51 protein-coding genes and 2 pseudogenes (1 of these 53 only partly in view) are annotated in these 56,109 nt (G+C 71.1%); 23 read left to right on the top strand and 30 right to left on the bottom strand.

Going from position 1 to position 56,109, the window contains the following annotated elements:
• From AB0K15_RS28255 to AB0K15_RS28240, 4 genes are all read left to right on the top strand, one after another.
• Window positions 1-62, top strand: partial view of a PaaX family transcriptional regulator C-terminal domain-containing protein gene (locus tag AB0K15_RS28255; protein WP_364056743.1) — the 3' end only. It extends 784 nt beyond the left edge of the window; 62 of the gene's 846 nt are visible here — the last part of the coding sequence; its start codon lies beyond the left edge, outside the window; its stop codon occupies window positions 60-62.
• The gene (locus AB0K15_RS28250) at window positions 59-850 is read left to right on the top strand and encodes a tryptophan 2,3-dioxygenase family protein (RefSeq protein WP_364056740.1); all 792 of its coding nucleotides are present in this window, start codon (window positions 59-61) and stop codon (window positions 848-850) included. Before AB0K15_RS28255 ends, AB0K15_RS28250 begins: the two co-directional genes overlap by 4 nt.
• A complete protein-coding gene (locus AB0K15_RS28245) occupies window positions 847-2,040 on the top strand; it encodes a kynureninase (protein ID WP_364056737.1) in 1,194 nt (397 codons plus the stop codon). Before AB0K15_RS28250 ends, AB0K15_RS28245 begins: the two co-directional genes overlap by 4 nt.
• A 137-nt stretch (window positions 2,041-2,177) precedes the next feature.
• Window positions 2,178-3,251 carry a Glu/Leu/Phe/Val dehydrogenase dimerization domain-containing protein gene (locus tag AB0K15_RS28240; protein WP_364056734.1) on the top strand — a complete coding sequence of 358 codons (1,074 nt, stop codon included), beginning with the start codon at window positions 2,178-2,180 and terminating at the stop codon, window positions 3,249-3,251.
• A gap of 66 nt (window positions 3,252-3,317) precedes the next feature.
• On the opposite strand, the gene AB0K15_RS28235 is transcribed toward AB0K15_RS28240, so the two are convergent.
• On the bottom strand, window positions 3,318-3,839 hold the full coding sequence (locus AB0K15_RS28235) for a DUF6790 family protein (RefSeq protein WP_364056731.1): 522 nt from the start codon (window positions 3,837-3,839) through the stop codon (window positions 3,318-3,320).
• 58 nt (window positions 3,840-3,897) lie between these two features.
• Between AB0K15_RS28235 and AB0K15_RS28230 the strand changes: the two genes are divergently transcribed.
• Window positions 3,898-4,323, top strand: coding sequence for a MarR family transcriptional regulator (locus AB0K15_RS28230; protein WP_364056728.1), 426 nt, complete (start codon window positions 3,898-3,900; stop codon window positions 4,321-4,323).
• A gap of 69 nt (window positions 4,324-4,392) precedes the next feature.
• Here AB0K15_RS28230 and AB0K15_RS28225 read toward each other — a convergent pair whose 3' ends face one another.
• From AB0K15_RS28225 to AB0K15_RS28215, 3 genes are all read right to left on the bottom strand, one after another.
• Window positions 4,393-4,578, bottom strand: coding sequence for a DUF5302 domain-containing protein (locus AB0K15_RS28225; protein ID WP_285973648.1), 186 nt, complete (start codon window positions 4,576-4,578; stop codon window positions 4,393-4,395).
• Window positions 4,579-4,780: 202 nt separating this feature from the next.
• A complete protein-coding gene (locus AB0K15_RS28220; RefSeq protein ID WP_364056725.1) occupies window positions 4,781-5,206 on the bottom strand; it encodes a hypothetical protein in 426 nt (141 codons plus the stop codon).
• A gap of 84 nt (window positions 5,207-5,290) precedes the next feature.
• Window positions 5,291-6,157 (bottom strand): alpha/beta hydrolase, encoded by an 867-nt coding sequence (locus tag AB0K15_RS28215; protein WP_364056722.1) that lies wholly within the window; start codon window positions 6,155-6,157, stop codon window positions 5,291-5,293.
• A 67-nt stretch (window positions 6,158-6,224) separates the two neighbouring features.
• Between AB0K15_RS28215 and AB0K15_RS28210 the strand changes: the two genes are divergently transcribed.
• A complete protein-coding gene (locus AB0K15_RS28210; RefSeq protein ID WP_364056719.1) occupies window positions 6,225-6,953 on the top strand; it encodes a TetR family transcriptional regulator in 729 nt (242 codons plus the stop codon).
• A gap of 178 nt (window positions 6,954-7,131) precedes the next feature.
• Here AB0K15_RS28210 and AB0K15_RS28205 read toward each other — a convergent pair whose 3' ends face one another.
• The 7 genes from AB0K15_RS28205 to AB0K15_RS28175 form a co-directional block, all read right to left on the bottom strand.
• Window positions 7,132-7,764, bottom strand: a complete 633-nt coding sequence (locus AB0K15_RS28205) for a TetR/AcrR family transcriptional regulator (RefSeq protein ID WP_364056716.1) — start codon at window positions 7,762-7,764, stop codon at window positions 7,132-7,134.
• A gap of 113 nt (window positions 7,765-7,877) precedes the next feature.
• On the bottom strand, window positions 7,878-9,572 hold the full coding sequence (locus AB0K15_RS28200; RefSeq protein ID WP_364056713.1) for an NAD(P)/FAD-dependent oxidoreductase: 1,695 nt from the start codon (window positions 9,570-9,572) through the stop codon (window positions 7,878-7,880).
• Window positions 9,569-10,342, bottom strand: coding sequence for a carbon-nitrogen hydrolase family protein (locus AB0K15_RS28195; protein WP_364056710.1), 774 nt, complete (start codon window positions 10,340-10,342; stop codon window positions 9,569-9,571). Before AB0K15_RS28195 ends, AB0K15_RS28200 begins: the two co-directional genes overlap by 4 nt.
• Complete coding sequence (locus AB0K15_RS28190) at window positions 10,339-11,760, bottom strand: amino acid permease (protein ID WP_364056707.1); 1,422 nt, start codon at window positions 11,758-11,760, stop codon at window positions 10,339-10,341. Before AB0K15_RS28190 ends, AB0K15_RS28195 begins: the two co-directional genes overlap by 4 nt.
• A 150-nt stretch (window positions 11,761-11,910) precedes the next feature.
• Window positions 11,911-13,257 (bottom strand): HAMP domain-containing sensor histidine kinase, encoded by a 1,347-nt coding sequence (locus AB0K15_RS28185; RefSeq protein WP_364056704.1) that lies wholly within the window; start codon window positions 13,255-13,257, stop codon window positions 11,911-11,913.
• Window positions 13,258-13,259: 2 nt separating this feature from the next.
• Window positions 13,260-13,943, bottom strand: coding sequence for a response regulator transcription factor (locus tag AB0K15_RS28180; RefSeq protein ID WP_364056701.1), 684 nt, complete (start codon window positions 13,941-13,943; stop codon window positions 13,260-13,262).
• An 80-nt stretch (window positions 13,944-14,023) separates the two neighbouring features.
• A complete protein-coding gene (locus AB0K15_RS28175) occupies window positions 14,024-15,061 on the bottom strand; it encodes a LacI family DNA-binding transcriptional regulator (protein ID WP_364056698.1) in 1,038 nt (345 codons plus the stop codon).
• A 37-nt stretch (window positions 15,062-15,098) separates the two neighbouring features.
• Here AB0K15_RS28175 and pip point away from each other — a divergent pair, with 37 nt between their 5' ends.
• From pip to AB0K15_RS28155, 4 genes are all read left to right on the top strand, one after another.
• Window positions 15,099-16,505, top strand: coding sequence for a prolyl aminopeptidase (gene pip, locus AB0K15_RS28170; protein WP_364056695.1), 1,407 nt, complete (start codon window positions 15,099-15,101; stop codon window positions 16,503-16,505).
• A gap of 63 nt (window positions 16,506-16,568) precedes the next feature.
• Complete coding sequence (locus AB0K15_RS28165) at window positions 16,569-17,354, top strand: lysophospholipid acyltransferase family protein (protein WP_364056692.1); 786 nt, start codon at window positions 16,569-16,571, stop codon at window positions 17,352-17,354.
• 52 nt (window positions 17,355-17,406) lie between these two features.
• Window positions 17,407-18,792, top strand: coding sequence for a dihydrolipoyl dehydrogenase (gene lpdA / locus AB0K15_RS28160; RefSeq protein WP_364056689.1), 1,386 nt, complete (start codon window positions 17,407-17,409; stop codon window positions 18,790-18,792).
• Between the two features lie 239 nt (window positions 18,793-19,031).
• Window positions 19,032-20,942 carry a S8 family serine peptidase gene (locus tag AB0K15_RS28155; RefSeq protein ID WP_364056686.1) on the top strand — a complete coding sequence of 637 codons (1,911 nt, stop codon included), beginning with the start codon at window positions 19,032-19,034 and terminating at the stop codon, window positions 20,940-20,942.
• 39 nt (window positions 20,943-20,981) lie between these two features.
• On the opposite strand, the gene AB0K15_RS28150 is transcribed toward AB0K15_RS28155, so the two are convergent.
• Window positions 20,982-21,614: a class I SAM-dependent methyltransferase gene (locus AB0K15_RS28150; protein ID WP_364056683.1), complete on the bottom strand. Its 633-nt coding sequence runs from the start codon at window positions 21,612-21,614 to the stop codon at window positions 20,982-20,984.
• 106 nt (window positions 21,615-21,720) lie between these two features.
• Between AB0K15_RS28150 and AB0K15_RS28145 the strand changes: the two genes are divergently transcribed.
• The gene (locus tag AB0K15_RS28145; protein ID WP_364056680.1) at window positions 21,721-22,458 is read left to right on the top strand and encodes an SDR family oxidoreductase; all 738 of its coding nucleotides are present in this window, start codon (window positions 21,721-21,723) and stop codon (window positions 22,456-22,458) included.
• 120 nt (window positions 22,459-22,578) lie between these two features.
• Window positions 22,579-23,358 carry an NPP1 family protein gene (locus tag AB0K15_RS28140; RefSeq protein WP_364056677.1) on the top strand — a complete coding sequence of 260 codons (780 nt, stop codon included), beginning with the start codon at window positions 22,579-22,581 and terminating at the stop codon, window positions 23,356-23,358.
• Window positions 23,359-23,361: 3 nt separating this feature from the next.
• Here the strand turns inward: AB0K15_RS28140 and AB0K15_RS28135 are convergent.
• Window positions 23,362-23,815 (bottom strand): annotated as a pseudogene (locus AB0K15_RS28135) (NAD-dependent dehydratase); the annotation flags it as partial.
• Window positions 23,816-23,839: 24 nt separating this feature from the next.
• On the opposite strand from AB0K15_RS28135, the pseudogene AB0K15_RS28130 reads away from it, so the two are divergent.
• Window positions 23,840-24,052 (top strand): annotated as a pseudogene (locus AB0K15_RS28130) (LysR family transcriptional regulator substrate-binding protein); the annotation flags it as partial.
• Window positions 24,053-24,108: 56 nt separating this feature from the next.
• On the opposite strand, the gene AB0K15_RS28125 reads toward AB0K15_RS28130, so the two are convergent.
• Window positions 24,109-25,566: an ABC transporter substrate-binding protein gene (locus AB0K15_RS28125; protein ID WP_364056674.1), complete on the bottom strand. Its 1,458-nt coding sequence runs from the start codon at window positions 25,564-25,566 to the stop codon at window positions 24,109-24,111.
• A 133-nt stretch (window positions 25,567-25,699) separates the two neighbouring features.
• Between AB0K15_RS28125 and AB0K15_RS28120 the strand changes: the two genes are divergently transcribed.
• Entirely contained in the window at window positions 25,700-27,001 is a 1,302-nt protein-coding gene (locus tag AB0K15_RS28120) for a hypothetical protein (RefSeq protein WP_364056671.1), read from the top strand.
• 61 nt (window positions 27,002-27,062) lie between these two features.
• On the opposite strand, the gene AB0K15_RS28115 is transcribed toward AB0K15_RS28120, so the two are convergent.
• The 3 genes from AB0K15_RS28115 to AB0K15_RS28105 form a co-directional block, all read right to left on the bottom strand.
• Window positions 27,063-27,365: a hypothetical protein gene (locus tag AB0K15_RS28115; protein WP_364056668.1), complete on the bottom strand. Its 303-nt coding sequence runs from the start codon at window positions 27,363-27,365 to the stop codon at window positions 27,063-27,065.
• A gap of 36 nt (window positions 27,366-27,401) precedes the next feature.
• The gene (locus AB0K15_RS28110; RefSeq protein WP_364056665.1) at window positions 27,402-27,971 is read right to left on the bottom strand and encodes a dihydrofolate reductase family protein; all 570 of its coding nucleotides are present in this window, start codon (window positions 27,969-27,971) and stop codon (window positions 27,402-27,404) included.
• 608 nt (window positions 27,972-28,579) lie between these two features.
• Entirely contained in the window at window positions 28,580-29,371 is a 792-nt protein-coding gene (locus tag AB0K15_RS28105) for a helix-turn-helix transcriptional regulator (RefSeq protein ID WP_364056662.1), read from the bottom strand.
• A 202-nt stretch (window positions 29,372-29,573) separates the two neighbouring features.
• Here AB0K15_RS28105 and AB0K15_RS28100 point away from each other — a divergent pair, with 202 nt between their 5' ends.
• Entirely contained in the window at window positions 29,574-29,915 is a 342-nt protein-coding gene (locus tag AB0K15_RS28100) for a VOC family protein (RefSeq protein ID WP_364056659.1), read from the top strand.
• A 44-nt stretch (window positions 29,916-29,959) separates the two neighbouring features.
• Here the strand turns inward: AB0K15_RS28100 and AB0K15_RS28095 are convergent, their stop codons facing one another.
• From AB0K15_RS28095 to AB0K15_RS28070, 6 genes are all read right to left on the bottom strand, one after another.
• Window positions 29,960-31,549: a glycoside hydrolase family 13 protein gene (locus AB0K15_RS28095; protein WP_364056656.1), complete on the bottom strand. Its 1,590-nt coding sequence runs from the start codon at window positions 31,547-31,549 to the stop codon at window positions 29,960-29,962.
• Between the two features lie 42 nt (window positions 31,550-31,591).
• Window positions 31,592-32,509 carry a carbohydrate ABC transporter permease gene (locus AB0K15_RS28090; RefSeq protein WP_364056653.1) on the bottom strand — a complete coding sequence of 306 codons (918 nt, stop codon included), beginning with the start codon at window positions 32,507-32,509 and terminating at the stop codon, window positions 31,592-31,594.
• A 9-nt stretch (window positions 32,510-32,518) separates the two neighbouring features.
• The gene (locus AB0K15_RS28085; protein WP_364056650.1) at window positions 32,519-33,487 is read right to left on the bottom strand and encodes a sugar ABC transporter permease; all 969 of its coding nucleotides are present in this window, start codon (window positions 33,485-33,487) and stop codon (window positions 32,519-32,521) included.
• Window positions 33,465-34,856, bottom strand: coding sequence for an extracellular solute-binding protein (locus AB0K15_RS28080; RefSeq protein ID WP_364056647.1), 1,392 nt, complete (start codon window positions 34,854-34,856; stop codon window positions 33,465-33,467). The genes AB0K15_RS28085 and AB0K15_RS28080 overlap by 23 nt, the downstream gene beginning before the upstream one ends.
• A gap of 116 nt (window positions 34,857-34,972) precedes the next feature.
• Window positions 34,973-35,980, bottom strand: coding sequence for a LacI family DNA-binding transcriptional regulator (locus AB0K15_RS28075; RefSeq protein WP_364056644.1), 1,008 nt, complete (start codon window positions 35,978-35,980; stop codon window positions 34,973-34,975).
• Between the two features lie 75 nt (window positions 35,981-36,055).
• Window positions 36,056-36,790, bottom strand: coding sequence for an IclR family transcriptional regulator C-terminal domain-containing protein (locus AB0K15_RS28070; protein WP_364057125.1), 735 nt, complete (start codon window positions 36,788-36,790; stop codon window positions 36,056-36,058).
• Window positions 36,791-36,950: 160 nt separating this feature from the next.
• Between AB0K15_RS28070 and AB0K15_RS28065 the strand changes: the two genes are divergently transcribed.
• Genes AB0K15_RS28065 through AB0K15_RS28040 form a run of 6 tightly spaced genes read left to right on the top strand, consistent with a single transcriptional unit; the run spans window position 36,951 to window position 42,783 of the window.
• The gene (locus AB0K15_RS28065) at window positions 36,951-38,276 is read left to right on the top strand and encodes an aromatic ring-hydroxylating dioxygenase subunit alpha (RefSeq protein ID WP_364056641.1); all 1,326 of its coding nucleotides are present in this window, start codon (window positions 36,951-36,953) and stop codon (window positions 38,274-38,276) included.
• A complete protein-coding gene (locus tag AB0K15_RS28060) occupies window positions 38,276-38,740 on the top strand; it encodes an aromatic-ring-hydroxylating dioxygenase subunit beta (RefSeq protein WP_364056638.1) in 465 nt (154 codons plus the stop codon). Before AB0K15_RS28065 ends, AB0K15_RS28060 begins: the two co-directional genes overlap by 1 nt.
• Window positions 38,737-39,699, top strand: coding sequence for a 4-hydroxythreonine-4-phosphate dehydrogenase PdxA (locus tag AB0K15_RS28055; RefSeq protein WP_364056635.1), 963 nt, complete (start codon window positions 38,737-38,739; stop codon window positions 39,697-39,699). Before AB0K15_RS28060 ends, AB0K15_RS28055 begins: the two co-directional genes overlap by 4 nt.
• Complete coding sequence (locus AB0K15_RS28050; protein WP_364056632.1) at window positions 39,696-40,694, top strand: 2Fe-2S iron-sulfur cluster-binding protein; 999 nt, start codon at window positions 39,696-39,698, stop codon at window positions 40,692-40,694. Before AB0K15_RS28055 ends, AB0K15_RS28050 begins: the two co-directional genes overlap by 4 nt.
• Window positions 40,695-40,750: 56 nt before the next feature.
• A complete protein-coding gene (locus tag AB0K15_RS28045) occupies window positions 40,751-41,431 on the top strand; it encodes an alpha/beta hydrolase (RefSeq protein ID WP_364056629.1) in 681 nt (226 codons plus the stop codon).
• Window positions 41,428-42,783: an MFS transporter gene (locus AB0K15_RS28040; RefSeq protein WP_364056626.1), complete on the top strand. Its 1,356-nt coding sequence runs from the start codon at window positions 41,428-41,430 to the stop codon at window positions 42,781-42,783. The genes AB0K15_RS28045 and AB0K15_RS28040 overlap by 4 nt, the downstream gene beginning before the upstream one ends.
• A gap of 45 nt (window positions 42,784-42,828) precedes the next feature.
• Here the strand turns inward: AB0K15_RS28040 and AB0K15_RS28035 are convergent, their stop codons facing one another.
• Together AB0K15_RS28035 and AB0K15_RS28030 are read right to left on the bottom strand one after the other, a co-directional pair.
• Window positions 42,829-45,030, bottom strand: a complete 2,202-nt coding sequence (locus AB0K15_RS28035) for a discoidin domain-containing protein (protein ID WP_364056623.1) — start codon at window positions 45,028-45,030, stop codon at window positions 42,829-42,831.
• A 32-nt stretch (window positions 45,031-45,062) separates the two neighbouring features.
• On the bottom strand, window positions 45,063-47,300 hold the full coding sequence (locus AB0K15_RS28030; protein ID WP_364057122.1) for a discoidin domain-containing protein: 2,238 nt from the start codon (window positions 47,298-47,300) through the stop codon (window positions 45,063-45,065).
• 354 nt (window positions 47,301-47,654) lie between these two features.
• On the opposite strand from AB0K15_RS28030, the gene AB0K15_RS28025 reads away from it, so the two are divergent.
• On the top strand, window positions 47,655-48,623 hold the full coding sequence (locus AB0K15_RS28025; protein ID WP_364056620.1) for an alpha/beta hydrolase: 969 nt from the start codon (window positions 47,655-47,657) through the stop codon (window positions 48,621-48,623).
• 3 nt (window positions 48,624-48,626) lie between these two features.
• On the opposite strand, the gene AB0K15_RS28020 is transcribed toward AB0K15_RS28025, so the two are convergent.
• The 3 genes from AB0K15_RS28020 to AB0K15_RS28010 all read right to left on the bottom strand — a co-directional run bounded on the left by AB0K15_RS28020 (window position 48,627) and on the right by AB0K15_RS28010 (window position 52,329).
• Window positions 48,627-49,151 carry a DUF4232 domain-containing protein gene (locus AB0K15_RS28020; RefSeq protein ID WP_364056617.1) on the bottom strand — a complete coding sequence of 175 codons (525 nt, stop codon included), beginning with the start codon at window positions 49,149-49,151 and terminating at the stop codon, window positions 48,627-48,629.
• A gap of 139 nt (window positions 49,152-49,290) precedes the next feature.
• Window positions 49,291-49,590: an Imm74 family immunity protein gene (locus AB0K15_RS28015; RefSeq protein ID WP_364056615.1), complete on the bottom strand. Its 300-nt coding sequence runs from the start codon at window positions 49,588-49,590 to the stop codon at window positions 49,291-49,293.
• A 141-nt stretch (window positions 49,591-49,731) separates the two neighbouring features.
• Window positions 49,732-52,329: a bifunctional FO biosynthesis protein CofGH gene (locus AB0K15_RS28010; RefSeq protein ID WP_364056612.1), complete on the bottom strand. Its 2,598-nt coding sequence runs from the start codon at window positions 52,327-52,329 to the stop codon at window positions 49,732-49,734.
• Window positions 52,330-52,482: 153 nt separating this feature from the next.
• Between AB0K15_RS28010 and AB0K15_RS28005 the strand changes: the two genes are divergently transcribed.
• Window positions 52,483-54,087, top strand: coding sequence for a transposase (locus AB0K15_RS28005; RefSeq protein ID WP_364056609.1), 1,605 nt, complete (start codon window positions 52,483-52,485; stop codon window positions 54,085-54,087).
• Here AB0K15_RS28005 and AB0K15_RS28000 read toward each other — a convergent pair.
• Window positions 54,084-54,833, bottom strand: coding sequence for an SDR family NAD(P)-dependent oxidoreductase (locus AB0K15_RS28000; RefSeq protein WP_364056606.1), 750 nt, complete (start codon window positions 54,831-54,833; stop codon window positions 54,084-54,086). The genes AB0K15_RS28005 and AB0K15_RS28000 overlap by 4 nt on opposite strands.
• A gap of 8 nt (window positions 54,834-54,841) precedes the next feature.
• Window positions 54,842-55,672, bottom strand: coding sequence for an alpha/beta fold hydrolase (locus tag AB0K15_RS27995; RefSeq protein WP_364056603.1), 831 nt, complete (start codon window positions 55,670-55,672; stop codon window positions 54,842-54,844).
• Window positions 55,673-56,109 lie beyond the last annotated feature (437 nt).

The following is a 56,109-nucleotide window of genomic DNA, read 5'->3' as shown; positions in this document are numbered from 1 at the left end:
CACAACGGCACTTCGACCGTGCCGTGCGGACCAGTGATTTCGACGAGGTGAGGAACCCATGACCCAGACCGACGACACGCAGGCCGCGCTGAGCTACACGTCGTACCTCGCGCTCGACGAGGTGCTCCAGGCCCAGCGCCCGCGTTCCGACGAGCACGACGAGCTGCTGTTCATCGTGATCCACCAGGTGTACGAGCTGTGGTTCAAGCAGATCCTGCACGAGGCGGAGTTCCTGCAGGCCAACCTCGAAGCCGGCAACACCGCGCACGCGATCCGCACGCTGCGGCGCATCCTCACCGTGCTGAAGGTGATCGTCGCGCAGCTCGACGTGCTGGAGACCATGACGCCCAGCCAGTTCACGAGCTTCCGCGCGCGCCTCGACGCCTCCAGCGGCTTCCAGTCGGCGCAGTTCCGCGAGTTGGAGGCGGTGCTCGGCCGCCGCGACGAGCGCGTGTTCGCGCACTACCCGGAAGGCGGCGAGCAGCGCGCCCGGATCGCCGCCGCGATGGCGCGGCCGTCGGTCTTCGACTCGTTCCTCAAGTACCTCGCGAACAGCGGTTATCCGGTGGACCGTGATCGGGACGTCACCCGGCCGGTGGCACCGTCGGCGGAACTGCAGGCAGTACTGCTGAAGGTCTATCAGGACGACGGCGGCCCCTCGGTGGTCGCGGAGTGTCTCGTCGACCTCGACGAAGGGATGCAGGAGTGGCGCTACCGGCACGTGAAGATGGTCGAGCGGACCATCGGCGACAAAACCGGGACGGGCGGGTCGTCGGGTGCGACGTACCTGCGGACCACCCTGTTCCAGCCGATGTTCCCGGACCTGTGGGCCGTGCGGAGCAAGCTGTGACGACGCTGGATTCCCTGCGCGCGGACGACAACGCGCTCGCGCCGCACTACTCGCGCTTCCGCGTGGCCGACCGGCTGCTGCTGTCGGCGCACTCGCACCAGGCCTGGCCCGACGTCGCCGAGGAAGGTCTGCTGGAGGCGTTCGCCGACGCGGCTCGCGACGTCGACGAGAAGTGGACCGCCGCGTTCGCCAAGGCCGACGAGCTGCGCGCCGGCTTCCGCTCGCTGCTGTCCGACCCGCACGGCGAGTACGCGCTGGGTGCCAATACCCACGAGCTCGTGATCCGGTTCCTCTCGGCGATCGAGCTGCGTTCGCGGCCGCGCCTGGTCACCACCGGCGGCGAGTTCCACACCCTGCGCAGGCAGCTCGCGCGGCTGGAGGAAGAGGGCGTCGAGGTCGTGCGGGTGCCCGTGGACCCCGTGCCGACGCTGGCCGAACGCGTGGCCGCGGAGGTCGACGGCACCACCGCGGCTGTGCTCGTGTCCGCCGTGCTGTTCGAGACCTCGCGGCTCGTGCCCGGGCTCGCGCACCTGGCCGACGTCTGCCGTGCCGGCAACGTCGAGCTGGTCGTGGATGCCTACCACGCGCTGGGCGTGGTGCCGTTCTCCCTGCACGACCTGGGGCTCACGAACGCGTGGGTGGTCGGCGGCGGCTACAAGTACCTCCAGCTCGGCGAGGGCAACTGTTTCCTGCGCCTGCCCGCCCACGCGCAGGAGCTGCGGCCGGTCGTCACCGGCTGGTACGCGGAGTTCGGCGCGCTCGCCGATCGGCAGCGCCCGGACCGCGTCGCCTACGCCACCGGCGGAGACCGCTTCGCCGGCGCGACCTACGACCCGTCGAGCCACTATCGCGGTGTGCGCGTGCAGCGGTTCTTCGCCGAGCACGGCCTGACGCCGGAGTTCCTGCGCGCGGTGTCGCAGCACCAGGTCGGCCTGCTGGCGCAGTGCTTCGACGATCTCGGCCTGTCCGCCGACGTGGTGTCGAGGGACCGCGAGACGCCGCTCGACCGGGTCGGCGGGTTTTTGTCGCTGCGCAGCCCGTCGGCCGGCGAGCTGCGCAGCGCGTTGGCCGAGCGCGGCGTCCACACCGACAGCCGGGGCACCTACCTGCGGTTCGGTCCCGCTCCCTACCTGTCGGACGCGCAGCTGGAAGCGGCGATGGCGACGCTCGGGAAGGTCGTCGCCGGCTGATCGACGACCTGCGGTGGTCGGTTCGCGCCGATGGCTCTAGGTTGGCGGTGTGCGGGGTGGACGACCTCCACCAGGCACACCACCTTCCGGAGCACGCGGCCACGAGCCGCGAGCGGTCAGACAAGGGAGTCACCACCGTGACCGAAGGAGTGTTCGGCCGGCACAGCGGCCATGAACAAGTCGTGTACTGCCACGACGAGGCCAGCGGCCTCAAAGCCATCATCGGCATCTACTCCACCGCTCTGGGCCCCGCGCTCGGCGGCACCCGCTTCTACCCCTACGCCACCGAAGACGACGCGCTCGACGACGTGCTCGCGCTCTCCAAGGGGATGGCGTACAAGAACGCGCTGGCCGGGCTCGACCTCGGCGGCGGCAAGGCCGTGATCCTCGGCGACCCGGCCACGATCAAGTCCGAAGCGCTGCTGCGGGCCTACGGCCGCTTCGTGCAGTCCCTCGGCGGCCGCTACATCACGGCCTGCGACGTGGGCACGTACGTGCAGGACATGGACGTGGTGGCCCGCGAGACGAAGTTCGTCACCGGCCGCTCGCCCGAAGACGGCGGTGCGGGTGACTCCTCGGTGCTCACCGCGTACGGCGTCTACCAGGGCATGCGCGCTTCGGCCGACCACGTGTGGGGCGTGCCCGAGCTGGCCGGCCGCCGCGTCGGCGTCGCCGGCGTCGGCAAGGTCGGCCACATCCTCGTGGGCCACCTCGTGGAAGCAGGAGCGCAGGTCGTGATCACCGACGTGTCGGCCCTCGCCGTCGAGCGCACGCGCGCCGCGTACCCGGGTGTCGAGGTGGTGTCCGATGTGGACACCCTGATCGGCACGGACCTCGACGTGTTCGCCCCGTGCGCGCTGGGCGGCGTGCTCACCGACGAGACCGTGGCCGCGCTGCAGGCCCGCATCGTCTGCGGTGCCGCGAACAACCAGCTCGCCCACCCCGGCGTCGACAAGCTCCTCGACGACCGCGGCATCCTCTTCGCCCCGGACTACCTGGTCAACGCCGGGGGCGTCATCCAGGTCGACGACGAACGCCACGGCTTCGACTTCGCCCGCGCCCAGCGCAAGACCACGGCCATCTTCGAAACCACGAAGGCCGTGTACGCCCTGGCCAAGGCCGACGGTGTCCCGCCCGCCGCGGCGGCCGACCGCCTCGCCGAACGCCGCATGGCCGACGTCGGCCGGCTGCGGTCGATCCTCACGGTCTGACTTCTTGCACGACGGCGGGCGCACGGGGGTTACCGTGCGCCCGCTTTTCTTCGTTCAGGAAGGGTTTCAGACGAAGGCCGGCGTGGCCGGCTCCGATGTGGACACTCGCTGCGCGCGATCCGCCAGGATGATCATCACGGCCGGGATGAGCAGGTCGGTGATCACCACGCCACCCGTGTTGCCCGGTGCGTGGTCGCCGTTGGCGAACCACTGGTAGAGGTGACCGACGGCCGCGCCCCAGAGGAACATCCCGGCGCCGATGCCGATCGTGATGCGTTCCCGGGCCGAGGCCGACGCGGCGCGGAAGCCCATGACCGCCAGCCCGAGGTTGGCGAAGGCGATTTCGAACTCGAACGGGGTCCGGGTGAAGCCGATCGCCGTGGACATCACGTCCGGTGCGCCGAGGAACGCCAGCGTCATCCAGAGGCTGCTGCAGCCGAGGGCGCCGATGGCCCACCACCGTTGCCAGGTCTCCAGTGCGGCTCGGCGTGAGGAGCTGTGCCGCGTGCGGACGAAGGCGCCGATGGTCGGCACCACGACGAAGAGCAGGGGAACGGCGGACTGGGCGAAGTACGCGATGTCGGTCATGCCGTGAGTGTTGCATGGTTAATATTAACTTCGCAAGACTCGAGGTAGACTGGTGGGCGTGGACGACGATCTCGCTGACTTGCTGCATCGCGTGGTGTTCCTGATGGGGGAGGCCGCGCGCCGGCGTGCCGACGGTGCCGGTGGCCTGAGCTACAGCCAGATGCGGCTGCTGGGCACCCTGGAGGACATCCAGCCGGTGACCCAGCACCAGCTGGCGCAGGCGCTGTCGGTGTCCGATCCGGCGATCAGCCGCGCGTTGCGCCCGCTGGAGACCGCCGGGCTCGTGCAGGTCCGCCAGGATCCCGAACACGCCCGGCGCCGGCTCGTGACGATCACCGCGGCCGGCGCGAAAGCCTTCCACGACAACGGAAAGCCGCTCTACGACGAGCTGCGCGCCGCCCTGCTCGAAGCCGGCTTCCCCTACGAGCAGTACCTGCGCGACACGGCGAGGCTCGCCCGGCTCCTGGAACCCCGAGACCCGTGACGCGAGCTGTGAAAGGCAGGAAAAAGGCCCCCTCACCGCGGTGAGAGGGCCTTCGTCGGCGAGCGGCGCTCAGCCGCTCTTGCGGCGGAATGTGCGCTTGTTCGCGGCGGGCCCGTGGGCGTGCTGGTTCTTGCCGCCGCCGGTTTCGTGGGCGGAGCCGGAGCGGGCGTGGGCCTGCTTGCGCTCCAGCGCCTCGCGGAACTTGCGCTTGACGTCGTCCTCCTCGCCGCTGGGCGACGGTTGCGGATCACTCATGCTTACCTCCGAAGGTGACGACGTGTGACCGTCCCAGCCTGGCACCGCCGGGAGCCCGACGCGAGTCGATTTCGACACACCGGGACACGCCCACACCCGCACAGCCAACCACGCTCGACCAGCCGTGGACGCGCCGGTACCCCGTCCGGAACGGCCAACGACGACGGGTTGGCCGCTCCGGACGGGGTACCGGCCGGACCGATCAAGCGGAGGCTGCGTGATCGGCCCGCCGCTGTCCGGCGGTTCGCGGCGAGGGGACGGACGCCACGAACCGGTGCGGCCGCGGGTGACGGCGGCGGGCGCGGACCGCCGCCGTCACCACGAGCCGAGACAGCAAGCCTGCGACGAGCACCACGCCGAGCACCAGGGCGGCGCGGCCGCTCGCGGCGTCGAAGACGAGATGGCCTTCGCGGCCGAGGATGAAGCCGGAGTCGACGGCCCAGGCCACGACGGCGATCCCCGCCGCCGCGACCGGGGCCGTGGTCGCAGCGGCGGCGACCACGACGAGCGCCAGCGGCACCAGCGCGTAGAGCGGGTGCGCGGTCGCCCCCGCGACGTCCGCTCCGATCGCGGCGGTCACCACGGCCGCGCAGCCGAGCGGGAAACCGAAACCACCGGTGATGCCCATGGGTCCAGCTCAGCGCGCCCGCCCGCACCGCACGAGAGGCGCGGACGTTTTCCCTACAGCCCGCGCGGTGTTCTTGACGTCTCCTTAACCGCGGCTCGTGGCCCGCACGATCGCGCCCACGATCTCCGGCCACAGCGGTTCGGGCAGGTCGTGGCCCATGCCGGGGATGACCACGAGCTCCGCGTCGGGGATCGCGGCCGCGGTGGCCTTGCCGCCGCTCACGTCGATCATCGGGTCGGAGTCACCGTGCACGACCACCGTCGGCAGCCGCAGCGAGCGCAGGGCCTCCGTGCGGTCGCCCGAAGCGACGACCGCCGCGGCTTGGCGCAGGGTGCCCATCGGGTGCTGCGCGCGGTCGTAGCCCCGGGCCGCCTTGAACCGCAGGTACTCGTCGGTCGCGGGGTAACCCGGCGAGCCGGTGGTGCGGTAGGCGGCGATGCTCTGCTCGATGGCCTCCTCGCGCGTCGCCGCGGGCGGGCGCGTCAGCGTGGCCAGCGCGGCGGGGGAGGTCTGGCCGACGGTCGGGTCGCCGGTCGTGGACATGATCGACGTGAGGCTCAGCAGCCGGTCCGGGTGGTCGATGGCGAGCTGCTGCACGACCATCCCGCCCATCGACGCGCCCACCACGTGGGCCTTCGCGAAGCCGAGCGCGTCGAACAGGCCGACGGTGTCGTCGGCGAGGTCCGAGAGCAGGTACGGCGCCGAGGCCTGCCCTGAGGCGATCCCCGCGAGGTCGGGCGCGCCGAGGTCGTCGAGGTAGGCCGACAGGCCGATGTCGCGGTTGTCGAAGCGGACGACGAAGAATCCGTTGCTCGCGATCAGCTCGCAGAACCCGGTCTCCCAGGTCACCATCTGGGCGCCGAGGCCCATCACGAGCACCAGTGGCGGGTTCGCGGCGTCGCCGAAGGTGTCGTATTCGAGTTCGAGGCCGTTGGCCAGGGCACGGGGCATGCCCCGATCCTGCCCTAGATCCCCGAATCCTGGCACGGGCCGTCGTTATCCGGATACGGTACATCGCATGCCGTCTTCGTCCTCGCGGGCCGGGAACCGCCCTCGCTCGCGCGCGGCGGCGGGACTGCCGGCCGTCACCGCCGAGAAGGTGGTCGACGCGGCGGTCGCGCTGACCGCCGAACGCGGCCTCGACAACTGGACGTTGCGCCAGCTCGCGGCTGCCGTGGACGCCTACCCCGCGGTGATCTACCACCACGTCGGCGACCGGGACGCGGTCGTGGCCGCGGTGCTCGACCGCGTCGTCGGCCTGCTGAGCCTGCCCGACGACGACCTGCCGTGGCAGGACTGGTTCGCCGAGCTGCTGGCCGAGCTCCGCGCGGTGCTGCGGGCCCACCCGGGTACCGCGCGGCGGCTGGTGCTGTTCGGGCCGTCGGTGTCGGCGGCCATCCGCACCATCGACCGCGGGATCAGCGTGCTGCTCGACGCCGGCTTCCGCGAGGAGAGCGTGCTGGCCTACAACGTGCTCGTCGCCACCGCCTGCCAGTTCGTCGCGATGGAGGACGACCGCGACAGCACGCTCGCGTTGCGCCTGGACAACACCGAGGAGTACGCGGCCTATCGCGATCGCACCGACCTGCCCGGCATGGCCGCGCAGGGGCGCGCGATGCAGGAGCTGATGGCCGATCCCGAGCTGGCAGCCGGCTGGTACGGGCGCCTCTACGACTACGCGGTGCGCCGCTGCGTGGACGGGCTGGCGCACCGCCTGGCCGAACTCGAGGCCGAGCCGCGGGCCTGATCGGGTGGCAGGAGCCTTCCGGCGTGGGCCGAACGTGTGACCACCCCGGCGCAATCCGGGGGAAACTGACACCGAACCCACGTCGACCAGGGGTAACGTGGAAAGGAGCCGGGGGTCGTGAGGCCTCCGGCCGGGGCCCCCGGCACTTTCCTCCCCCCTCGTGGTGCCGGGGGTTCCGTCATTCCCCGGGAACTTCGCCCTGGATCAGCGGGAACACCTCACCGATGAGCGTGACGAGCGATTTGCTCAGCAGCGTGTGCACCTGATCCCGGCTCAGCGATCCCCGCACGAGCCACTCGCGTCCCGCCGCCTTCACCATGCCGGCGAACGCGCGCACGGCCGCGTTCAGCTCTTCGCCGTGCTCACTGTCGCGCGAAAGCCCGACGGCCTCCAGCACGCGGTCGGCCGACTCGCGGTCGGCCTCTTCGAGGATGCGGTCGACCTCCGCGTCGCGCCCAATGCCTTCCGGCGCGATCGCGGCGAGCCACGTCTTCTCCTGCGCGCGCACCATGTCGAGGAACCAGTCGATGGCCACGTCGGCACGCAGCTCCAGCGGGCCCTCGGGCAGGATCTCGATCGCGAGCCGCGGCACGGTCAGCGCGCGCCGCACGATTTCCAGGTACAGCTCGCGTTTCGTGCCGAAGTAGTGGTTGATCAACCCCCGCGCGACCCCGGCGGCCGCGGCGATGTCCGAAGTGGACACCGCGGAGTAGGGCCGGTCGCCGAACAGGCGCGCCGCGCAGGCGTAGATCTGCTCCCGGCGCTCGTCCGGTTCCAGTCTCCGCCACTTCGGCGCCGGCTCTGTATTCATGCGTAATATTTTCGCATGATCGGTTCAGTGCAGCCGACCGATCTCCGGCGGTGTCGCGCCCGGGGGACACCATCGGTTGGCTACCGCCGGGTACGGGTTGACGGGCCGCGGGGTCAGTCGGGCAGCTCGATCGGCGCCAGGTCGTCGAACAGGTCACCGGGTCCGGGGTTCGCCGGCGCCGACTCGCCGCCGAAGTGCCGCTGCACGCCCCACACCGCGTTGAGCGCCGTCTGCACGGCGCCTTCGGCCCAGCCCGCGGTCCAGGAAACGTCGTCGCCGGCGAGGAACAGCCCGCGGTAGCGCTCGGGCAGGTTGTCCTGCTTGAAATGCGTGAACAGGCGGTGCTGGTAGCGGTAGTGGCCCGGCAGGTTCGCCTTGAACGCGCCCATGAAGTGCGGTTCCGCCTCCCAGGACACGGTCACCGGATCGCCCACGAGGTGCTTGCGCACGTCGACTCCGGGGTAGATCTCGCGCAGGGACTGCAGCATCACCTCCACGCGCTCGGAGACGCTCAGCGGCAGCCACTTCAGTGAATCGTCGGCCCACGTGTAGGAAAGGCAGATCACGGCGGGTTTGCCCGGATCGTCGCCGAGCAGGTAGGTGCCGCGCGGCATCCGGTCGGTCAGCGTCATGCTCATCGTGTCGCGCCCGGTCACGGGGTCGCGGTCGAGCCAGAACGGCCGGTCCACCGGCACGAAGACCTTCGACGACTCCATGTAGTGCGTGCGCTCGATCGCCGTCCAGTGGTCGATCGGGAACAGCGCCTCGTCGCATTCGATCTTGGACAGCAGCATCCAGCTCTGCGCGGTGAACACCGCGGCGCGGAAGGTGCGGATGTGCCCGGACGCGTCGGTGACGGTCACGTTGTTCGGCGCCGTGCGGTGCAGCCGCGTGACGCCGGGGCGCGGCCGGCCGCCTTCGTGCAGCGCCGCGAGGCTGGTGCCGGCGGGCCAGTGCGCGAGCGTTTCCGGTGCGTGGTCCCACAGCCGCACCGGCAGCTGCCTGCTGCCGCCGGTGATGCTGCGGTGCTCGTCGTCGGCGCCGGTGTAGACGACGCGCAGGATCTCCAGGATCGAGTTGGGGAAATCGGTGTCCCAGCCACCCGTGCCGAAGCCGACCTGGCCGAAGATCTCGCGGTGGCGGAACGACGCGAACGCGGGCGAATCGCACAGGAACCCGTAGAAGGTCTGGTTGTCCAGGCGCGGTACGAGCTCGTTCCAGATCCGCTTCACGGTTTTCGCGTCGCGGTCGCGGATCGCGGTCTGCATCTCGGCGAACGACGCGTGCCCGTCGAGCGTGCGCTGCCACGCCTCGGCGACTTCGGTGAACACCGGCGGCAGATCGTCCTGCGTGCGCGCGTAGTGGCTCTGCCCCTTGAGGTCCACGACGGTGCTCGGCGTCGCGGGCGCGAGCGGGTTGGGGAACGGCGAGGTTTCCAGCCCCACCTTGTCGATGTAGCGGAACAACGCGGTGGACGCCGGCGGGAAGCGCATGGCGCCCATTTCGGCGACCACGTCGTCGGGCAGGCCGGGGAAGCGGTGCGTGCGCAGGCGTCCGCCCAGCTCGGCGATCTCGTACACGACCGGCCGCAGCCCGAGCTTCATGAGCTCGTAGGCCGTGACGACGCCCGACAGCCCGCCGCCGATCACGGCGACCTCGGCGCCGTGGTGCTCCGCCGGCACGGTGCCGAGGCCGGCGAGGTGGGCGAGGTAGTCGTCGTAGGCGAACGGGAAGTCGGGGCCGAACATGGTGATCGGACGCCCGGCCGGCTCGTCCGTGGGGATCGCGGTCGGGACGGCGGAGGTCATGCCCGGGGTCCTTCTTCGGTCAGGGATCGGTACAGCGCGGGTCGTCGGTCGGCCAGGTAGGTGTTCTCCGGACGCGTGAGCACGGCCGGGTCGACGTCGGCGAAGATCAGCTCGGGTCCTTCGCCGGCTTTCGCCACGGTTTCGTCGGGGGAGGCGACGGTGGAGTGGCCGCAGTAGGTCAGCTCGCCCTCGGTGTCACAGCGGTTCGCGTACACGACATACAGCTGGCTTTCGTGCGCCCGGATGGGGACGAGCGCGTCCGCGACTCGCTCGTACGGCCGCATCAAGGCGGTCGGCACGAGCAGCAACTGGGTGCCCGCGAGGGCGTGCGCACGCACCGGCTCGGGAAACTCCACGTCGTAGCAGATGAGCAGTCCGACGCGCAGCCCGCCGAGGTCCGCCTGCACCACCAGATCCGCGCCGGGGGAGAACTGACGGTGGTCGATCTCGCCGTAGAGGTGCGTCTTGCGGTAGTTCGCGAGCCGTTCCCCTTGTGCGGACAGCAGCTGCGCCGAGTTGTACACGGCGTCGCCGTCGCGTTCGGGGTAGCCGTAGGCCAGTGCCACGCCGTGCTGCCGTGCGAGCGCGCCCAGCTCCCGCGCGAGGGGTCCGTCGGCCGGCTCGGCGCGTTCGGCGACCGCGGCGGCGCCGATGGCGTACCCCGTGGTGATCATCTCCGCGGTGACGACGAGCGCGGCCCCGCCTTCGGCCGCGGCAGCGAGCGCGGCGGGCAGGTCCTCGTAGGGCCCCTGGTGGACAGCGACGATCATTTCGCCTCCGCCAGCCGCGACCGCCGGATGCCGTAACCGAAGTACAGCAGCAGCCCGAGCAGCATCCAGCCGCCGAACACGACCCACGTGGCCCCGTCGAGGCTGAACATCATGTACGCGCAGCAGAGCACGCCGAGGATCGGTGTGACGGGGGAGAACGGCACGCGGAACGTGCGCGCGTCGTCCGGGCGACGCCGGCGCAGCACGAGCACGGCGATGTTGACCAGGCCGAACGCGAACAGCGTGCCGATGCTGGTCGCGTCGGCGAGCTTGCCCAGCGGCACGAACGCGGCGAGCACGGCGACGAACGCCGACACCACCAGGGTGTTCGTGCGCGGTATCCCGGTCCTCGGGTGCACTGTGGACAGTGCATTGGGGACGAGCCCGTCGCGCGACATGGCGAACAGGATCCGCGTCTGTCCGTAGAGGACGGTCAGCACCACGCTGGAGATCGCCACGATGGCACCGACGGCGAGCACCCCGGCCCAGAACGGGCTGTCCAGCACCGAGGTCAGCACGTGCGACAGGGCCGCCTGCTGGTCGTCGAACTGCTGCCACGGCAGGGCGCCGACGGCCGCGACGGCCACCAGGCAGTAGAGCACCGTGACGATGCCGAGCGAGAGCAGGATCGCGCGCGGGAGGTCGCGTTGCGGGTTGCGGGCCTCCTCGCCGGCGGTCGACGCGGCGTCGAACCCGATGTAGGAGAAGAACAACTTCGCACCGCCGGCGCTCATCCCCGCGAGGCCCAGTGGCAGGAACGGCGTGAAGTTCCCGGCCTGTACGGCGGTGAACGCGATGGCGCAGAACAGGACCAGCGTCGCGATCTTCACCCCGACCATGATCGCGTTCGCCCGCGCGCTCTCCTTGGCTCCCGAAAGCAGCAGCACCATCGCCAGCAGCACCACGACGATCGCGGGCACGTTCACCAGCCCGCCGTCGCCGGGTGGGCCGCTGATCGACTCGGGCAGCGCGAACCCGAACGCCAGCCGCAGCAGCTCGTTCACGTACTGGCCCCAGCCGACGGCCACCGACGCCACGGACACGCCGTACTCGAGGATGAGGCACCAGCCGCAGGCCCACGCCACGAGCTCGCCGAGCGTGGCATAGGCGTAGGAGTACGACGAGCCCGACAGCGGGATCATGCCCGCGAGCTCGGCGTAGGACAGCGCGGAGAACAACGCCGTGACCCCGGCGAGCCCGAACGAGACCACCACGGCGGGCCCGGCCACCGGCACGGCCTCGCCGAGTACCACGAAGATGCCGCTGCCCAGCGTCGCGCCGATGGACAGCATCGTGAGCTGGCCCAGGCCGAGCGAGCGTTTCAACGGGCCGTGGCCGGCCTCGGCCACCAGGTCCGCGACCGGTTTGCGGCGCCACAGCGCGGTGCCGAGCCGCACGCGGGTCGGGGTGGACGTCACCTGGCTACTCCTCGTCGTCGAGGCTGCGATGAAGATCGGGCGCGAGCCACGGTATCGAGCGAAGTGTGCCCCGAAAACTGGAAAACGTTGCGCGTTCGGATGAGATCTGGGTGTTTCATTGCACTTTCACGGTCGGAAACGGTGATCTGTTCACTCCGCGACGGCGGGCGACGGATCGGCCGGCCGGAGCGCTTCGGCCGGCCGCACGGGCGCGGCGGGCTCAGCCGGGTCGTCGCTCGCGGGCAGCAGCAGGGTGAACGTCGGCGGGTGCGGGCTCGACAGGCGCAGCCGCCCGCCTTCCGCCTCGGCCAGGCTGCGGGCCAGCCGCAACCCGATGCCGTGCCCCGGCGGCGCGGTGCGGGCCAGGGCGAACGGGTCGGTGTCGCCGAGGTCCGGGCCGTCGTCGGCGACGTCGATCGCGAGCGCGCCACCCGCGTCGCGCGCGACGACGGTGACCGGGCCGCGGCCGTGCGTCGTCGCGTTCTCGAGCAGCACCGCGAGCACCTGGCGTACGGCCGCCGCCGAAGCCCGGACGGTGGGCGGGTCCTGGACTTCGACGCGAAGCCCGCAGCCGTCGAGCAGCGGAGCGCCGGCCTCGCGCAGCTCGGCCAGCACCGCGTCGAGGTCGAGCTCCGCGCGCGGCGTCCGGCGTTCGCGGGACAACGCGAGCAGGTCGTCGATGGTGCGCTCGAGCCGGTCGGCGGAGTCGATGCCGGCGCGGATCGCCGCGTACGGGTCGAGCCCGGGCGTCTCCAGCGCGGCCTCCAGCTGAAGCCGCAAGCCGGCGAGCGGGGTGCGCAGCTGGTGCGACGCCTCGGCCGAGAACGCGCGCTCGCGATCGAGCGTCTCGCCGATCCGCTCTGCCGTCACGTCCAGCGCCGCCCCGACCCGGTCGATCTCGGCGATGCCCGCGCGAGGGCTGCGAGCCGTGAAGTCACCGTCGCCGAGCCTGGTCGCGGCGGACGACAGCTCCTCCAGCGGGCTCGACAGCCGGGCCGCGATCCGCCGCGCGATGAGCCAGCTCGCGGCGACGGCGGCGACGCCGAACCCGGTCATCCCGAGCCAGGTCAGCCCGACGCGGCGCAGGAGCACGGTGTGCGGCATCGCCGCGCGGACCACGCCCGCGAGCCGCGCGCCGTCCATCACCGGCACCGCCAGCACGTCCTCGCCGTCGACCGGTCCGGACGCCACGTCGACGTCCGCACCGGACACCTGGCTCACCACCGCGTCGGCGGTGTCCGGGCCCGTGCCGGAGACCAGGCTTCCCTGCGGGTCGTAGATCCCGACGGTCGCGCTGCCCTGAACCGGCTGGCGGGGCACGCGCCCGGCGGCGAGCGCGTCGGACACCTCCAGTGCCGTGCCGTCGGCGGCGCGTTCGAGCTCGGAGCCGGTGTTCTCCCGGAAGTACCACAGCGCCGCGACGGCCAGCGGCAGCCCGAACAGCACGGTCGCCACCACGGCGGCGAGCACCGTGAGCGTGACGATCCTGCGGCGCACGCTCAGGCCTCTTCCAGGCGGTAGCCGTGCCCGCGCAGGGTGGCGATCCGGGGCACGTCGGCCGGCTCGGGCGCGGCGTCGGCGAGCTTGCGCCGCAAGGCCGCGATGTGGACGTCGAGCGTCTTGGTGGAGCCGAGCGCGTTCGCGTCCCAGACGTCGGCCATGAGCCGCTCCCGGCTCACCGCCACGCCCGGCTGCTCGGCGAGGCGGGCGAGCAGGTCGAACTCCCGCGCCCGCAGGTCCACCTCGCGCCCGCCGACGACCGCGCGCCGGCTCGCCGCGTCGACCACGAGCGAGCCGACGGTGACCACCGGCACCGTGGAGCTCGCGGGCGCGCCGCGACGCAGGTGGGCGCGCACGCGGGCGAGCAGCTCGCCGAGCCGGATCGGTTTGGTGAGGTAGTCGTCGGCGCCCGCGTCGAGGCCCACGACCACGTCCATCTCGTCGGCCCGCGCGGTGAGGATCACGACGACGGCACCCGGCATGCTCGTGCGCAGGCGGCGGCACACGTCCACGCCGTCGAGGTCGGGCAGGCCCAGGTCGAGCAGCACGAGCTCGGCCCCGGCCTCGTTCAGGGCGCTGCGGCCGTCGCGGCACCAGCGCACCTCGTGACCGTGGCGCGCGAGCGACGACTCCAGGACGCCGCCGATCGTCACGTCGTCCTCCACCACCAGCACCTTGGCCACGGGGGGCAGCCTAACCAACACCCCGGCCGGACTGTGCCGGGAAATCCGCGGAGGCCCGTGGCGTCTACAGAGGACGGTGCTCAGCGCCTCGGGCGCGCGGTGCTTTCGCGCAGCACGACCTCGGCGTTGAGCCGGACCGTGCGCGCCCGCGCGCCGGAACCCTTGAGCGCGAGGTCCATCGCGCGTTCGCCCAGCTGTTCCAGGGGAAGCGCGACCGTGGTGAGCGCCGGTGTGAGGTCGCGCACCACCGGGATGTCGTCGAAGCCCGCCACGGAGATCTCGCCCGGGACGGCGACGCCGGCCTCGCGCAACGCGGCCAGCGCGCCGATCGCCATCAGGTCTGTGACGGCGAACACGCACGTCGGGCGTTTCCGTTTCGGTCGCTCCAGAAGCCGTTTCGCCGCCTCGTAGCCACCGTCGCGGGTGAAGGCGGTCTCGAGGACGTCTTCGTCGGACAGCGGCATTCCGTGGGCGGCGAGTTCCTCGGCGAAGCCGCCGAGCCGGTCGCACACCGTGGTGAGCCGCTTCGGTCCGGCCAGCACGGCGAACCGCTTGTGGCCCAGCCCGACGAGCGCCTTCGCCAGAGCGGCCGCGCCGCCGCGGTTGTCCGGCTGCACGGTGTCCACCTTGAGCCCGCGGTGCCGGCTGACGGCGGCGACCTGCCCGCCGCCGCGGCGGTACGGATCGAGCTCCGCGGCCATCGCGCGTTCCCACGAGCGGTCGTCGAACGCCGACCCGATCAGCAAGATCGCCGACGCCCGCTGGGCTCGCAGCGCCGAGACGTACGCCACTTCGCGGTCGGGGTCGCGGAAGGTGTCGGCGAGCATCACGAGCAGGCCGGTGCCGTTGGCCACCTTCATGACGCCGCCGGCGACCGCGGAGAAGTACGGATCGGACACATCGTGACAGATCACCCCGACTGTCCGATGTGTCCCTCCGGCGAGTGCCTGCGCGTGTGCGTTCGGTGCGTACGCGAGCTCAGCCGCGGCCGACATCACGCGGTCGCGCAGATCCGTGCGGACGGACGCGGTGCCGTTGAGCACCCGCGAAGCCGTGGCGAGTGACACGTCGGCGCTTTGTGCCACGTCCGCCAGGGTCACGTGCGGCCCGGACTTCATCGCTCCTCCATGGTGGTTCCTCGGGCATAGTGGCCCCATGCTCGGTCTGTACCCGGAAATCGAACCCTACGACCACGGGATGCTGCCGGTGGGCGATGGCAACGTAATCTACTGGGAGGAGTGCGGGAACCCCGCGGGCAAGCCGGTGGCGTTCCTGCACGGTGGTCCCGGCGGCGGCGCGTCGGCGCGGCACCGGCGGCTGTTCGACCCCGAGCGATACCGCATCCTGCTGTTCGACCAGCGCGGTTGCGGTCGCAGCACCCCCCACGGCAGCACGGCCGAGGCGGACCTGTCGGTGAACACCACCTGGCACCTCGTGGCCGACATGGAGCTCCTGCGCGAAGACCGCGGCATCGACCGGTGGCAGCTGTTCGGGGGCTCTTGGGGCAGCGTGCTTGCCCTCGCGTACGCCGAGCAGTACCCGCACCGCGTCAGCGAGCTGGTGTTGCGCGGAGTCGCGACACTGCGGGTGAAAGAGATCCAGTGGCTCTTCGGCGGCGGCGCCGCGTGCTTGTTCCCCGAGGCGTGGTCGCGGTTCCTCGCGCCCGTGCCGTACGCGCGCCGCAGCGACAACCTGCTCGAGGTCTACCACGAGCTGCTGCACCACCCGGACCCCGAAGTCCACGGACCGGCGGCGATCGCGTGGAGCCGGTGGGAGGGCGAGACGGTGAAGTTCACGCCGCAGGAGGAAGTGGTGTCGGCGTTCACCGAGCCGGAGTTCGCGCTCGCCATCGCGCGCATCGAGAACCACTACTTCCGCCATGGCGGCTGGCTGGCCGAGGACCAGCTGATCCGCGAGGCCGGGAAGCTCGCGGGCATCCCGTGCGTTCTCGTGCAGGGAAGGTACGACGTGGTCACTCCCGCGACCACCGCGTGGGAGCTGGCGCAGGTGCTGCCCGGCGCGGAGCTGAAGATGATCTCCGACGCCGGTCACGCCTTCGACGAGCCGCGGACCCTGCACGAGCTGATCAGCACGACCGACCGGTTCGCGGCAGGCTGGGAAGAACACGAAATCGACGAGCCGAGAGGAAACACACGGATGCTTTATGGTGACGAGCACGTCCGCCGCTACGAGGAGACCGACGGCGAGGTCGGCCACGAGTGGCAGCCCGGCGTGCCGACACTGGTCCTGACGACCAAGGGCCGCAAGTCCGGTGAGGACCGCAAGTTCGCGCTCATCTACCAGGAGGTGGACGGCAACCCCGTCATCGTCGCCTCCAAGCGCGGCGCGCCGAACCACCCCGGCTGGTACCTCAACCTGGAGGCCAACCCGGAGGCTCGCGTCCAGGTGCTGGCCGACAAGTTCACCGCCCGGGCCCGCACGGTCTCCGGCGAGGAGCGCGCCCGGCTGTGGGAGAAGCTCGCCGCCGTGTGGCCGGACTACAACGAGTACGCGAAGAAGACCGACCGCGAGATCCCCGTGGTGGTCCTCGAGCGGGTGTGATCCGCGCCGCGTCCGGGACCCGGGGTCACCGAGCCGGGTGGTCTTCGGCTACGAATGACGCTCATGGCCCTGCGAAACCGGTCGCGCGACCGCTGGATCCCGCTCGAGCACGAGGGGGAGCTGCTCAACTTCCGTCAGATGGAGGCCTACGGCCGGCGCTTCGCCCGCGCCGGCCGTGGGGCCTGGTACAGCTTCGCGATCGAGGTGGTCTGGCAGTTCCTCGTGCTGTTCAGCCGCTTCCGCGTGCGGGGCGCGCGCCACATTCCGGCCTCGGGCGGGGTGCTGGTGGCGTCGAACCACCTGTCGTTCGCCGACCCGACCACGCTCACCGCGTTCTGCCTCGCCGCCGGCCGCGTGCCGCGGTACCTGGCCAAGTCGAGCCTGTGGGACATGCCGGTGGTCGGCTCGGTGATGCGGTCCGGGCAGCACATCCCGGTGTACCGCGGGGCGCCGACGGCCGCGGGCGCGTACCGCGACGCGGTGAAGGCGGTGGAAGCCGGCGAGTGCGTGACGATCTTCCCGGAGGCCACGTTCTCGGCCGACCCGGACGGCTGGCCGATGAAGGGCAAGACGGGCGTCGCGCGGATCGCGCTGGAGACCGGCGTGCCGGTGGTGCCCGTCGCGAACTGGGGCACGCACCACCTGCTGCCCGCCGGGGCCTGGTTCCCGCACGGGATCCCGCGCAAGACCGTCGAACTCGTGGCGGGCGCGCCGGTGGACCTTTCGGACCTGCGCAACGGCGAACCGACCCGTGAAGTGCTCGAAGAGGCGACCGCCCGGATCATGCGCGCGGTGACGGATCTGCTGGCCGGGATCCGCGGCGAAGAGCCGCCCGGCGACCGTGCGTGAGGCGAGCACCGTCACCCCGCCCCGCCAGCCGGTTCGGGGTAATTTGGACGGTATGAGTGCACACTATGACGTCGTGGTCCTGGGGGCCGGGGTCGGCGGCTACGTGGCCGCCATTCGCGCCACGCAGCTCGGGCTGAGCGCGGCGGTCGTCGAGGAGAAGTACTGGGGCGGGGTGTGCCTCAACGTCGGCTGCATCCCGTCGAAGGCGCTGCTGCGCAACGCCGAGCTGGCGCACACGGTGAAGGAAGAAGCCGCCACCTACGGCATCTCCTCCGACGGTGAGATCCGCTTCGACTACTCGGCCGCCTACGAGCGCAGCCGCAAGGTCGCGGACGGCCGCGTCAAGGGCGTGCACTTCCTGATGAAGAAGAACAAGATCACGGAGTACGACGGCCGCGGCACGTTCATCGACGACCACACCCTCGAGGTCAACGGCGAGCGGATCACCTTCGACCACTGCATCATCGCGACCGGCGCCACGGCGCGGCTGCTGCCCGGTACTTCCCGCAGTGACCGCGTGGTCACCTACGAACAGCAGATCCTCGAGAGCGAGGTGCCCGGGAGCATCGTCATCGCGGGTGCCGGCGCGATCGGCGTGGAGTTCGCGTACGTGCTGCGCAACTACGGCGTGGACGTGACCATCGTCGAGTTCCTCGATCGGATGGTGCCGCTGGAGGACGCCGAGGTGTCGGCGGAGCTGGCCAAGCGCTACCGCAAGCTCGGCATCAAGGTGCTGACCGGCACCAAGGTCGAGGCCATCGACGACTCGGGCGCGAAAGTCCGGGTCACGGTGTCGAAGGACGGCAAGCAGGACGTGCTGGAGGCCGACAAGGTCCTGCAGGCCATCGGCTTCGCGCCCAACGTGAAGGGCTACGGCCTGGAGAACACGGGCGTCGAGCTCACCGAGCGTGGCGCCATCGCGGTGGACGGCCGGGGCCGCACCAACGTGCCGCACCTGTTCGCCATCGGCGACGTGACGGCGAAGCTGATGCTGGCGCACGCGTCGGAGTCCATGGGCGTCGTCGCGGCCGAGACGATCGCCGGCGCGGAGACCATGGAGCTCGACTTCGTGATGATCCCGCGCGCGACCTACTGCCAGCCGCAGATCGCCAGCTTCGGCTGGACCGAGGCCCAGGCCCGCGACAAGGGGTACGACGTGCAGGTCGCCAAGTTCCCCTTCACGGCCAACGGCAAGGCCCACGGCCTCGGCGACCCCGGCGGCTTCGTCAAGATCCTCAGCGACGCCAAGTACGGCGAGCTGCTCGGCGCGCACCTCATCGGCCCGGACGTGACCGAGCTGCTGCCCGAGCTCACACTGGCCCAGCAGTGGGACCTGACCGTGCACGAGGTCGCCCGCAACGTCCACGCCCACCCGACCCTGGGCGAGGCGGTGAAGGAAGCGATCCACGGCCTGGCCGGGCACATGATCAACTTCTGAGTTTCCCCACCACGGCGCCGGATCGTCCACTGCGGACGGTCCGGCGCCGTTGTTCGCGGTCCATCACCCGTCTGCCCGGAGCGGGGCCACGGGCGGGGGACGGGTGGTTACGCTGACCGCCGGGTCCACGGAGTGGACACACGGGACGATTCAAACTTTTGTCGGTGTACCGCGCGGTGGTGACTCTCTAGATTCTTCTGACTACCGCCGGTGGAGCGGGCGAGGCAGGGAGAGAGTCGATGCGGGGATTCAGCCGGGCCGCCACTCGGTCGGTGCCGTTGGCGGTGGGGGTCGTGTTGCTGGGCGCCGGCGTGGCGAGCGCGCAGCCGTCCGCGGCCGACGTCGTCGCGCAGCGGACCGAGGCCGGCATCAGCGCGTTGCAGGGCATCAAGAAGTCGCTGACGCCCGTGGAGCGCAAGCAGGACAGCCGGCTGGTGATCGAGAAGCGCCTGCGTGCCGATCACGCGCTCGCGGCGCTGCTGCCCGACTACCGCACCGGGCTGCCGGTCGCGAAGACCGGCGCGGTCTCGGTCGACATCACGAGCATCACGGGCGTCGCCGGCGCAGCCGGGACCGCCGTGACCCAGGCCGTGCGGGCCGCCGGTGGCACCGTCCGCTACGCCTCGCCGGACGGCGCGGTGCGCGCGGACCTGCCGCTCGCCGCCGTGGACGAGATCGCGGCGCGCGGTGACGTCTCCGCCGTCGCGCCGGCCGCGCAGGCGATGACGTGGCGTGAGCAGGACCCGCGCCGTGAGCTGGTGGCCCAGGCCGTGACGCAGGTGTCCGAAGGCGACAAGGCGCACGGCGCCGACACCGCCCGCGCGCAGTACGGCGTGACCGGCTCCGGCATCAAGGTCTGTGTGCTGTCCGACGGCGTGAACTCCCTGTCGAAGTCGCAGGCCGCGGGTGAGCTGCCGGCCGTCGATGTGCTGGCCGGCCAGGCCGGCAGCGGCGACGAGGGCACGGCGATGCTCGAGATCGTCCACGACCTCGCGCCCGGCGCCACGCTCGGTTTCGCCACGGCGTTCACCAGCGAAGCGAGTTTCGCCGCGAACATCCGGGCCCTGCGCACCACCGGCCACTGCACGGTGATCGTGGACGACGTCGCGTACTTCGACGAGTCGCCGTTCCAGGACACGCAGGTCGCGCAGGCCGTCAACGACGTGACCGCCGCGGGCGCGCTGTACTTCTCCTCCGCCGGCAACTCCGGGAACCTCACCGACGGCACCAGCGGCTACTACGAGGGCGACTTCCGCGCCTCGGCCACCACGCTGCCGGGCATCAGCGGCACGCCGCACGACTTCGACCCCGGCTCCGCGGTGCAGACCTCCGACCCGCTGTCGGCGGGTTCGCTCGGCAAGCCCGTCACGCTGTTCTGGTCGGACCCGTGGGGCAAGTCGGGCAACGACTACGACCTGTTCATCCTCAACGCGTCCGGCAGCGTCGTGTCCTCCAGCGACAACCCGCAGACCGGCTCGCAGAACCCGTACGAGATCGCCTCGGTGCCGACCACGGGCTCGGGCTACCGCGTGGCCGTGGTCAAGTACAGCGGCGCCGACCGGTTCCTCGCCCTCAACGTGATCCGCGGCCGGTTCGTGGACTCCGGCTCGCTCAAGGCGTTCAGCACGGCGGGCGTCACCTCGGGCCACTCGGCCGCGGCCGCCGCGTTCAGCGTGGCGGCGGCTCCGGCGGCGACGGCGTTCGGCCGTCCGCTCGAGACGGGCGACCCGGCGAACCCGGCCGGCCCGTACCCGGGCCAGTTCACCGCGGCGAGCAAGTGGGAACGCTTCACCTCCGACGGTGAGCGGCACCTGTTCTTCAACCCCGACGGCACCGAGCTCACCCCGGGCAACGTCTCGTCGACGGGGGGTGCCACGCGCGCCAAGCCGGACATCACCGCGGCCGACGGCGTCGCCACGTCCGTGGCCGGCTTCCAGCCGTTCTACGGCACCTCCGCGGCCGCTCCGCACGCGGCGGCGATCGCGGCGCTGCTGCTGTCGGGTAAGCCCACCGCGACGCCCGCGGAGATCCGCTCGGCCCTGGTGTCGAGCGCGATCGACCTGGGTGCGCCCGGGTACGACCCCGTGACGGGCGCCGGCGTGATCATGGCGGGCCCGGCGCTGGCGGCGCTGGGCGTGCCGCAGAGCTAGGCGGGGTTCCGGCGGCCCCGGCTGACCGGGGCCGCCGGCTCACCTGCTCGTGACCAGCAGGTGGAAGGCGCGGGTGCCCTCGCCGACGCGTTCGTGGCGGTCCAGGCTCAGGCCGGCCTCGCCCAGCGCCGTCTCGACGTCGGCGACCGGGCGCAGCCGGAAGCCGTGCTCGGTGAACGGCATGGCTTTCATGGCTTCCGGGTCGCCGATGCCGAGCACGAACCGGCCACCCGGCGTGAGCACGCGAGCGACCTCCGCGAACGCCAGGTCGAGATCGTCGATGAAGTACACCGTGTTCAACGTGATCGCGCCGGCCATCGACGCGTCTTCCAGCGGCAGCGCGGTCATCGTGCCGCGGTGCAGGCGCAGCCGGCCGGCGGCGATGTTGGCGGGGAACGCGGCACGGGCCTTGGCGATCATCGTGTCGGAGATGTCGACGCCGTGCACCGTGCCGCCCGCCGCGGCGCGCAGCAGCAGGTCGAGGCCCAGGCCACCGCCGAAGCCGATGTCGAGCGCCGTCTCTCCGGGTTTCAGGTCGAGTGCTTCGACGGCTGCCTTCACGTTGCCGCGGTTGGCGCGGTTCAGCAGCCGCCCGACGGCGCGGCCGGGCAGCCCGCTGGGGTGGCCGAGCTGCCTCGCCAGCCCGGCGAGCAGAGTGTCTCGTGGTCCCATTTCCGCAAGTCTGCCCTCGTGGCGGCCGCGCGTCCACGGCGTGGATTGTGGTGGCCCGGATGGTGTGGGAGCGTGCGGTACGGCCGCGACGAGGAGGGCGTACGGGATGAGCAGCAAGACCGCGGTGGTCACCGGAGCGGGTTCGGGCATCGGCCGGCGGGTCGCGCGCGCGTTGCTGGGCGCCGGCTACCAGGTCGCGCTGGCCGGGCGCCGGGCCGAAGCGCTTTCGGAGACGGCAGACGGTGCCGAGGGTGCGCTGGTGGTGCCCACGGACGTCGCCTCGCCCGAGGCCGTGGCGGCGTTGTTCGCGGCGGTGCGGGAGCGGTGGGGCCGGCTCGACCTGCTGGTGAACAACGCCGGGATGTCGGTGGGCGGGACCGTCGCGGACCTGTCGGTGGAGCGCTGGCGCCACGTCGTCGACACGAACCTGACGGGGATGTTCCTGTGCGCGCAGCAGGCCGTGCTCCTGATGAAGGACCAGGATCCGATGGGCGGGCGGATCATCAACAACGGCTCGATCTCCGCGCACGCGCCGCGGCCCGCGAGCGTCGCCTACACCGCCACGAAGCACGCCGTCACGGGCCTGACCAAGTCGATCTCCCTCGACGGCCGCGCCTGGAACGTCGCGTGTGGACAGATCGACATCGGCAACGCCGCCACGGAGATGACCGAGCGCATGTCCGCCGGCATCGGGCAGGCCGACGGCCGCGTGCTCGCCGAGCCCACCTTCGACGCGGGCCACGTGGCCGACGCGGTGCTGTACATGGCGGGGCTGCCGCTCGACGCGAACGTCCAGTTCCTGACCATCACGGCCACGACCATGCCCTTCATCGGGAGGGGCTGACCCTTCCGTACCGCCGGATCTACCCGTTCGGGCAATGATCTTCGAGTGGTCTGATCCACACTGCGGTGCTCCCGTCCCGAGGCCACGCTGGGCGTGCGATCACGAGAAGGGACCCGCTCGATGAAGCACCGCACGTTGCCCAGGCCGGCCGTCGTATCGCTGGCGATGGCCACCGTCGTTTTCGGCTCAGTGGCTTTCGGCTCGACGGCTTGGGCCGACCCGCCCTCGGCCCTGCCGGCCGGCGCGCCCGCCGCCGACGCCAAGTGGCAGCCCGCGCTCGACTTCGACAAGGACGGCTGCTACAACACCCCGGCCATCGGCCCCGACGGCACGCTCAACCCGGGCCTCGACCTCGGCGGTGCGGTGAACGGCAACTGCCACGACAAGTCCGATCTGGCCAACACCAACGTCTACTCCCGGTCCAAGTGCAACAACGGCTGGTGCGCCTACCTGTACGGGTACTACTTCGAGAAGGACCAGGTCTCCGACGGTCCCGTGTCGGCCGGTCACAAACACGACTGGGAGCACATCGTCGTGTGGGTGCAGGACGACCAGGCGAAGTACATTTCCGTTTCCCAGCACCAGGGTTACGAGACCAAGCCCGCTTCGGAGGTCCCGTTCCAGGACAGTCACCCGAAGGCCGTGTACCACAAGGACGGCGTCTCGACCCACGACTTCCGCTTCCCCAAGGCGGACAACGGCGACGAGCCGCCCGAGAACGACGAGGGCGTGTGGCAGGTCAAGGGCCTCGTCGGCTGGGACAACTACCCCTCGGGTATCCGCGACAAGCTCACCGCGGCCGACTTCGGGGACGCGACGTTCAAGCTGACGGACGACCGCTTCAACGGCACGCTGGCGACGGCGAAGCCGGGCGAGGTCGGACTGGACCCGAACGCCTGAGCGTCAGGGGATGACCTTGTCGCGGCGGAACTCGTCGAACAGCCGGCAGAACCTCCGCTCGGTGTCCACATAGGAGTGGAAGCCCGCGCGGCGGGATTTCGACGTGTCCGCGAACATGTCGTAGTCCCAGGAGAACACGAAGTCGCCGAAGGCCCGGGCGGACACGTCGCGGCAGGCCGGCTCGAGTCCGTGGTCGGCGGACATCCGCCGACCACGGCGGTTCCTTGTCCGCCATCACGGTCGCGAGCGACATCGGCAACGGCGGCGCCGTGTCCAGGCCGAAGCACACGGCGAGCTTCGGCCACAGTTCGCTCCAGCGGAAGAGGTCGCCGTTCGCGATGTTGAGGGCCTCGTTGCGGGCGGAGGTCGCGGCCCAGACCTCGGCCTCCGCCAAGAGGCCGGCGTCGGTCATTTCCAGGAGGCTGTCGTAGGCGCCGGGTTTGCCGGGAAAGCGCAGTCGCTGGGGGGCGAGGTGTGCGGCGTCGTCCTCCCCGCCGACGGCGCCACCGAGGGCGACCGCGGCACCGTCGACCTGGCCACGCTCGCCGACTGCGCCTGGGTGCACCACGCCCCCGGCCACGGCCTCGCCGAAATCCTCGACACCGCCTGCGCCGACGCCGGTTTCCGCCCGCGCCCCGCCGTCCGCACCGAGCAGACGGCCACCGCCCCCATCCTCGCGGCCGCCGGCCTGGGCCGGATCCGTTGACCAGTGGTTTCGTCGAGGTTCTCGCGCAGTGCGCGACGGTGTGATCAGACCGAAAGCCCAGCCAAGTCGATGCCCGAGAACGCCGTCGCCCGCACGTCGTGGAGGCGGGGCGACCACACGGCGTGCCCGTGGCCCGTCCACAGGGGGGCGACCGGGAGGTCGCGCAGCAGCTGGTTCTCGGCGACCCGGTACAGCTGCCCGGCTTCCGCGGCGGTGGGCGCGGACTCCGCTGCCGAGAGGTCCTGCGAGAAGCCGGCGTCCGAGTAGCCCGAGGCGGACGCCAGGGCCGACAGGAGGTCCGCCGGGCTCGCGGAGGCGAGGTTCAAGTCCACAGTAGACAGAACGGCCGCCTGCTCGGTCGGCCGTTGGGCGGCGGTCACCGGAACCCCCAGCGCCGTGGTCAAGCCGGCGGCGAGCGGGCGCGTCCACTGGCCCGCGCCGGGGTCGAAGTACACCGTGGTGGGGCCGGTGAACCCCGACTGGCCGAGCAGTGACTTGGCGGCGGCCGCGTCGAAGGAGCAGGGGCGGCAGGTGCCGGTGCGTTCGCCGGGGGCGTCGGCGGGCGGCAGGAGGGCGTGGGCCGGGTCGACCTGGTGGGCGAGGGGGCCGGCTTCCAGCGCCGCGCGGTCGACGGCGAGGGCGAAGGCGTGGCGCACGGCCGCGTCGGCGAAGCGGGGGTCGTCGGTGGGGAAGACGAGGTAGCCGGCCTCGGGCAGGGGCCAGGTGGTGTGGCGGTCGGCGAAGTCGGTGTGCATGGCTTCGTGGCGTTCGCCGGGGACGGAGGTGACGAGGTCGAGCGAACCGTCGCGCACGGCGTCGTACTGCTCTGCCGGGTCGCCCACGCGCAGGTCGACCTCGGTGGCCCGCCCGCCGGCGGGGGCGACGCGCAGGAGGGTGCCGCCGGTGCCGGGGGCCCAGCCGTCGGCGAGGCGGAAGGGGCCGTCGCCGACGGGGTCGCGGGCGAAGCCGTTCCAGTCGCGCGAAGCGAGGACCGACGCGGGCATCGGCACGAGCCCCGGCGCCGAGAGCCAGGCCGGCACCTGGCTGCTCGGACGGCCGAGCACAAGCCGGATCGTCGTCGCGTCGGGGGCCGTGATCTGCTTGGCCCGCAACGACTTCGTCAAGACCGGCGTGACCTCCCAGTTCTCGCCGGCGATGGCCCGCCATGTGTCCACATAGGACTGTGCGGTGACGGGGGTGCCGTCGTGGAACCGCAGGCCCGGGCGCAGTTTCACGGTCCACGTCACGCGGTCGGTGCTCGTGATCGACGCGGCGGCGCGCGGGGTGAGCTTGCCCGTGGCCGGGTCGTAGTCGGCGAGCGGCGTCCAGAGCGCGCCCGTGACGAACCGCCCTGCCTGGTCGTCGACGTCGGCGGGCAGCAGCGTGCCCGGCTCCTGCAGGCCGACCGTGACGACACCCGGGCGTGCGGGCTCGGCGGACGAACAGCCGGCGAGCGCGGACAACGCCATCACCGCGGCGGCGAGCAGGGCAGGCAGGCGCATGGTGTCTTAATACCAGTTGGAAAGAGACGAAAGGCGGTTGTGTCCGGTTGGTCACCGTCTTAGAGTGCAACGGTCACGCTGGGCGTTCTGGGAGGTTCGTGTGCGCCGCTGGTGGGTTCGATCTTGCTTGGCCTTGACCACCGTCGCCGCGACACTCATCGCGACCGAGCTGCCCGCGGCCGCGTGCGGCGAGGACGACAAGCCGGCGGTGCAGGCCAAACACACCGCCGGTGACCCGGGCGCGGTCAAGGGCGTGCGCGCCGTCGGCAACGTGCCCGACGCGGCGGGCGCGATCTCCGCCAACTTCCTGCAGTACGGCCACCGCGACGTGATGGTGGTGTCCGGCGAGTTCGGCCTCAAGGTCTACGACCTCACCCGCAACCCCGCCGCGCCGAAGGCGATCGGGCAGCTCAGCCTGCCCGGCCTGTGGGAGACCGAGGACACCGAGGTCGACGCACAGCGCAAGCTGGTGTTCCTCTCGCGCGACCCGCGCGCGTTCGAGGGCAACACGCACACCGGTGAGTCCGGCATCTACGTCGTGGACGTCTCGCGTCCGGAGAAGCCCGCGATCCTCAGCTACGTGCGCGTGCCGGCCGGCCACACCACCAGCTGCGTCGACGGCTGCCGCTACCTGTGGACCGGCGGCCCCGCGAAGGCCGACGACCAGCCGGCCGACTGGGGCGGGCGCCCGATCTGGGTCACCGACGTGCGCGACCCGCGCCACCCCGTCGTGCACCCCGACCCCATCGAGCTCGCCCGCAACGACGGCCAGACCGACTACGTCCACGACGTCCAGGTCGACTCCGCGGGCGTCGCGTGGGTGTCGGGCCGCGGCGGCGTCCGCGGTTACTGGACCAGCGGCCTGCACCGAGACCCCGTCCGCGGCGGCGTGCACCGCGCCACTGCGCTGCAGCCCGTCCCGTACGCCGGCGGCGGCGTCGACGAGACCGCCGCGCCGTCGAAGTTCCTGCACAACAGCTTCCACCCGGTCGGCCCCCGCGCCGCCGGCTCCTGGCGCGGCCACGACCTCGTCTACGCCACCGAGGAGAACTTCCTCGACGGCTGCGCGGGCGACGGCGTGCTCACCATCTCCTCGCTCGCCGGCTCGTACAACGGAGAAGGCTGGCGCTCGACGCCGGAGGACCCCTTCCGCCTGCAGAGCATCGGCACCTGGAGCGTCGCGGGCCAGGAAGGCAGCGACCCCGCCTCCGACGACTGCTCCGCCCACTACTTCGACCTGCGCGACCACGTGCTCGTCCAGTCCTTCTACTCCCAGGGCACGCGCTTCCTCGACGTCAGCGACCCCACCAACCCGCGCCAGATCGCCTACTTCCGCCCGGCGGACGCGAGCTCGTGGGCGCCGTACTGGCATGACGGGTACGTGTATGTGGCGGACAACGTGCGTGGGGTGGATGTTCTGAAGCTGACGGCCTGAGATCCGGTCGCCGGGCCGCCCGAACGTCTTCGAGCGGCCCCGCACCCGCGCGGTCCGAGGTTCAGAGCACCTGGTCCGCCGGCACCGTGAACTGCACCCGGCCGTCGTCGTCCCCGACTCCGTAGCTCAGTTCGACGACCGCTGTGGCGTGGCCCTGGGGGTCCCGTTCGCGCCGCAGCACTTCGCAGTCGAGGTCGAACGGCATCGGCAGCGGAGTACTCGCGTCCCAGTTCTCCGCGGTCAGGACGGGCACCTTCTCCGTGATCAGCACGACGGTGCCGTCCGCGTCGGCGAACCGCAGTTCCACGAAGCCGGGGAACTCTTCGTCCACCCAGCGGGTCACCGTCGCCTCGAGCTTTGCCATGAGACGGAGTCTGCCAGCCGCGCGGAAGCCACCGGATCAATGCCGCGTGGGCCGGTAGATCAGTTCCTGCGTGTGCCCGTCCAGCGTGCGGCTTTCGAGGAGCTCCAGGTCGAAGTCCTCGGCGCCTTCGAAGATGCGGGCGGCGCCCGTCCGGCCGGTGAGGACGGGGAAGACGGTCAGCTGCACGCGGTCGACCAGGCCGGCGGCCATCAGGGCGCGGTTCATGGCCAGGCTGCCGTGCGAGCGCAGCGGCGCGCCGGACTCCTTTTTCAGCCGTGCGACGACGTCGCGGGCGTCGCCGCTGATGACGGTCGCGTCCGGCCAGTCGAGGGGGCCGCGCAGGGTGGTGGACACGACGGTGGCCGGCAGGTTCCGCATCCGGGCGACCCAGGGGTCGAGGTTCTCCACACCGAACGCGGCGAACATCTCCACGTTGTCCCGGAACGTGGTCCCCCCGAACACCATCCGCTGCCCCTCGCCGTACAGCTCGAGCCGGCGCGCCAGCAGTTCGGGGCCCTGCTTGCCCCAGTAGCCGCCCCAGTCGCCGGTGTGGGAGCCGTAGCCGTCGAGGCTGGAGAAGACGTCGAAGGTGTAGGTGGCGGTCATGGTGCGCTCCTTGGGTCAGGTTCGGGCCGGGCAGCCCCTCACCCTGCCTACGAACCCGCTCGACGCCAATCGACACCGGCCCGGAAAAATCTCGGGCAGGCCGAAACCACGACGACAAACGGCCCGGAGTTCTCCTGCTGTCAGCGGCCGTGACGCCTCCGCCCCGCCTCCGTCCTGGCCGCGTTCGGGGTTGTCGACCAGCCGCGTGCCAGCGCGCTTATCGGGCTGGATCCGGCCGGCCATCGCCGACCTGCCCGGCCGGCTTTCCTGGATCGGCGCGACGATCCGTGGTCCACGGGCGACCGCGCCGCCCGGGAGGAGCTGCCCGTGCGGAGCGACTCCGCGGGTCTGCTGCGTCCGCTCGTGGCCGCTCGCCGTCGGGTTGACCTCGGCTCGCAGGTCGTGCACGGAGATCTGCTCGGCAACGTCCTGTTCGCCGACGGCCAGGCCCCGGCGGTGATCGACTGGGCGGTGGACTGGCGGCCGCCCTCGTGGGCGTCGGCGGTCGCGGTCGTCGACACCCTGTGCCGGCACGGCGCCCGGCCGGACCTCGCGAAGCGGTGGTCGCACCTGCCGGCCTGGGGTCAGTTGCTCGTGCGCGCCTTGATCTACCGCATCGTGACCGACGAGGTGCTCCTCGGGCCGAACGACTGGCCGCGGGCGCGGGTCAACGCGTACCGGCCGGTGGTCGAGCTCGCGATCAGGTGGAGCGTCTGCCAGTTGAGCCGCAGGTCGCCGACGGTTTCGTGGTAGAAGCGCTTCACGCCGTGCTGGTGTTCGGCCACGCGGTGGTCCGCCCACATCGTCGCGAACTCCGCCGACCGCAGGCTCAGGTCGCCCACGAGGCGGGACAGCGGCTCGCCGGCGGGGGAGGCGCGCAGGACGGCCACGACGTCGGCGGCGATGTCGGCCCAGTCGCGGTACACGACGCGGGCGCGGGGGTTCAGGAACCTCCACCGCGCGGTGTTGCGGTCGGCCACGGGCATCGCGTCGAAGTCGTCGAGCAGGGTCTTGCCCGCGTGGTTGATGCCGAGCATCTCCAGGTGAGGGCCGTGGATCACCGCGGGTACCGAGAGAGCGCGGATCATCGACTGCCGCGCCGGCCGCGCCCGCGCCGCCCGCGAGGAACCCGGCTGCAGCAGCGAACGCAGGTAGCGGCTCTCCACCTCGTCGAGCCGCAGCGCCCGCACGACGGCGTCCACGACCTGGCCCGAGACGTTGCCCGCGCGGCCCTGTTCGAGCTTCACGTAGTAGTGGACGCTCACGCCGGCCAGGATCGCGACCTCCTCGCGGCGCAGCCCCTTCACCCGCCGCGCGGTGGTCGGGCCGGGCAGGCCGACGTCCGAGGGGGACAGGGCTGCCCGACGCGAGGTGAGGAAGTCACGCAGCTCGTTGCCCATACCGGCGATCATGGCCGCCGAGACCACCGGCGGACCCGGTCCGGGTGGTACTGCCGGAGCCACCACGAGCGGTACCAGGCATCCCCTTCGCCCGAGCGCCGAACCCCGCTCTGATGGAAAGCGTCAACGACACCTCACCCCGGAGCTCCGCCATGCCTTTGCCTTCCGCCCCGCCGCAGAACCCGCGTCGCCGTTCGCGTCCATGCGCGGGCACCACACGGGGATCCGCTACCCCGACTTCGAGCAGGCCCTCGCGTTCTGGGTCGACACCATGGGCTGGCGCGTCCTGCAGGTCTGGCCCTACGGCGACCTCACCCTCTCCTACGTCCTGCCGCCCGCCCAGGACGACTTCCGCCTCGAGATCCTCGGCGGTCCCGGCGCCGCCGCCCAGCCGCGGTTCGGTGACGTCGACGCCACACTCGCCGAGATCGTCAACCCGCCGTTCGAGATCGACGACATCAGCGCCCGCCTCGCGTTCTTCCGCGACCCGTGGGGCACCATGTTCGAGCTCTCCGAGCGCCTCGGCGACGACCACGCCCCCTGACCGACGCCGGTGGAGGGCGCCCCCGGGCCGCCCTCCACCGCCGGTCAGGACCGCAGCCACACAGCGGTGTCCGTCGGGATCTCCGTCGTGACGGGACCGCTCGCCAGCAGGATCTCCCCGGCCGGCAACGGAACCGGGGCGGCGGAGAAGTTCAGCACGAACGTGAACCCCGGCTCCCGCGTGAACGCCAGCACCCCGTCGCCGAGCGCCAGCCACTCCAGCCCGCCCGCGCCGAGCGCCGGGTGCTCCGTCCGGATCCGCAGGCCGTCGCGGTACAGCGACAGCATCGACGCCGGGTCCGCCGCCTCCGCCGAAGCCGTGTAGCCGCCCCACGAAGCCGGTTGAGGCAGCCACGGTATCCCTGTCCCGAACCCGAACGGTGCGGCAGGACCCGACCACGGCAGCGGCACCCGGCACCCGTCCCGGCCCGGGTCCGCGCCGTCGGTCCGCGCCCAGACAGGGTCCTGCCGCAGCTCCGAAGGAAGGTCCTCGACCTCCCACAACCCCAGCTCTTCGCCCTGGTACACGTACACCCCGCCCGGCAGCGCCAGCGTCAGCAACGCCGCCGCCCGCGCCCGGCGGGTGCCCAACGCGAGGTCCACGGGCGAGCCGTGCAGCCGGTCCGCGAAGGAGAATCCCGTGTCCCCGGAGCGGCCGTACCGCGTGACGTGCCGCGTCACGTCGTGGTTGGACAGCACCCACGCCGCGGGCGCGCCGACCTCGTCGTGGGCCCGCAGCGTGCGCGAGATGACGTCGCGGAAGCGCGAGACGTCCCACGGGCACACCAGGAAGTCGAAGTTGAACGCCGAGTGCAGCTCGTCGCGGCGCAGGTACCGCGCGGCCCGCGACATGTCGGGCAGCCACATCTCGCCGACGAGCACGCGTTCACCCGCGTACGAGTCGGCGATCTTGCGCCACGACCGGTAGATCTCGTGCAGCCCCTCCTGGTCGGAGAACGGCGTCTCGTCCCCGCCCTCGACGTCGGGCAGCGCGGGATCCTTCACGAGCCCGTCGGCGACGTCGATGCGGAAGCCGTCGACGCCGCGGTCGAACCAGAACCGCAGCACGTCCTCGAACTCCGCGCGGATGTCGGCGTTGTCCCAGTTGAAGTCGGGCTGGCGCGAGCTGTACAGGTGCAGGTACCACTCCCCGTCCTCGACGCGGGTCCACGCGGGCCCGCCGAAGCGCGACTTCCAGTTGTTCGGCGGCTCCGAACCGTCGGCGCCGCGGCCGGGGCGGAACCAGAACCGTTGCCGCTCGGGGGATCCCGGCTCGGCCGCGAGCGCGGCGCGGAACCACCGGTGCTCGTCGGAGCAGTGGTTGGGCACGATGTCGATGATCACGCGGATGCCGCGCTCGTGGGCCTCGGCGATGAGCTCCTCGGCCTCGTCGAGCGTGCCGAAAAGCGGTTCGATGTCGCGGAAGTCGGCGACGTCGTAGCCGCCGTCGTCCATCGGCGACGGGTACCACGGCGTGAACCAGATGGCGTCGACCCCCAGCTCCGCCAGGTGGTCCAGTTTGGACCGCACCCCGGCGAGGTCGCCGATGCCGTCGTCGTTTCCGTCGGCGAAGCTGCGGATGTACACCTGGTAGATCGCCGCACTGCGCCACCAGGCCGAAGACAGTTCGGTCACTGCGTAGTCCTCCCAGAGTCGTTTGTGTACCCAGTCGGTGTGTCAGCCCTTGATCGAACCGGCGGTGAGCCCGGCGAGGATCTGGCGCTGGAACACGAGGAACAGCACGATCATCGGCACGCTCGCCAGCACCATGCCCGCCACGAGCAGGTTGAGCGGCATGTCGATCGCCACCCGCTGCAGCATCACGCTCAGCGTCTGCTTGCCGGTGTCCGGGAACACCAGCAGCGGCCAGATGAAGTCCTTCCACGCGGCCACGATCGTGAGGATCGAGACCACGGCGAGGATCGGGCGTGAGATCGGCAGGATGATCTTCCACAACGTGCGCACCGGTCCGGCGCCGTCGATGCGCGCGGCTTCGACGAGCTCGTCGGGGATTTGGTCGAAGAACCGTTTGAGCAGGTAGATGTTGAACGCGTTGGCCGCGGCCGGCAGCCAGATCGCGGCGGGGGAGTTGATCAGGTTCAGGTGCAGCAGCGGCAGGTCGGTCACCGTCACGTACGTCGGCACCAGCAGCGCCGCGGCCGGCAGCATGAGCGTCACGAGCATGAGCCCGAGCACCACGTTGCCGAACTTCGGCCGCAGTTTCGACAGCGCGAACGCCGCCGGCACGTCCACCGCGAGCTGCACCAGCCACGCGCCGCCGGCCACGACGACCGTGTTGAGGAAGTACTTCCCGAGGTCCATCTGGTCCCACGCCTCGGTGAACGACTCCGGATGCCACTCGCGCGGCACGATCGTCGCCGGGGTCGCCGCCAGCTCCGCCGGCGACTTCATCGCGCCCGTCACGGCCCAGTACAGCGGGAACAGGAACGCCAGCGTGAACAGCACGAACGTGCACACGAACACGATCACGTACACGGTCTTCCCGCCGCCGGTGCGCAGCTGCGACGGTGAGATCAGTGTTCGTCCTGAAGGGACAGCCGCACGTTTCCCCTTGCGCGGCAGGGCGGTTGTCATGGGCACCTCCTAGTCGTCCGCGCGCCGGGTCAGCCGCACGTACATCGCCGAGAACACACCCAGTGCCACGAACAGCAGCAGGCTCATCGCGCTGGCCGAGCCGAAGTCGTTGTAGACGAAGGCGTAGCGGTACAGGAGAAGCAGCACGGTCACCGTCGAGTCGTCCGGTCCGCCGCCGGTCATCACGTACGGTTCGGTGAACACCTGCATCGTCGCCACGATCTGCAGCAGCAGGAGCGCCAGCAGCACGAACCGGGTCTGCGGGAACGTCACGTGCCGCAGCCGCCGCCACATCCCGGCGCCGTCGAGCTCCGCGGCCTCGTACAGCTCGCCCGGGATGGTCTGCAGCGCCGCCAGGTAGATCAGCGTGGTGCTGCCCATGTTGGCCCAGGTGGACACGAACACCAGCGACAGCACCGCGGTCGTCGAGGAGTCGAGCCACTGCAGGCCCGGCAGGCCGACCGCGTTCAGCGCCGAGTTGAACAGGCCGGGACCCGGGTCGTAGAACCACTTCCACATCAACGCGGTGACCACGGGCGGCAGCATCACCGGCAGGTACACCGCGAGCCGGAAGTACGCCCGCGCGTGGCGCAGCTCGTTGAGCAGCACCGCCGCCAGGAAGGGCACGAGGAACCCGAAGACGAGCGCGAACCCGGTGAACAGCAACGTGTTGCGCCACGCCACCCCGAACAGCGGGTCGGCGAACAGGCGCACGAAGTTGTCGAACCCGACCCACGTCGGCGGGTTCACGAAGTCGACCTGCTGGAAGCTCAGCAGCACCCCGCGCACGATGGGGTACCAGGAGAACATCGCGAACACCACCAGCGCGGCGCACAAGAGCGTGTACGCGGTGAGGTTCTCGCGCAGGCGCCGCTTGAGCCGGGCCCGCCGGCGTTCGGCGGCCGAGACGGCCGGCCGGCCGGCCCGCGGGGTGACCGCGGGCCAGTCGAGGACGTTACCTGACCTGGGCGAGGACACTGTTGACCTTCGACTGTGCCGAGCCGAGCAGCTGGTCGATGTTCGCGTTGCGGTCGGTGAGCACGGCCTGCATCACGCTGTCGAGCGCGGCGTAGATCTGCTGCGCGTTCGGCGGTTCGATGCTGCCCTTGATCTTGTCCGCGGTGTCCACGTAGGACTGGTAGTTCTCCGCGGGCACGTTGGCGTACTTCTTCTTCACGGCCAGCTGCTGGTCGCGCACCGCGCCCTGCCAGATGTCCGGCGTCGGCTCGGTCGGCAGACCCACGGGCTGCTTGCCGTCGGCGTACTGCTTCACGTGCTTGTCGAAGCGGTCGGGGTTGAGGTACTTCCACTGGATCCACTCGAGCCCGGCCTTGATCTTCGCGGCCGACGCCTTCGGGTTGATCATGTAGCCCTCGCCGCCGAGCAGGGTGCCCTGCGTGCCGGGCATGCCGGCGATGCCGTAGTCCTCGTACTTGCCGTTGAACTGCTTCACCAGCACGGGCACGTTGTCCGGCGCGGCCATGTACATGCCGAGCTGGCCGGCGCCCATCATGCGCTGCACGTCGACGTCCTGCAGCAGCTGCTTGCTGCCCATGGAGTTGTCGTCCCAGCGCATGGCGTGCAGGTAGTTCAGCGCGGCGCGGCCCTTGTCGTTGTCGAAGTCGGCGACCCACTTGTCGCCGTCCTTGCGGGCGATGTCGCCGCCCATCGAGTACAGCCAGCCGGTCATGTGCCAGCCGCCCTGGTTGTTCTTGCTGTAGTCGGCGTACCCCACGATCCCGTTGCCCAGCGCGGAGATCTTCTTCGCGTCGGCGCGCACCTCGTCCCAGGTGGCGGGCGGCTTGTCCGGGTCGAGCCCGGCCTGCTGGAAGAGCTTGCGGTTGTAGACGAGCCCCATGGTGTAGTTGGCCGTCGGAAGGCCGTAGAGCTTGCCGCTCGCGTCCCGGAAGTTGTCCAGGAGTTGCGGCTGGATGTCGTTGACGTGCGGCACGCTCTTCGCCGCTTCCGTGACGTCGGCGGCCTGGTGGCGGGCGATGATCTGCGCCGGGTCGGTGAAGTACACGTAGTACACGTCTTCGAGCTGGCCGCCGGCGAGCTTCGCCGAGAACGTCTTGGGGTCCATGAAGCCCTCGTGGGGCACGATGTCGACGTCCGGGTGGGAAGCCTCGAACTCGGCGACGTCGGCGTCGAACACCTTGCGCTCGAACGGCTGCGTGGTCGGCGGCTGCCCGGTGACGGTGATCTGGACCTTTCCGCCGGCGTCACCGCCCTCGGAGCCGGAGCCGCAGGCGGCGAGGCTCACGGCCAGGCCACCCGCGGTGAGCAGGGCGATCACGGTTCTGGGGGTGCGGCTGGACCTCGCTGCTCGGGACCAGGGACTGCTCATCTCAAGCCTCTTCTCGCGGTCGCGACGGCTGTGTCGTGATGGCCGTCACTCTAAAGTGTGAGACCAGAACGCCGCAATAACCCGACGAGGATTTGCAAGTTACGAACAGGACGTGATCACGCCCGGTGTCGCGCGGTCGACCCCCTCACCACGAGCTCGGGGGCGAACAGCAGCTCCTCGGCCGCGACCTCGCCGCCGTTGATCCGCTTCACGAGCAGCTCCACCACGGCGCGGCCCATCGCCTCGATCGGCTGGCGCGTGGTCGTCAGCGGCGGATCGGTGCAGTTCATGAGGGCGGAGTCGTCGTAGCCGACCACGGAGATGTCGTCCGGCACCGCCAGGCCTTGCCGCCGTGCGGCCCGGATCGCGCCGAGGGCCAGCAGGTCGCTCGCGCACAGCACGGCGGTGGCCCCGCGCGGGTACAAGCGGGCGGCCGCGGCGTGCCCGCCTTCGATGGAGAACATGCCGTGCTCCACCAGCTCGTCGAGCACGGGCAGGCCGAGTTTCGCCGCGTACGACCGGAAAGCCGCGAGCTTGCGCTGCGACGGCACGTGGTCGGCCGGGCCCAGGACCAGGCCGATCTTCTCGTGGCCGAGCGAGCTCAGGTGCCCCACGACCTGCTCGACGGCCACCGCGTCGTCGCACGAGACCTGCGGCAGCCCGAGGTGGTCGACGGCGGCGTTGATCAGCACCGTGGGCAGCTTGCGTTCCACGAGGTGGTGGTAGTGCGTGTGCACGGCGTCGGCCTGGGCGAACAGCCCGCCGGCGAACACCACCCCGGACACCTGCTGCTGCAGGAGCAGCTCCACATACTCGGCTTCGGACACCCCGCCGGCGGTGCGCGTGCACAGCACGGGCGTGAACCCCTGCTGGGCCAGCGCGTTGCCCATGATCTCGGCGAGCGCGGGGAAGATCGGGTTCTGCAGCTCGGGCAGCACGAGCCCCACCAGGCGGGCCCGTTCCCCGCGCAGCTGGGTGGGGCGTTCGTAGCCCATCACGTCCAGTGCGGTGAGAACGGCGGCCCGGGTGCTCGCGGAAACCCCGGGCCGGCCGTTGAGCACCCGGCTGACCGTGGCTTCGCTGACCCCCACCTGTCGGGCCACTTCGGCAAGTCGACGCGTCATGGCTGAAACTTTACTGCAACGACTCGCAAAATCTCGACTTCACGGTGCGAGGGTGCTGACACGCTGTGCCACCGGCTACAGCGTGCGCCCCAGCTGCTCCGCCTGGTCGCGCAGGACCGGCAGGAACTCGTCGCGCAGCCGGTCCATCGAGATGCGGCCCGCGGTGGCGCTCACCGACATCGCGGCGACGGTGCGGCCGCGCGAATCGAGCACGGGCACGGCGAGCGAGCGCAGGCCGTACTCCAGCTCCTCGTCGGTGAACGCCGCGCCTTCTTCGCGAGCGAGCTCCACGCGCCGGCGGATCTCGGCGGGGACCACCGGCGTTTTCGGGGTCCTGGGGCGGGGATCGCACCGTTCGAGGTAGGCCGTGAGGTCCTCGGTGGACAGTGCGGACAGGAGCACGTGCCCGGTCGCGGACGCGTAGGCCGGCAGGCTCGCCCCGATACGCACGCCGGTGTTGACGATCCGCTTCACCTCGCTGCGCGCGATGAACAATGCCTCGTCGTTCTGCAGCACCGCCAGTGACGCCGACTCCTGCACGTGCTCGCGCACCGCCGCCAGGTGGGGCTGGGCGAGCTGCGGCAGCGCCGTCGACTCGACGTAGGCGTCGCCCAGGCGCAGGAGCCGCGGTGTGGGCAGGAAGTGCTTGCCGTCGTGGGTGAGGTACCCGAGGTCGACGAGCGTGAGCAGGCAGCGGCGGGCCACGGCGCGGTTGAGGCCGGTGAGGCGCGCCGCGTCGCTGATCGCGAGCTTCGGCGTGGCCTCGCCGAAGAGCTCGAGGATCGCCAGTCCCTTGGCCAAACCGGCCATTCCTTCGGCTGCGGGCACGGCTCTCCCCGGAGATGGGTCTTGACGGCAGGCTCCCACCTGCCTTCAATGTGTTCGATAAGTGAATCTACGTTCGTTATTCGAACACTATCAGGGGCGTCGCGAGCTGTCGAGCGGCACCCTGGGCGAGGAGGAACCGACGATGGATCGCCTCACGGGGACTCAGGTCAGCAACCGCGCACCCGACCGCAGCTGGCCGCGGTCGCTGACCCGGGTGCCGTACTGGGTTTTCCAGGACGAGTCGGTGTACCGCGCCGAGCAGGACCGGATCTTCCACGGCCCGCACTGGAGTTACCTGTGCCTCGAGGCCGAATTGGCCGAGCCGGGCGACTTCTGCGCGACCTTCATCGGCGAGCAGCCGGTGCTGGTGACGCGCGACGTCGACGGCGAGGTGTACGCGTTCGAGAACCGCTGCGCTCACCGCGGCGCGCTGATCGCGATGGCCGACCACGGCAAGGCCCGCGACTTCACCTGCGTCTACCACGCCTGGACCTACAACCTGCAGGGCGACCTCACGGCTGTCGCGTTCGCGGAGGGCGTCGGCGGCAAGGGCGGGATGCCGCCGAACTTCTGCCTGTCCGACCACGGGCCGCGCAAGCTGCGCATCGCCGTGGTCCACGGGCTGGTGTTCGGCACGCTGTCCAACGACCTGCCCGACATCGAGGAGTACCTCGGCGAGGAGATCCTCGACCGCATCGACCGCGTGCTCGGCGGCCGCAAACCCGTGGTGCTGGGCCGGTTCGCGCAGCGGTTGCCGAACAACTGGAAGCTGTACGCGGAGAATGTCCGCGACTCCTACCACGCCAGCATCCTGCACCTGTTCTTCACGACGTTCGGCATCAACCGGCTTTCGCAGCGCGGCGCGATCATCGTCGACGAGTCCGGTGGCCACCACGTGAGCTACTCGGCCATCGACCGCAGCGCCACGGAGTCCACCGAGTACCGGGACCAGAACATCCGGTCCGACAGCGAGTACCGCCTCGCCGACCCGTCGCTGCTCGAGGGGTTCAGCGAGGTCGGCGACGACGTGACGCTGCAGATCCTCTCGGTCTACCCGGGGTTCGTGCTGCAGCAGATCCAGAACTCCGTGGCCGTGCGCCAGATTCTCCCGCGCGGCACGGACGACACGCTGCTCAACTGGACCTACCTCGGCTTCGAGTCCGACACCGAGGAACAGCGGCTGGTCCGGATGAAACAGTCCAACCTGGTCGGTCCCGCCGGCTACGTGTCCATGGAGGACGGTGGCATCGGCGGCTTCGTGCAGCGCGGCATCGCCGGGGCGTCCGACGAGTACGCGACCCTGCAGATGGGCGGCGACACCGCGGAGTCGAGCGAAAGCCGCGTCACCGAAGCGTCGGTCCGCGGGTTCTGGCTGGCGTATCGCGAGTCGATGGGCTTCGTGCCCGACGACGACGCGCCGCTGCCCGAGATCGGCGAGCACGAGCGCACCCGGGTGGTGCGTGCCTGATGGACAACCAGGTCGCCATCGCCCGCGCCCAGGCGCGCTACGCCCGCTGCATCGACGACGGGCCGCTCGAAGACTGGCCCTCGTTCTTCACCGAAGACTGCCACTACCGCGTGACCACGGCCGACAACTACGCCCGCGGCCTGCCCGCCGGCCTGATCTGGGCCGACACCCGCGGCATGCTGACCGACCGTGTGTCGGCGCTGAAGGAAGCCAACATCTACGAGCCGCACGTGTACCGCCACATGCTCGGCCAGCCCGCGATCCTCTCGGAGTCCGGAGGCGACGTCGAGAGCGAGACGCCGTTCTTCGTGCTTCGTGTGACCGGCGGCGGACCGACCGACCTGTTCGCCAGCGGTCGTTATGTCGACCACTACCGCGTCGAAGGTGATCAGGCGCTGCTGCGCGAACGCGTGGTCGTCTGCGACAGCAAGGAGATCGACACCCTTCTGGCGCTGCCGCTGTGAGCCGCGTACTGCTGGCCATCGGTGATCCCAACGGCATCGGGCCCGAGATCGCCGTCGCCGCCGCCACCCGGGCCGAGGACCCGCCGGTACTGGTCGGCGACCACTCCGTGCTCGCGGACCTGGCCGCGGCGCGAGGTTTCCGGCTTCGCGAGCACACGCCCGGCGCGCTGCCCGAGGACGGCGTGCTCGACCTCGTGGACGTCGGGCACCTGCCACCGGACGGGTTCCGGCCGGGCGTGCTCAGCGCGGAGGCGGGCGCGGCGACGATCCGGTACGTCAGCACTGCCGTCACGCTCGCCCTCGGCGGCGGGTATCGCGGGGTGGTCGCCTGCCCGCATTCGGAGACCGCCGTGCACGCCGCGGGCATCCCGTTCCGCGGCTACCCGCCGCTGATCGCGCAGCTCACCGGCGTGCCCGAGGACCGTGTGTTCCTGCTGCTCTCGGGTGGTGGCCTGAACATCGTGCACGCGACCCTGCACGAACGCGTGGCCGACGCCCTCGCCCGGCTCACCCCGGAAATGGTCACCGCCGCCGGGAAAGCGTTGTGGGAGGCCCTGCGGACGTTCGGCGTCGCCGCCCCGCGCATCGGCGTCTTCGGCATCAACCCGCACGCGGGCGAAGGCGGCCTGTTCGGCAGCGACGACGAGCACGTCACCGCGCCGGCCGTGGCTTCCCTGGTCGCGCAAGGCGTCGACGCGGTCGGCCCGACGGGCGCTGACGTGGCGCTCACCACCCCGGGCCACGACGGGTTCGTCGCGCTGTACCACGACCAGGGCCACATCCCGGTCAAGCTGCTGGCCGGCCGCACTTCGACCGCGCTGACCGTCGGCGCCGGTGTGCCGTTCTGCAGTGTCGGCCACGGCACGGCGTTCGACATCGCCGGGCGCGGCGTCGCCGACCCCACGGCCGTCGTCCGCGCGCTCGGCCTGTTCGGACGAACGAAGGAGACCACCGCATGATCACCGTGGCGGACACGGACGTCGAGATCCCGTGCGACGACGGGCAAACCGTGCTCGAAGCGGCCGAGAGCGCGGGCTGGGCGATTCCGTACTCGTGCCGCAAGGGCGTCTGCACGTCGTGCACCGGCTCGCTCGTCGCGGGTTCGGTGCTCGTGCGCGGCCGTGGTGAGCTGACGGGCCCGGCCGACGGTGTGCTGCTCTGCCGCGCCGAGCCCCAGGGCCCGGTCGTGGTCCGGCCGCGCCGCATCGAACGCAGCCAGCCGCCGCGGCGCAAGAAGCTCACCACGGTGGTGCACCGCATCCGCCGGCCCGCGCCCCGCGTCACCGTGCTCGACCTGCGGTTCCCGATCGGGCGGCGCGCGCCGTTCCGTGCCGGGCAGTTCCTGGAGGTGCAGCTGCCGGACGACGAACCGCGCCCGTACTCGCTGGCGAACCCGCCGCACCACAACGACTCGGTGCAGCTGCACGTCCGCACCGAACCGGGCGGGCGGTTCTCCGAGCACACGGTGGGGGCGCTGCAACCGGGTGACACGCTCGATGTCGAGACGCCGTTCGGCGAGTTCGTGCTGGACGACGGCGACGGCCCCATCCTGCTGCTCGCCACCGGCACGGGGTTCGCGCCGATCCAGTCGATCGTGCTCGACCTCATCGCCCGCCGCCGCACCCGGCCCGTCCACCTCTATTGGGGCGCGCGGGCGGAGGAGGACCTCTACCTGGCCGAGCTCCCGGAACGCTGGGCGGCCCGGCACGGCTGGTTCGACTACACGCCCGTGCTTTCGCGCCCGGGCAAGGGCTGGTCCGGGGCCACCGGCCATGTCCAGCACACCGCGCTGGCCGACCACCCGGAGCTGACCGGCCATCGCACGTACGCCTGCGGCAGCGAAGCGATGACCACCGACGCCCACGACCTGCTCACCGCCCGCGGCGGCCTGCCGACCGAGAGCTTCCTGGCCGATTCGTTCGTGCCCGCCGCCGGGCCCGGCGTTCCCGCCTGACCGCTCTGTCGACCGCATCTGCCGTTCGATCCCACCACGATTCAAAGGAGAATCCCATGGACTTCGTGCTCGTCCACGGCGCCTGGTACGCCGGCTGGAGCTGGCGGGAAGTGGCCGCAGCGCTGCGCGAACAGGGCCACGAGGCGCACGTCGTGGAGCAGCTGCCCAGCGGGGGCGGGGACCCGGCCGCGTTCGGCGACGTGTCCGCGGACGTCGCCCACGTGCGTGACCTCGTCGACGGCCTCGACCGTGACGTGGTGCTGGTCGGGCATTCCTACGGCGGCATCGTCGTCGGCGAGCTCTCCGACCACCCGCGCGTGCGCCACAGCGTGTTCCTGTCGGCGTTCCGGCCGCGCCGCGGCGAAAACCTGCTCGACATCCGCTCGCCGCACCCGGAGGAGTGGATCGTCCCCCGCGAGGACGGCACGCTGCACGTCACCGACGACCACGCGCTGGCCCGCAAGGTACTCGCCCCCGACCTGGACGAAGCCGCGTTCGCCGGCGTCCACGGGCAGCGTGCGGCGCACGCGGCCGTCACGTTCACCCAGCCCGCCACCGAACCGGAGCGCACGCACCCGGTCACCTACGTCGTCTGCGAGCGCGACGAGGCGATCTTCCCCGTGGACCAGGAGAAGATGGCCGCCGGCGCCGACCACGTCCTGCGCCTCGACGCCCCGCACCTGGCCCCGCTGACGCACCCGCGTGAAGTGGCCGATCTGCTGGCCGGCACCCGATGACGGCGGGGGTGCGCCTGACGGGGTTCGTCGACGGCAAGCGCGTCAGCCCGTTCCAGTACGGCACGGTGGTGCTGTGCGGGCTCGTGATGTTCTTCGACGGCTTCGACACGCAGGCCATCAACTACCTCGCCCCGCACATCGCGAAGGACTGGGGCCTGAAGGTCGCGGTGCTCGGCCCGATCTTCTCCTCGGCGCTGGTGGGCCTGATGATCGGCTACCTGGTGCTCTCGCCGCTGTCCGACCGCTTCGGCCACCGGCGGCTCGTGATCGCGGGCACGGCGTTGTTCGCGCTCGCGAGCCTCGTGTCCGTGTGGGTCGGCGGTGTGGCCGAGCTCGTGGTGCTGCGGCTGATCACGGGCATCGGCCTCGGTGCGGCGGCGCCCAGCGCGGTCGCGCTCACCGCCGAGTACACGCCGAAACGCCTGCGGGCGAGCTTCGTGCTGGCGATCTACTGTGGATTCTCGCTCGGGTTCGTGGTGGCGGGAGTGGTGTCGGGCTGGCTCGTGCCCACGGCCGGCTGGCGGTCGGTGTTCCTCGTGGGTGCGCTGGCGCCGCTGGTGATCATCCCGCTGATGTTGAAGTTCCTGCCGGAGTCACTCGTGTTCCTGGTGGGCCGCGGCGCGAACTCCGAGCGCGCGTACCGGCTGTGCCGCCGCATCGAGCCGGCGCTGCCCTCGGCGACGCAGCCGGTGACGGTCGACGCGGCCGAAGCCGGTGGCCGCGTCAAGCTGAAGGCGCTCCTGGCCAACGGCGGGGTGCTGAGCACGGTGCTGCTGTGGGTCGTCTTCGCCGTCAACCTCGGCGAGTTCTACGCGTTGCAGAGCTGGCTGCCGACGATGCTCACGGATCTCGGGTTCGCGAACGGCACCGTGGTCACGGCCACGAGCCTCACGACCGTCGGCGGCATCGTCGTCGCGCTCGTGGTCGGCCCGGCGATGGACCGCCTGGGCGCGTTCGGCTCGCTGGGCGCGTTGTTCGTGGTGGGCGCGGTGTTCCTCGCGGTGACCGGGCCGGCGTTCCACGCGCCGGTGTGGCTCCTGCTGGCGGCGATGTTCCTCGTCGGCTGCGGGGTCAGCGGCGGACAGAAGGCGCTCATCGCGCTGGCCGCCGTGGTCTACCCGGTCAACATCCGCTCCACGGGCGTCGGCTGGGCGCTGGGCATCGGCCGCCTCGGCGGGATCCTCGGCCCGCTGATCGTCGGCGCGGCGGTGGCCGCCTCCTGGTCCCCGGCAGCGATCTTCCTGGCGCTGTCCGGACCGATGCTGGTGTGCGCGGTGCTGATCCTCTACCTGGGACGGCGGGCTCGGCAGACGGCCGAGGTCGCCGAGCGCGACCCGGCGCCCGCGGTGTGACGGAGGGGCTCCCCGGTAGCGGCCGGGGAGCCCCTCTCGCCCGACCTACGCCGCGGCCACCTCCAGTTCCGAGACCTGCCCGGCCGGCCAGCCGGTGTTGCCGGTGATGGTCACGCGCACGAAGCGCTGCGTCGTCGTGCCGAAGCTCGCCGACGCGGTGTTGCCGGACGACGGGCTGAACGTCCAGCCCCGCGAGGCGACCAGCGTCGTCCACGAGCCGCCGTCGGTGCTGCCCTGCACGGTGAGCGTCTGGGTACGGGCGCCCCAGTCGTTCGACGGCGGCAGCTTCAGCGTCACCTTGTCGATCGCCGCCGCGTCACCGAGGTCGACGGTCAGCGTCTGCGGGAACGCGTTGTTCGTGCTCTCCCAATACGTGCTCGCGTTGCCGTCCACGGCGTTGCCCGGCGGGAAGCCGCCCTGCGAGCCGCTGGCCGTGATCGCCTTGCCGCGCGCGATGTTCGCGCCCGACTGCGGCGGCTGCGGCGGACCGGAGTTCGGTGCGGGCCAGCTGGAGCAGTCGTTCCACGCGCCGGTCCAGCCGCTGTTGCCCGAGCCGTTGAAGGTCATCTTCGGGATCGAGCTCGGGTAGGGGCAGTTGTACGTGCCGACGACGCCGACCCCGGACGCGGTGAGGTTGCTGATCGAGACCGTGCCCTGCGTCTGCGACTGCGCGACGAAGGTGCCCGCGCCGCGCACGGTGACTCCGTCGATCGTGATGCCGCTGACCTGCTTGCCCGCGCCGTTGCCGTCGATGAACTGGATGGCCTCATACGGGCTGTCGATGGCCGTGAACCCGTTGACGCGGATGGTCACGCCGGAAATGGCCTGGTCACGGGCGTCGAACCAGAGCGCGCCGACGCCGAACTGCCAGTTGGGGTCGAGCGCCCCGGCCCGCAGCGCAGTGTTGTTCGTCAGCGTGACCGTGCCCGAGAGCGGCACCGAGTTGAACCGGTTGGCCACCAGGTAGCCGCCGCCGAGGGCGTTGGTGTCCTGGATGAGGTTGCCGCTCACGGTGTTGTTCGAGCCGCCGTAGAGCGCGATGCCGTTCGCCAGGTTCGGCTGCACGACCGTGTTGTTGGCGATGGTGATGCCGGAGTCGGCCTGGCCGTTGGACCACAGCGCGAGCGCGTCGTCACCGTTGTTGCGCAGGTAGTTGTTGCGGATCGCCGAGTTGGTGACGGCGCCGTCGAAGTTCACGCCGTCGGCCTGCGTGTCGAGGATGCGGTTGTTCTCGATCGTGAGGTTCGAGGACGCGCCGTTCATCAACCACAGGCCGCACTTGGTGTCCTGGATCCACAGCCCCGAGACGACCGAGCCGTTGCCGAGCACGCCGTGGAACGCGTTGTCCGGGCTGGAGTCGTTGCGCTCGGAGACCGAGCCGAACACGGCGAAGTCGTAGAGCTTGATGTTCCCCGACGCGCTGCCGTTGTTGAAGATGTTGTTGCCGTGCAGCACGGTGTACCACTGCCCGGCGCCGCGCACGGTGGTCTGGTCGATCTGCAGCGCCGACCCGATCTCGAAGCGGCCGCTCGGCACCCAGACTTCCTTGCCCTGCTGCCGGGCGGCTTGCAACGCGTTGCGGAAAGCTTGCGTGTCGTCGCCGGAGTCGTTGGCGGTGGCGCCGTAGTCGGTGACCGACAGCGAGCCGGCCGGCTGCGCGCCGGCGCCACCGACCTGCTCGAAGTCGGCGAGGTCGATCGTGGCCTGCCCGACGTCGCCGGAGTCCAGCTGCACCTTGACCTTCGCGCCCGCGGCGGCGTTCTGGCCGAACAGCAGCCGGGCGTCGTCGAAGAAGTGGTGGGTCTTCGCGCCCGGGATGCCCGGGGTGTCGGTGTAGGTGTACTGCGACGTCACGGAAAGCCCGCTGCCGAGCTTGGTCCCGTTGACGTACACCGACATCCGGCCGGAGCTGCCGTCGGGCAGGTTGTAGTGGACGTTGACCGAGTTGGCCGCGGCCGGCAGCGTGAACTCCACGTACTGGCCCTGCCCGAGCCGCACGGCCTGGCGGCCGGACGCCTCGGAGGCCACCGTGGCCTGCGTGTAGTCGGGGCCGACGGCGGATCCGTTGGTGGCGCTGCATTCGGCCTCGACCGTCCGGAACGGAACGCTCGCACCGCCGGACGCCGTGGCCGGGCAGGTCGCCGCCGCGGCGGGGGTGCCCGAGCCGACCGCGAACACGGTCAGCCCGGAGGACACCAGCGCCGCGGCCAGCAAGGCCGCCCTGGGTCGTGCTGAGGTGGGGGACATCTTTGTCCTTTCTGGGGATTTTCCGGGAAGGATCAGGACGCGTAGGCCTCGAGCTCGGACAGCTGCCCGGCCGGCCAGCCGGTGTTGCCGGCGAAGCTCAGGCGCAGGTAGCGGGTGCTCGTGGGGCTGAAGGAGACGGAGGCGGTGTTGCCGCTCGCCGGGTCGAAGCGGTAGCCGGCTTCGGATTTCAGCGTGGTGAACGACGAACCGTCGGCGGAGCCCTGCACCGTGAGCGTCTGGGTGCGCGCGCCCCAGTCGTTCGACGGCGGCAGCTTGAACACGAGCCGCCCGACGGTCAAGGCACTGCCGAGGTCGACGGTCAGCGTCTGCGGGAACGCGTTGTTGCTGCTTTCCCAGTAGCTGCCGGCATTGCCGTCCACGGCGTTGCCCGGCGGGAAGCCGCCCTGGGAGCCGCTGGCCGTGGTCGTCTTGTGCAGCGCCAGGTTGCCGGTCGGCGGCTGCGTGGGAGTGGTGGGAGTCGTCGGCGTGGTCGGTGTCGTCGGGGGAGTGGTGCCGCCGTTGTTGCCGTTGTAGACCGGCGCCGGCCACGAACCGCAGAACGTGGTGGTCCAGCCCGAGTTGCCGCCCTGGTCGGACAGGCCCGTGAGCGCGTCCGGGCCCATGCAGTTGTAGACGCCCGCGCGGCCGATGTTCGTCGCGACGACGTTCTTGACCGTACCGCTCGGTTTGGACTGCAGCTGCCACGCGAACGTGCCCGCGCCGGTAATCCGCAGGCCGTCGAAGTGCACGTCGGTGGTGGCGCCGTCGATGAACTGCACGCCCTCGTAGTTGTTGTCCAGCAGGTCGTTGTCCACCACGTCGATGCGGCCGGTGATGGCCGAGTCACGCCCGTCGAACCACAGCGCGCCGACACCGAACTGCCAGTTGGAGTCGAGCACGCCGGTGCGGATCGCGGTGTTGCGCGTGACGGTGGTGGTGCCCGAGAGCGGCACGGCGCTGAACCGGTTGGCCACGTGGATGCCGCCGCCCTGGTCCTGGTTGTCGGCCACCACGTTGTCGGACACGGTGTTGTCGTGGCCGCCGTAGATCGCGATGTTGTTCGCGAGGATCGGCAGCAGCACGGTGTTGAACGAGAACGTGTTGTGGTGGTCGGCGTCGTGTTCGGCCCACATGGCGAGGCCGTCGTCGCCGGTGTTGCGCAGGAAGTTGTTCGTCACCAGCGTGTTGCTGATGCCCTGGTGCAGGTTGAGGCCGTCGGCCGTCTGGTCGAGGATCCGGTTGCCGCGCACGGTGAGCCCGTCGAACGGCCCGTCGAGCCACAGCCCGACCTTGGTGTGCTGCAGCCACAGGTTCTGCACGACCGAACCGCCGCCGAGCGCACCGCCGATGGCGTTGGCCTGGTCGCAGTCGACGCGGGCCTGGACGTCGCCGATGATCGCGAAGTCGTAGAGCCCGACGTTCGTGCTGCTGCCGGGTACCGCCGCGTTGCCGGGGTACGTCGGGGTGGAGCAGCTGGCCGGCTCGCCCTTGCCGAAGATGCCCGCGCGGGCGCCGTGCAGCTCGGAGTACCACGGCCCGGCGCCGCGGATGGTCACCTGGTCGACGGTGATGTGGTGGTTGAGCGTGAAGGAGCCCGCCGGAATCCAGACCTGCTTGCCCTGGCTCTTCGCGGCGGCCACGGCCGCGTCGAACGCACCGGCGTCGTCGCCGGAGTCGCCGGCGGTGGCGCCGTAGTCGATGACGCTCACGGCGTTGGCCGGTTGGGTGGCGGGCGCGGCGACCTGCTCGAAGTCGGCGAGGTCGACGGTCGCGGGGGTCACGTCGCCGGCGTCGATCTGCAGCTTGATCTTGGTGCCGGCGGGGTAGCTGGTGCCGAAGAGGGTGCGCACCTCGTCGTAGAAGTGGTGCGCCTTGCCCTGGCCGGGGTCGTTGCTGAAGGGGTAGCCGCCGTAGTACCAGCCGTAGCGGGAGGTCAGGTTCAGGTCGCGGTTGTGGGTGCCGTCGACGTAGACCGAGATCGTGCCGTTGATCCCGGTGCCCTGGGCGCTGTCGGGCAGGCTGTAGCGGAAGTCGAGCGAGTTCGACGGCGCGCTGAGGGTGAATTCGACGTACTTGCCCTGGCCGGTCAAGGTGACGGCCTTGCGGCCGGATGCCTCGCCGGCGAGTGTGCCGGCGCTGCGGTCCGGGCCGATCACGGTGCCGTTGGTGGCGGCGTTCTCGGCTTCCTGCTCGACGAACGGGACGGTCGCGCCGCGTCCGGCGACGGCGGCGTTCGGGGTGGCGGTCGCCGGGTTGCCGGGCGCGGCGATGACGGTCAGGGCAGCGAGGCCGGCGGCCGCGAGCACCGCGCTGCCGAGCGCGGCGAGCCGGCGTTTTCCGGTGGACGGTCGTTTTTCGGGCGCGCTGAAGACACCTAGGGGAGACACGGGGCAGCACTCGCCTTTCGTCGGGGTCGGGTGCACTGGTGGGGACAGTGTGTGAGCTGGATCATACGAATTCCCGACAGGAAATCGCAATAGTCGGACGGACTTACGCAAATTTTCGACATCCGCCGTCATGGACTGTCCGGCTCGCCGATTTCCCGCCACCTGGCGGAAGTGGCGCGGGGCCCGGCCGGGCCAGGATGATCAGGCGAGAGCCACGACGTCCTGGGAGGTACCGAGATGACCGCGACCCGTCCGCAGGTGGGGCCGCCGCTGCCGTTCGACCCCGAGCTCGAGGTGGTGCTGGAGCAGATGCGGGCCGAGCGGCCGGCGCTCGACTCGGCCGCCGCGATCCCGGCCCTGCGCGAGGAGCGCGCCACGCGTGAGCTCTCCCTGGCCGACGTCGCGGCCGACGGCACCGTCGAGCTGTCCGAAGTGGACGCCGACGGCGTGCCACTCGTCATCGGCCGACCGACCCGGGTGACCGCCGACGCCCCGGTGCTCTACTGGATGCACGGCGGCGGCATGATCCTCGGCGGTCATCGTGGCCGTGACCTGCTGGTGCTCAAGGAGTACGCGGTTTCGCTCGGCCTCGCGTTCGCCTCGGTCGACTACCGCGTCGCCCCGGAACACCCGCATCCCGCGCCGGTCGAGGACTGCTACGCGGGTCTGAAGTGGACAGTCGAGAACGCGGCTGCCCTGGGCATCGACCGTTCGCGCGTGATCGTCGGCGGCGCCAGCGCGGGCGGCGGCTTGGCGGCCGCCGTGGCCCTGCTGTCGCGCGACCGCGGCGGCCCGGCGCTGCTCGGCCAGCTCCTGCTCTACCCGATGCTCGACGACCGCAACGACACTCCGTCGTCGTTCCAGATGGAGGGCCTCGGCGTCTGGGACCGCACCGCCAACGACATCGGCTGGACCGCCCTGCTCGGCGACGCGCGCGGTGGCCCGGACGTCTCGCCCTACGCCGCCCCGGCCCGCGCCGCGGATCTGTCGGGCCTCCCGCCGGCCTTCCTGGACGTCGGCACCGCCGAGACCTTCCGCGACGAGGTCGTCACCTACGCCACGCGCCTGTGGCAAGCCGGCGTCCAGGCCGAGCTCCACGTCTGGCCGGGTGCCTACCACGGCTTCGACGGCTCGGCCCCGGACGCGGCCCTGTCGGTGCAGGCCCGCGCGGCGCGGGCTCCGTGGCTGCGCCGGATCCTCGGCTGAGGCCTACTTCGGGAGGTCCTTCATCCAGGCGGTCACGGTGATCTCCCCGGTCGTCCCGAGGTCGGTCTTGAGCGGCACCGTCTGCTCCGGTTCCCCGGGCGCCGCCACCACGGCCACCGCGGCGCCGGTCGTCACTTCACCCGAGGTCACCGTGGCCGACCAGGACACCACGCTCATCAGCTTTTCGTGCGGGGCCAGGGTGAACGACTTCGGCCCGGGATCCGGCGAGAAGTACGAGACGTCGTGGTGCACCTGGACGTCCAGCGGCTTGCCGCTGCCGTCGAGGACGCGCACCGTGGGGTAGCCGTTCAGCGTGTGCGCTTCGGTGTCGTTGTTGGTCAGCGTCAGCACCGACCCCCGATGCCCGAGGCCGGCTTCGACGATCCCCGCGGCCACCACCAACACCGGTGACGGCGCCGCCTCCGACGACGAGGCCGGCGCCGGAACCGGCGGCCCGGGCACGACCGAACCGCACGCGGCGGCCGACAGCGCGATGCACAAGACGGGCAGAGCCCGGAGAGTCCCCATGGAGGAGAAACCTAGCGTCGCCGGCAACCGGCGAGCGCCCCGGACCGACCACATCGGCCCCGGGGCGCTCGGTGTCAGAGTTCAACCACCCGAAAGATCTGTGGATCAAGATCTTTCACGCGGGTGACCACGGCTTGATTCATTCGATCTCGACGACGAGGCCGCGGGCGGCGGCGCGCACTCGAAGGTCTTTCAGCATGGCTGCGCGTTCGCTGCCGGTCACCTCCGCGCCGTCGTTCCACCGCATGATTTGCGCTGTGATCACGAGAAAGTCAAGCGGACCGCGGTGAAACCCTTCTCCCTGGAGTCTGATCGTCCGGCCGTCGACGTCGAGGTCGATGTGCCCGCGAGTGATGTTGGTGATCATCGTGAACCCGACCTTCAGGGTGATGTCTGCGCGCGACGACAACTTCGGGGCCATCGCGCCGGTCGTCCCCACCTCATCAAGCGAAGTACCCGACCGCCGGCCCACCGCGAGAACCCGCACCACAGACGAGAAACCCCCAGCACTCCCAGCGAAATCGCCAAGAGCACCGGGGATTCCCCGAGAACCACCTCAACCTCGGAACCTAACCGCCCATCACGAAGTCAGCAGCGGCAACAACGGCTTCCGCACCGCAGTAGCCACCCCATCCGAAGCCTCCGCCGCCGCGACCCGCTCCGCCGAAGGAACCCCGTACCCGGTCGTCCGCTGGCGCAGCGGCCGGCCCAGTGGCTCGACCATCGCGCGCATGTCGCTGATCGTCTTGTACGAGCCGTTCGACGCGCCGGCCATGCGGGAGATCGTCTCCTCCATCAGCGTGCCGCCGATGTCGTTGACGCCACCCTGCAGCACGGCGCGGCTGCCTTCCTCGCCGAGCTTCACCCAGGAGCTCTGGATGTTGTCGATCGTGCCGTGCAGCAGCAGCCGCGCCAGGGCGTGGACCGCGCGGTTCTCGCGCAGGGAGGTGCCCGGGCGGGCCAGGCCGGCGAGGTAGATCGGCGCGCTCTGGTGGATGAAGGGCAGCAGCACGAACTCGGTGAACCCGCGCCGGCCGTTGCGTTCCATGCCCTCGCGCTGCAGGCGAGCCAGCAGCTTCAGATGCGCTACCCAGTGGCTGGGGTTGTCGACGTGGCCGTACATCATCGTCGACGTCGTCGGGAGGCCCACGGAGTGCGCGGTGGTCACGACCTCGATCCACGCCGACGTCGGCAGCTTGCCCTTGGTGAGCACCCACCGCACGTCGTCGTCGAGGATCTCGGCGGCCGTGCCCGGCAGGGAGTCCACCCCGGACTCCTTGGCCCGGATCAGCCAGTCGCGCAAGGACAGGTTGGTGCGCGACGCCCCGTTGACGACCTCCATCGGGCTGTAGGAGTGCAGGTGGATGTCGGGCCGGCGGCGCTTGACCTCGGCGGCGAGGTCGAAGTACGCGGTGCCGGGCAGGTCCGGGTGGATGCCGCCCTGCATGCAGATCTCGGTCGCGCCCGCGGCCCAGGCCTCGTCCACGCGGTCGCCCACCTGCTCCAGCGAGAGCGTGTACGCGTCGGCGTCCGTGCGCCGCTGGGCGAACGCGCAGAAGCGGCAGCCGGTGTAGCAGACGTTGGTGAAGTTGATGTTGCGCGTGACCACGAACGTGATGTCGTCGCCCACCGTCTCGCGCCGCAGGTCGTCGGCGATCCGCGCCAGGGCGTCGAGCTCGGGTCCGTCGGCGTGCAGCAGCGCCAGCGCGGCGTCGTCCGACAGCCCCGCCGGGTCCTTTTCCGCGCTGCGCAAGGCTTCCAGGATGTCCGTGTCGAACTTCTGCGGCCCCGTCTTGATCTTGCGGCCGATTTCCTTCCAGTCGCCGTAGACGGAGTCGAAGTCGCCGCGGCGGTCGTCGGTGCGGCCGGTGGTGTCGATCTCGGTGTGCAGCTCGGTGCGGCCCGACTGCTGCCAGCCGCCGTCCGGCTCCTGCCACGGGATCCCCACGGGCATCGCGTCCTCGCGCGCCAGCCCCGTCGCCGGGTCGACGAGCGCGGCCACGTGCCGGGTCACGCGCGGGTCGAGCCACGGCTCGCCGAGGTTCACGTACTCGGGGTAGATGGTCAGCCGCTCGCGCAGCGTGAAGCCGGCCTTCTCCGTCTGCCGGGCCAGCTGGTCGATCTGCGGCCACGCCCGCTCGGGGTTCACGTGGTCCGGGGTCAGCGGCGAGACGCCACCCCAGTCGTCGATGCCGGCGCGGATCATCAGGTCGTACTGGTTGCCGATGAGGTTCGGCGGCGCCTGGATGCGCATCTTCGGCCCGAGCACGAGCCGCGCCACGGCGATGTTCGCCGCCAGCTCCTCGAGGTCGGCGTCGGGCGTCGCGCGCATCTTCGTGTCCGGCTTCGCGCGGAAGTTCTGGATGATGACTTCCTGGATGCCGCCGTACTCGCGCGCGGTCTTGCGGATGGCGAACATCGCGTCCGCGCGCTCCTCGTGCGTCTCGCCGATGCCGATCAGCACCCCGGTCGTGAACGGCACGGAGCTGCGCCCGGCGTCCTCCAGCACGCGCAGCCGGACGGCCGGATCCTTGTCCGGCGAGCCGTAGTGCGGGCCGCCCTTCTCGCTCCACAGCCGCGTCGCCGTGGTCTCGAGCATCATGCCCATCGACGGCGCCACCGGCTTGAGCCGCTGGAAGTCCTGCCAGCTCATCACACCGGGGTTCAAGTGCGGCAGCAGGCCGGTCTCCTCCAGCACGCGGATGGCCATCGCACGGACGTAGGAGAGCGTGTCGTCGTAGCCGTGGGCGTCGAGCCAGTCGCGCGCGGCCTTCCAGCGGTCCTCGGGCCGGTCGCCGAGCGTGAACAGGGCTTCCTTGCAGCCCATCTCGGCGCCCTTGCGGGCGATCTCGAGGACCTCGTCGGGCGAGAGGAACGGCGACTCGAGCCGGCCGGGCACGGTCACGAAGGTGCAGTAGCCGCAACGGTCGCGGCACAGCCGCGTCAGCGGGATGAAAACCTTGCGGCTGTAGGTGATGACGCCCGCGCGCCCGGCGGCTTCGAGGCCGGCGTCGCGGATGCGGGAGGCGTGCTCGGACAGCGTCTTGAGGTCGTCACCGCGGGCGTGGAGCAGCACGGTGGCCTCGGCGAGGTCGAGCGTCTTCCCGTCCCTGGCCCGCGCGAGCGCGCGGCGCATCGCCGACGGGGTGGGGGCGGTCAACTCGGGTTCGGGTGCCATTCCCGTCACGCTAGGACCAGCTCGCGGAAGCAGGCCAGTGCGTTGTCCGCCACGTGCTCACCCGTTCGGAAGAGACGATCATCCGCGCAGGTCAGAGGCCTGGAAAGGTTGTCGATCACCGGGAAGGAGTGTATTACCTAAAGTGTGGCATCGGTGATCGGGAAGCGCATCGGCGGCCGGACGTACTACTACCTGGCCGAATCCGCGCGCGTCGACGGCGCGCCGCGGGTGGTGACGCAGCGGTACCTCGGCACGGCCGAGGACATCGCCGGCGCGCTGCCCGGCGGCGCGGAACCGGGCGGCGCGCGGCACCGCACCTTCGGAGACGTCGCCGCCGTGTGGGGCACGATCCAGCGCCTCGATCTCGTGCGGCGGGTCGATGCCGTGGCGGGCCCGCAGCGGGCGAAGACCACGCTCGGGTTCCACGTCGCGCTCGCCGTGCTGCACCGCTCGACCGGCGCCGGCACGAGCTTCGAACAGTGGTGGGCCGGCTGCGCGGCGCAGGACCTCGTGCGCCCGCGTCCGCCGAAGGTCGCCGTCACCACGGCGGCCCACTGGCGGGCGTTGCAGCGCCTGACGCCGGAGCGCATCACCGGCGTCGAAACGGCGGTCGCCGAAGCCGTGCTCGACCTGCTCGGCGACGACGGAACGTCCGCACTCGCCGTGGACGTCCCCCAGTTCGCGGCCTTCACCGCCGCCGACTGCACGGTGCCCTCGGCCTGCCAGGACGCGCTCGCCGGCCTCGGCCTCGTAGTCACCCGTGACGGCGCGATCCCGCTCGCGTCGCGCGTGTACCGCAGGGAAAGCGGAGCGGCGCCGACGTTCGGCGCGCTGGCCGGGGAGCTGGGCGAGCGGTACCCGGCCACGGACGTCACGCTCGTCTTCCACGCCGGGCAGGCCGCGCAGCTCGACCTCGGCGCGCGGCGCGGGTTCGTCGGCTCGCTCCCGCCGGCCGACCACCCGGAGCTGCTCACGCAGCCGGCCTCGGCCCGCCGGCGCGTGGACCCGGAACGCTTCGCCGGGCTGACCGCGATCGACACCCGCGCGACCGTCGACGGCGTGCGGCGCCGGGTCATCCTCACGCACTCGGCCACGCTGTACGCCGCTCAGTACCGCGCGTTCACCGACGAGCTGAGTACCGCGATCCGCGAGCTCGACGGCCTGGCCGCGGCACTGGAAGCCGGCACCCACCGCGGTGACCGCACGCAGGTCCACGCCGAGATCTCACGGGTCACGCGCGGCCGGCGCGTCGGCCGGGTCCTGGAGACGACGCTCACCGGTACCCGGCCGGGCGAGATCCGGCTGACGCGCCGGGTCGACGAGGCGGCCGTCGCGCGGCTGGTGGACGAGTACTTCGGCAAGCAGATCCTCGTGACCGACCGCGACTGGCCGGTGGCCGAGATCGTCACCGCCTACCGCGCGCGGACCTATCTCGAGTCCACGTTCCGCTGGCTCACCGGCCCGGCCGCGGTCGGCCCGACGCCGCGGTGGGAGTGGACCCCGCACCGCGTCGCCGTGCACGCGCTGGTCTCGGTGCTCGCCGCCACCGTCACCCACCTCATGCGGCGCGAGGCCGACCGCGCGGGGATGAATCTGTCGGTGGGTGAGCTGCTCGACCAGCTGTGCGGCATCGGCGAGACGGTGCTGCGCTACCCGTCCACCGGCGGGCGGCCGCGCAGCCGCCGCATCCTCACCGACCGCGACCGGGAGCAGCAGGCACTGTTCGACCTGTTCGGGCTGGCGCGGTTCGCGCCCTAGCCCTCGCGGTGGATGTTCAGGGCCGAGAAGCTCTGCACGACCGGCATGATCTCGATGACGTTCACGTTCACGTGCGGCGGCTGCGCGGCGGCCCAGAACACCGACTCGGCGATGTCGTCGGCCGTGAGCGGCGTGGTGCCGGCGTACACGTTGGCCGCCTTCTCGTCGTCGCCGAAGCGGACGTTGGAGAATTCGGTGCCGCCGACCATGCCGGGCTCGATGTTGGTCACGCGCACGCCGGTGCCCCGCAGGTCGCTGCGCAGGTTCAGGCTGAACTGGTGCACGAACGCCTTGGTCGCGCCGTAGACGTTGCCGCCGGGGTAGGGGTAGGTGCCGGCGATGGAGCCGATGTTGATCACGTGGCCGCTGCCGCGCTCGACCATGCCGGGCAGCACCGCGCGGGTGAGGTGCACGAGACCGGTCACGTTGGTCTCGATCATCTGGTCCCAGTCCTCGAGCTTGGCTTCCTGCGCCGGCTCGAGGCCCTTGGCCAGGCCCGCGTTGTTCACGAGCACGTCGATCCGGCCCCAGTCGCCGGGCAGCGCGCCGACGGCCGCGACGATCGCGTCGCTGTCGCGCACGTCGAGCACGACGGGCAGCACGGACTCGCCGAGCTCCGAGGTCAGGGAGGCGAGCCGGTCGGCGCTGCGGGCCGCGGCGACGACCCGCGCGCCCTCGGCCACGAACCGGCGCGTGATCGCGGCACCGAACCCGGCACTCGCGCCGGTCACGAATACGGTCTTCATGGGGTGGGTCACCGTTCTTCCGCCTGGTGGTCCGGCCGGGGCCGGAGTGCGTTCAGGAACCGGCCGAACACTTCGTTGAACCCGGCCGCGGACTCCAGGTTAGGCAGGTGGCCCGCGCCTTCCAGCACCGCCAGTGCGGAACCGGCCACGAGCCCGTGCATGAGCTGCGCGTCGGACACCGGGGTGAACTCGTCTTCGCTGCCGACGGTCACCAGAGTGGGGACCTCGACCTGTTCGAGGGTCACCCGGTAGTCGGGGCGCAGCGCACGGGCCCGGAGCGCCGCGGCGGCGCCGGCGGGCGGGGTGGTGCGCATCATCGTGAGGACGTGCTCGGTGACTTCGGCGTTCGTCGCGCGGGTTCGCGGGGAGACCATCTTCGGGAGCAGCTCGGTCGCGTAGTCGCTCATGCCCTCCTGCTCGATCCGGTCGGCGGCGGCTCGTCTGTTCCGGCGGCCTTCGGGGGTCTCGGCGGTGGGGAAGGTGTCGGCCAGGAGAAGCGCCTGGACGCGCTCGGGGTGGTCGGCGACGGTCTGCATGGCGATCTGGCCGCCCATGGAGAGGCCGCCGAGGACGAACGTGGCGAGGCCGAGGTGGTCGGCCAGCGCGATGAGGTCGTGGGTGAAGTCGCGCAGGCCGGTCACGGCGGGACCGGTGCTCTCGCCGTAGCCGCGGAGGTCGGGGACGACGACGCGGAAGCCCCGCTCGGCGAAGTGCTCGGTCTGGGGGTGCCACAGGGAGCGGTCGAAGGGGTGGCCGTGGACGAGGAGCAGCGCTGGGCCGCCGGCGCCTCGGTCGTCGTAGGTGAGGACGCTGCCGTGGCCGGTGTGGAGGGTGGGCATGGAGCCGACGGTAGGCAGAGCTTTGGGTCGGTGCAATACGCCGCAATGTAGTCGGAGCAATGTTTTTCTCCGGCCGACGGGGACGCTGGACGGGGTGTGCGGGCCGCGGCGGGACCGTTTCCGGGGATTGCACGGGGTTTGACCTGGGAAGATCGCGTTAAGGGACCCCCCTGTTTTGGGGCGTTTCCGGCCATGTAAAGTTCTCCAAGTCGCCAGGGAAACCGGGCGGCCACCGGGACACGAACCAAGCTCTCGCCTCAGGCGATTGAGTGGGTGGCCCAAACAACAAAGGCTTGAAACAATGCCGATGGTCGGTGCGCACTGAGTGCGGATTGATCTGAAGTGTGTTGCTTGAGAACTCAACAGTGTGCTAGTGAACTAAGCCAGTAGAGCTTATATGAAACCCCCTCGTCGGGGTTTCCTTTGAGAAAACTAGA

The organism is Amycolatopsis sp. NPDC049253, assembly GCF_040678995.1.
GTDB lineage: Bacteria > Actinomycetota > Actinomycetes > Mycobacteriales > Pseudonocardiaceae > Amycolatopsis.
The sequence above is the reverse complement of the archived record's forward strand: the minus strand, read 5'-3'. Positions and strand labels throughout refer to the sequence as shown.

Coding starts and splice junctions, on each gene's coding strand:
- AB0K15_RS28000 (WP_364056606.1), bottom strand. CDS start 54,833: ATGAAGACCGTATTCGTGACCGGCGCGAGTGCCGGGTTCGGTGCCGCG.
- AB0K15_RS28060 (WP_364056638.1), top strand. CDS start 38,276: ATGGACAACCAGGTCGCCATCGCCCGCGCCCAGGCGCGCTACGCCCGC.
- AB0K15_RS28115 (WP_364056668.1), bottom strand. CDS start 27,365: ATGGCAAAGCTCGAGGCGACGGTGACCCGCTGGGTGGACGAAGAGTTC.
- AB0K15_RS28195 (WP_364056710.1), bottom strand. CDS start 10,342: ATGATCGTCGCTGTCCACCAGGGGCCCTACGAGGACCTGCCCGCCGCG.
- lpdA (WP_364056689.1), top strand. CDS start 17,407: ATGAGTGCACACTATGACGTCGTGGTCCTGGGGGCCGGGGTCGGCGGC.
- AB0K15_RS28210 (WP_364056719.1), top strand. CDS start 6,225: ATGCCGTCTTCGTCCTCGCGGGCCGGGAACCGCCCTCGCTCGCGCGCG.
- AB0K15_RS28140 (WP_364056677.1), top strand. CDS start 22,579: ATGAAGCACCGCACGTTGCCCAGGCCGGCCGTCGTATCGCTGGCGATG.
- AB0K15_RS28075 (WP_364056644.1), bottom strand. CDS start 35,980: ATGACGCGTCGACTTGCCGAAGTGGCCCGACAGGTGGGGGTCAGCGAA.
- AB0K15_RS28035 (WP_364056623.1), bottom strand. CDS start 45,030: ATGTCCCCCACCTCAGCACGACCCAGGGCGGCCTTGCTGGCCGCGGCG.
- AB0K15_RS27995 (WP_364056603.1), bottom strand. CDS start 55,672: ATGCCCACCCTCCACACCGGCCACGGCAGCGTCCTCACCTACGACGAC.
- AB0K15_RS28250 (WP_364056740.1), top strand. CDS start 59: ATGACCCAGACCGACGACACGCAGGCCGCGCTGAGCTACACGTCGTAC.
- AB0K15_RS28110 (WP_364056665.1), bottom strand. CDS start 27,971: ATGACCGCCACCTACACCTTCGACGTCTTCTCCAGCCTCGACGGCTAC.
- AB0K15_RS28040 (WP_364056626.1), top strand. CDS start 41,428: ATGACGGCGGGGGTGCGCCTGACGGGGTTCGTCGACGGCAAGCGCGTC.
- AB0K15_RS28145 (WP_364056680.1), top strand. CDS start 21,721: ATGAGCAGCAAGACCGCGGTGGTCACCGGAGCGGGTTCGGGCATCGGC.
- AB0K15_RS28080 (WP_364056647.1), bottom strand. CDS start 34,856: ATGAGCAGTCCCTGGTCCCGAGCAGCGAGGTCCAGCCGCACCCCCAGA.
- AB0K15_RS28175 (WP_364056698.1), bottom strand. CDS start 15,061: ATGAAGTCCGGGCCGCACGTGACCCTGGCGGACGTGGCACAAAGCGCC.
- AB0K15_RS28165 (WP_364056692.1), top strand. CDS start 16,569: ATGGCCCTGCGAAACCGGTCGCGCGACCGCTGGATCCCGCTCGAGCAC.
- AB0K15_RS28235 (WP_364056731.1), bottom strand. CDS start 3,839: ATGACCGACATCGCGTACTTCGCCCAGTCCGCCGTTCCCCTGCTCTTC.
- AB0K15_RS28200 (WP_364056713.1), bottom strand. CDS start 9,572: ATGACCTCCGCCGTCCCGACCGCGATCCCCACGGACGAGCCGGCCGGG.
- AB0K15_RS28045 (WP_364056629.1), top strand. CDS start 40,751: ATGGACTTCGTGCTCGTCCACGGCGCCTGGTACGCCGGCTGGAGCTGG.
- AB0K15_RS28010 (WP_364056612.1), bottom strand. CDS start 52,329: ATGGCACCCGAACCCGAGTTGACCGCCCCCACCCCGTCGGCGATGCGC.
- AB0K15_RS28050 (WP_364056632.1), top strand. CDS start 39,696: ATGATCACCGTGGCGGACACGGACGTCGAGATCCCGTGCGACGACGGG.
- AB0K15_RS28090 (WP_364056653.1), bottom strand. CDS start 32,509: ATGACAACCGCCCTGCCGCGCAAGGGGAAACGTGCGGCTGTCCCTTCA.
- AB0K15_RS28225 (WP_285973648.1), bottom strand. CDS start 4,578: ATGAGTGATCCGCAACCGTCGCCCAGCGGCGAGGAGGACGACGTCAAG.
- AB0K15_RS28125 (WP_364056674.1), bottom strand. CDS start 25,566: ATGCGCCTGCCTGCCCTGCTCGCCGCCGCGGTGATGGCGTTGTCCGCG.
- AB0K15_RS28205 (WP_364056716.1), bottom strand. CDS start 7,764: ATGAATACAGAGCCGGCGCCGAAGTGGCGGAGACTGGAACCGGACGAG.
- pip (WP_364056695.1), top strand. CDS start 15,099: ATGCTCGGTCTGTACCCGGAAATCGAACCCTACGACCACGGGATGCTG.
- AB0K15_RS28100 (WP_364056659.1), top strand. CDS start 29,574: ATGCGCGGGCACCACACGGGGATCCGCTACCCCGACTTCGAGCAGGCC.
- AB0K15_RS28150 (WP_364056683.1), bottom strand. CDS start 21,614: ATGGGACCACGAGACACTCTGCTCGCCGGGCTGGCGAGGCAGCTCGGC.
- AB0K15_RS28220 (WP_364056725.1), bottom strand. CDS start 5,206: ATGGGCATCACCGGTGGTTTCGGTTTCCCGCTCGGCTGCGCGGCCGTG.
- AB0K15_RS28070 (WP_364057125.1), bottom strand. CDS start 36,790: ATGGCCGGTTTGGCCAAGGGACTGGCGATCCTCGAGCTCTTCGGCGAG.
- AB0K15_RS28065 (WP_364056641.1), top strand. CDS start 36,951: ATGGATCGCCTCACGGGGACTCAGGTCAGCAACCGCGCACCCGACCGC.
- AB0K15_RS28215 (WP_364056722.1), bottom strand. CDS start 6,157: ATGCCCCGTGCCCTGGCCAACGGCCTCGAACTCGAATACGACACCTTC.
- AB0K15_RS28025 (WP_364056620.1), top strand. CDS start 47,655: ATGACCGCGACCCGTCCGCAGGTGGGGCCGCCGCTGCCGTTCGACCCC.
- AB0K15_RS28155 (WP_364056686.1), top strand. CDS start 19,032: ATGCGGGGATTCAGCCGGGCCGCCACTCGGTCGGTGCCGTTGGCGGTG.
- AB0K15_RS28020 (WP_364056617.1), bottom strand. CDS start 49,151: ATGGGGACTCTCCGGGCTCTGCCCGTCTTGTGCATCGCGCTGTCGGCC.
- AB0K15_RS28105 (WP_364056662.1), bottom strand. CDS start 29,371: ATGGGCAACGAGCTGCGTGACTTCCTCACCTCGCGTCGGGCAGCCCTG.